The organism is Cupriavidus sp. 05N38 (assembly GCF_056397345.1).
In genome coordinates this window covers 1-52685 of the sequence record NZ_JBFTNF010000048.1, presented here as the reverse complement: position 1 = coordinate 52685, position 52685 = coordinate 1, and the positions used below count along the sequence as shown (strand labels likewise).

Sequence of the window (52685 nt, the reverse complement as noted above, 5' to 3'; positions counted from 1 at the left end):
GTACAGCATCCCATACTGTGCAGCTTTGGCGCTTACCGGAGATCCGAGCGACCCGATGGCGTTTAGCCCCGACGCCATTCGAGATCCTATGAATTCGAGTGTTGCCAGGCGTGTTGAACTGGTGGTCGATCCAGTCGCGGAACTGGTCTATCCACGACAGTTCGCCTGTCGTGTGGAAGTTCACTTGAAGAATGGAGAGGTGCATCGTGCGGAGACGCGTGACGCACACGGGACACCGGGGGATCCATGCGATGAAGAGGAGAGGATCGCAAAGTTCAATCGCATGGTTCGGCTGTCAGGCCTGCCAATTCCTGCGCAGGAAGTCGTCGATCGTGTGTGCCGACTGGAAACACTGCCTTCGGTGCGGATGCTGACGCGTTTGCTGAGCCCTCAACGAGGAGTAACACGAGAGCTGTAAGGCATGCGAGGACCAGCGCAGGCGCTGGTCCTCGCTGGCCGCTCGATATTCTTCATATTCCAATCTGCTCTGGAGTCGTCATGAAAGTGGAAGGGCAGTGCCACTGTGGGGCCATCCAGTATGAGGCGGAGGTCGAACCTGGCACCATCTCCATATGCAATTGCGCGGACTGTCAGATGCAGTCTGGCTCAGCCTTTCGCGCAAACATTGCGGCCTCTGGGCTATGAGTTGGGTCGACCGGTGAGACAAATATGGACGAAGCGGCGCTTTGAATGGATGCCTGATATCGATGGCGTCGTAGAGTTCGAAGGCCAGCCATAGGTCTCGGTGCCGCGGCCCCTTGACCTCGGCTTCTTCATTCATCCGAGCGATGGCTGATGGTATCGAGCTGCTAGCACCGCTGAGATGATCCATTGGCACAGGTGCAGCCTTTCGAAGCGCGCCCCGTGCCCGCCCGTCGTGCCATCCCGACATTGGAATGCCGCACGCCCGATGGCAATGTCGCTCGTCAGCCGGCCGGACGCCAGTTTTTTGCCTGGAATTCTTCGTAGGCTTCGTCTGCCCAAGTCAGAGCCCGTGCGGCTTCACACATGATTATCGTGAGGCCTGCTCCTGCGAGTACGACGGCTTGGACATGTTCCTTGGAAAGACCGAGGGAGAACAGCCGGATCGCGTGAATCTTGAATTGCACCTCCTTGCCCAGCAAAGCGAACTGCACCGCGATAATCGTCTCGTAAGTAGTCTCGTCTAATGTCTCGGCATTGCCGAGCGCCGCGCGCATCTGCTTGTAGTGCCCGAGCGCCTGCGGGTTGACGGCGGCGATGATTTCACTGGTGCTGTTGACGTCTGTCGTCTTCATATGCGATCCAAAGTTGTATGCGCTTGATCCGCGGTGCAAGCGTTAGTCGGCGTGGCGCCTGAGCCCGAGAGGGTCTTATCGATGTGCCAGGCGCGCGATCTGCGCGGCATCGTGGTCGGCTGTAGGCGGAAACAACGGCTCAAGCGCTAGCGGATTCCGGTATCCGTTATGATTGCTGAGATATCGAATTGCGGCAGCCTTGCAAGGGCCGGCGGTGGAGGAATTTCTCTTCGCACCCCACGGCCTCGTGCACCAGCGTGTGCGGCACCCTGGCGATCATCTGCTGGTTGCCGGGGCTCCATCGCAGCCGAATCCGCTCCTCTGGCGCGAGCACCGCGGTGCGGCCCTCGGCAATCCACAGTCGGTGGCTGTCACATTCGATCTCGGCGCCGGCTCCGAGCGACGTATGCACGAGGGAAAGTCCCCGAACGGGCGAGCGGATATCTCGACTTCGGCGCCATGGCGCAGCGCGTAGATCTTCAGGCGATTGATCTCACCCTTGAACATCGCCGCATCTGGCGCGCCAGGCTTCCAGCCCAGCACATGGTCAGTGAGTTCGCGAGAGACGTGGTCATGCGCCTCCACGCACACATCGGATCGGAGCAGCGGATTGCTATATGGCGCGGAGAGGGCAGGGGGCCGCGGAGAAAGTAGCTATTGCCCGTGTTTCCGGCCTTGCGGTGGTTTCACTGAGCCGCTGCACTGAAACTGCCTGGAAAGGCACAGACTGATCTGCGGGAGGGCTGATTGCCCTTTTCCTTTCCCTGCGCCGGGTACCCGAAAAGCAAAAACCCCACACTTCGGAAAGTGTGGGGTTCGGCAGCAATCTGAAGTCCACATCCGGGCGGGCCACTTCGCCAAGGCATGCGAAGCGGGCTCCTCTTGGTGCCTTTCCCAAGACCTATGGGGCAGGCTGGAGAGGGAAGCGGTCCCCGACCCGGGTTCGCCCCTTTTAGAGGGCGGCGCGGTCAGACGCTATGTAGTACCTGGCACCGTCGGTATAGGTGTCGAATTTGCCGCTTTTCGCGCCGTCAGTGTACACATCGTACTTTCCAGACCGCGCGCCGTCGGTGTAAGTGTCGAATTTGCCACTCTTGGCGAACGCTGGAGCTGCCAGCAGGGCGGCTGCGACTGCGGCGATAGCGATCAGGGCATGGCGATTGGTATTCATGGCTCACCTCTTTCTTAAAGCTGGTGGATGCCATTCTCTTGGTCTGACTTGTTGCATTGCGGCATCCGATGACCGCATATTAGGGGTTTCCCTCATGGAGGTAAACCCCAGCATTCACAACGATTGGTTTCAATACCGACAATAATCTGGCCTGAGCCGGAAAAATTCCGTTGGACTATCCCAGGAGTGGCCCAGGAATCGATGCGCATCCTCGGGAACGGTTGGCGCCACACCTTGCACTGTGCGGCGCCAATGAAGCAGTGGAACATCACTCGCTGACGACCAGCTCGGACTCCGGCACTTCGAGCAACGGCTTCTTTGCAGTGCGGCTGCGCCAGGCCGACCAGGTCACGCCGATCAGCAGAAGCGCCGACGCGACAACGAAGGTGCAGCTGATCGGCCGCTGCAGGAACACGGTCATGTCACCGCGCGAGAGCAGCAGGGAGCGGCGGAAGTTTTCCTCCACCATCGGCCCGAGCACGAAGCCGAGCAGGATCGGCGCCACTGAGAACTCCAGGCACATGAGCAAGGCGCCGATCAGGCCGAAGGCCAGCACTTCCCAGATCTGGAACAGGCTGCTCTGGGTGCTGAACACACCCACCGCGATGAAGAACATGGCTGACGGGAACAGGTAGCGGTACGGCACCTGCAGAAGCTTGACCCAAACGCCGATCATCGGAACGTTCAAGATCATCAGCAGCACGTTGCCGATCCAGAAACTGGCGATCAGGCCCCAGAAAATGTCCGGGTGCTCGCTGATCAGCTGTGGCCCCGGGCTGATGCCCTGGATCATCAGCGCGCCGAGGATCAGCGCCATCACTGCGTCGCCAGGAATTCCCAGGCTCATGGTGGGGATGAAGTCCACCTGCGTCTTGGAGTGCGAGGAGGCCTCAGGTGACGCAACCCCCGCGATCATTCCCGTGCCAAACTTTTCCGGCGTCTTGGAAATCTTGCGCTCCAGCGCATAGGCTACGAAGGTCGTGATCGTCGGCCCCGTTCCGGGCATGGCGCCGAACAATGTTCCTACGCCGGTGCCGCGAACCATCGGCCAGAAGGCCGTCTTGAGTTCGGCCAGGCTTGGGCGCATGTCGCGGATGCGCAGCTTGGTCTTGGCAGTGACAGTGCTCATTCGGTTGACGTTCAGCAGGAAGTCCGCCACACCGAATAAACCCATGGCGATCGCTACCAGCTCCAGCCCGTCGCTCAGCTCGGGAATGCCCATCGCAAAGCGGAAGGCCCCCGTGTTGACGTCGGTGCCTACCACGCCGCAAAGCAGCCCGAACAACGTCATCGCTACCCCCTTCAGCGGTGAGCCACGCGACATCGTCGAGCCGGCCAGCAAGCCCAGCAACATGATCGAGAAGATCTCGGCAGGGCCGAACTTGAACGCAATCGCCGTCAGAACTGGCGACGCGAAGATCATCACGAGAATGCCCACCGATGCGGCGAAGAACGAGCAGATCATGGTGATGCCCAGCGCGGTGCCGCCCTTTCCTGCGCGAGTCATCGGGTAGCCGTCCAGGCAGGTGACTGCGTGCGGCGGGTGGGACGGCAGGTTCAGCAGGATCGCGCCGATCGCGCCGCCATATTGCGAACCGTAGAAGATACCCGCCAGCATCAGGATGGCGGGCACCGGATGCATCGCGTAGGTCAGCGGCAGGAGGATGGAGATCGCGGAGAGCGCGCCCATGCCGGGCAGCACGCCGATCAGGTTTCCGACCAGCACGCCGAAAAACGACCACATCAGGTTGGTGCCCTGAAAGGCGACGCCGAACCCGAACCAGAGATCATGCAAAGCATTGGAAACCATAGCAGTCAAACCCCCCAGCCAAACAGCGGCAATTGCAGCTTCAACGCCCACCAGAACACGCCCGCGGCCACCACGCACATGGCCAGCGCGAGCAGCGCGGCCTGCTTGAGGCTATTGCTGCGGTCACCCAGGGCGGAAATAAAGACAATGGAGAAAGTGGCCGGGATCAGGCCGCCGTACTTGCCGAACAGCAGGAACGCGAGCGCACCCAGCACGATGCACACGGCCCCGCGCAGGTCCGGCGCGCTATGGCTGTGGCCGTGTCCGGCAGGCTGCGCGGCCTGAGGTGAATCGCCGCGGGCGGACATTGCAATCAGCACGCCAACCAGGGCCAGTAGCGCACCCACGGCCACCGGGAAGAAGCCGGGGCCCATGTGGCTCAACGTTCCGGTGTGGTACTGAAGGCCGGCTGCCACCGCGGCCAGGCCTACCAGCGTCATCAACGCGCCCCCGTAATAGTCCTTCCTGAAACGATGCGAGGTGTTCATGCTGCGCCCCTCCTGCCGTTGTGCAGCGTGGGCTGCGATGTGACACTGCCCGCCTCGGGGCAGCGCTCTTTGGCACGTCGTCTGATCATGGATTGGTCTCCTTCGTTCCGTTCTATGAGAACGCCGATGACCATGCGCCCTTCGATCAGGGCGGTGGCGCAACGGGTGAGAGGACTCTAAAGCCGGCTGCTTCCAACCGGCTTTCAGTCGGCTTGCGGCAAGCTTTCTAAATATGTCACGATGTGATGTAATAAATTCAGGGCCACGTAATCTTAGTGAAATCCCTAGGGAGGATCCGTTGCCTGCTGGCGCTTTCTCGCAGCCGCTTCAATGGCCGTCGCGGTGGCCCAAGGGTGGCCTGCTTGAAGCGCCCGGGATGCGTGCCGGTGAGAACCACCGCCCTGACCGCCGCATCGGACTCCACCTTGACAACGCCGCCAGATCTGCATCGTTCACCGCGTCCTAAGGCCAGTAGAGGGAGCGCTGACTAGGCAGTTGTTGTCTGCGGGAAAATCTCAGTACAAATATCGCGCAAATTTGGTATGATGTACGTCATGCGAAATATGAAGATCAACGCTAGAAGCGTCGCCAAGGAAGCGTCGCACGAGCGCATTGTGGCCGCGGCTGCCCGAGCGATCCGGCGCAGTGGTTATGACGGCGCTGTCGTCGCCGACGTCATGAAGGACGCCGGGCTGACGCATGGAGCGTTCTATGCTCATTTCCCCTCGCGCGAAGCCATGCTGGCAGAAGCCGCGGATCGAGCGTGTGCGGAGTCCGCGGCCGCCGCGGAAGGCGTTGTGGCTAATGCGGCTCCCAAGACGGCCTTGGAATCGATGCTTCGAGCCTATCTGTCCAAGGAACACCTCGAACTCGTCGAGATGGGATGCCCCTTGGCCGCGCTAGGCTCGGAAACGCCTCGACAGGCGCCCGAAGTTCGCCGCGCGACGACTCGCCACATCAAGGCGATGACAGACCTGGTCGCCCGCCAATCTCCTGACTGGGGACAGCCCGGTGCTCACGAACAAGCACTCGTGACCATCGCCACCATGGTTGGCGCCTTGGTGCTGGCTCGTGCAGTCGACGAGCCAGCGCTGTCCGATCGCTTGCTCGAAGCTGCGCTGGAGCGCCTGGTCCCCCCTGGTATCTAAACCTGGGTTAATGCAATCATCTCGCTCGCCCATTGATATGATGCGCATCATGCGAAATGGCGGCGACGCTCGTTTTGAGCGTCGCGCCGAATCGCTCTCAACGCGCATCCCGGACGATCCCGAATTCCACACTCTGACGGAGGAACTACATGAACATGCGCGGCAAGATTGCCCTCGTTACCGGGGCCTCCTCAGGCATCGGCCAAGCCACCGCGGAGCGGCTCGCGAAGGCGGGCTACAAGGTGTACGGGACCAGTAGACGCGCAGGCACAACCGGTCAGCGATCGTTCGAGTTGCTGTCTCTCGACGTAGCGAGGGACGAATCCGTCGATGCTGCTGTCCAAAAGGTGATGCAACTGGAAAGCCGTATTGATCTTCTCGTCAACAACGCCGGCTTCGGGGTCGCTCCGGCGGGTGCGGAGGAGAGCTCGATCGAGCAGGCCCAGTCGATCTTCGATACGAACTTCTTTGGGATAGTCCGGATGACCCGGGCCGTCGTGCCACATATGCGCCGGCAAGGGGATGGTCGCATCATCAACATTGGCTCCGTGCTCGGCTTCCTGCCGATGCCTTACATGGCGCTATATTCCGCCACCAAGCACGCGGTGGCTGGCTATTCGGAAGCGCTCGACCATGAACTGCGCACGTTGGGGATCCGCGTTTCGGTGGTCGAGCCGGCCTACATCAACACCCCTTTTGATGCCAACCTGATGGAACCCGATGCCCCTCTCGATGTGTATCGAGAGATTCGCGCGGGCGTGGAGAGGCGGGTGAAGGAAGTTCTCGTCAGCGCGGACGGGCCAGAAGTGGTGGCCGACGTCGTGCTGAAGGCGGCCATGGCGACGCATCCAAAAATTCACTACGCCCCGGGCCTCGCCAGGCGCATGCGCATGCTGCGCAGGTTTGCGCCGGCCAGCGTGCTGGATGCGGGGGTTCGCAAAGACCTGCGGCTTGAAGCATAGGCGGTTACCCGCTTCGCGCGCTTTTCCGTGTTGCACATACCCAGTCATCCAATCTGTGAGAAAGGAATGTCCATGTCATCATGCATCGCCAGGCGGCCACCCGCCGGCCAGGCAACGTTAACCGTTGAAGCCATGGCAGCGCTTCGTTTGAAACAAGCGGCCGGCGTCGCTCTGATCCTTGCGGCAGCGCTGGCGGCACCGCCGGTGCGGGCCGGCGATGCTTCTCCCGCTGGCCTGTGGAAGAACGTTGACGACATCAGCGGCAATCCGCGCGCGCTGATCCGCATCACTGAATCGAATGGAACGCTTCAGGGCAAGATAGAGAAAGTGTTTCCTGCCCCGAGCGAAGACCCGAATCCGAAGTGCGACAAATGCGAGGGTGCAAACAAGAATGCGTCGGTCATCGGCCTGGTCATCTTGAGTGGCCTGAAGACGGAAGGCGAAGAGTATGTCGGCGGCCAGATTCTTGATCCCGACAACGGCAAGGTCTATCGCAGCAAGGTCCGCCTGGCCGACGACGGCAAGACGCTCAGCGTGCGCGGCTACATTGGCGTGCCAATGCTGGGCCGCTCGCAGACTTGGGGGCGTCAAGAATGAGAGCGACCATGAAAGCGTTTCTTCTCGATCGGTACGGGAAAAAGCGCGCGTTGCGTTCCGCGGAGGTACCGAGCCCGATGCTGGGTGAGGATGAGATCCTGGTCCAGGTCCATGCGGCAGGTGTGAATTTGCTGGATTCCAAGATCAGGGACGGCGAGTTCAAGCTGATCCTCCCCTATCGCTTGCCTCTTGTCCTGGGCCACGACGTGGCCGGCGTCGTAGTCAAGGTCGGTTCTCGCGTCCGGCAGTTCAAGCCGGGCGACGAAGTCTATTCCCGGCCTGATGATTTCCGCATCGGCGCCTTCGCCGAGTACATCGCGGTCAAGGAAGCGTCTTTGGCTATCAAGCCCAAGGCACTGAGTATGGAAGAAGCCGCATCGATCCCTCTGGTGGGGCTGACGGCATGGCAAGCGTTGATCGAGAAGGCCAATCTGAAGAAAGGACAGAAGGTATTCATCCAGGCGGGTTCCGGTGGCGTAGGCACATTTGCGATCCAGTTGGCCAAGCATGTTGGCGCCACTGTAGCCACCACCACGAGCAGCGCCAACACCGACCTGGTAAGAGGCCTCGGGGCAGACGTCGTCATCGATTACAAGAAAGACGATTTCGAGCAGATTCTTCAGGACTACGATGTGGTTCTGCACAGTCAAGATGCAACGGCGCTGGATAAATCTTTGCGCGTCCTTAAGCCTGGCGGAACGCTCATCTCGATCTCTGGCCCTCCCGATCCCGTATTCGCAAAAGAAATCGGAGCGCCGTGGTTCGTGAACTTGGTTGTTCGTCTTCTGAGTTCGGGAGTCCGGAAGCGGGCAGCACGTCGCGAACTGAGGTACTCGTTCCTCTTCATGAGGGCCAGCGGGCGCCAGTTGCGCGAGATCACCTCGCTCATTGACGCCGGCGCGATACGCCCGGTAGTGGATCGGGTCTTTTCCTTCGACGAGACCAACGAGGCCATGGCCTATGTCGAGAAGGGGCGAGCTAGGGGAAAGGTCGTCGTCCAGGTCAGATAGGCGCGATCACCCATCGGTTCTTTTTCGACCCTGCTCGACTGCATGGATGACCAGCCGGGGGCGCAGAAGCCGCATGCCGCCAGCGCATGCTCAAGAACTGATGCGACCCCACATTGTTCAGTGCCAGCAAAGCGACCAGACATGCCCTGCCTCCAGCTTGATGTAAATGGAAGCTATGCCCTCGCAGTACGGAAGGAGGCGATGCGAAGACCGGGTGGCTCGCCCCCCCGGTAACAGAGCATCCTCAAATGTCGACGCCATACAAAGAGCTGCAAGGCATTTTTGGCGACCCGTGGTTCGAATCGCTTGAACCGGCGTCGCAAAAGGTGTTGCTAACGCAAGGGCGCCCGTTTCGTGTCAGAAGCGGCGAGTTCGTTGTGCGCAAGGGGGATCCGGCGAACGGACTCTTCGGCGTCGTGAGCGGCGCTCTCGCTGCATCCTCGGTCCTTGAAGACGGGCGGCAGATGATTTTCGGCTTGCTCGAGCCGGGGGATTGGTGCGGCGAGGCATCGTCGCTCGACGGATTGCCCCGCACGCATGACATCCATGCCGTGCGCAACGCCGAAGTGCTGCACATCGCGCCACCACTGTTCGAGCAATTGATGCTGAATGCCCGGTTCGCACGGGCGATTGCGGTCCTGCAGACGGCGCGCACCCGAACCATGTTCAGTTTCTTCGAGGATGCGGCGCTGCGTAGCACGCGCGCTCGCGTCGTGCGGCGATTGCTCAGGCTGGCGCGCGGCGACGCTCCGGCCTTGCCCCGCTCCAGGCGGGTGATTCCCATCACGCAGGAGACCCTTGCGATGATGCTGGGCCTCACCCGCCAGACCTTGTCCCTGGAGCTCAAGGCCCTGGCCGCGACGGGTGCACTGTCGCTGTCGTACGGCCGCATCGTCATCGAGTCGGAGCAGACGCTGAGCGCGCTCAGCGAGGCCTGATCACGGCGCTACGAGCGACTGATCCTAGGACTTACCCGTGGAATGTCAGCTGCCTTGCATTCGCATGCGCACGCCCATCCGTACCATGTGCAATCCCTCATCGCACTGGCTGACTCCCATGACTGAACGCGCAACWTTTCGTAGCTTCCAAGAAAGTACGGCCCAAGATTGGAAGGCAATCGCGGGTGAGTTTCAATCATTCTCCCAAGGGCTAGCCGACCGAGTCCTTCATCACCTGAGTCTGCTTCGGGGCGACTTTGGCGGCTTTCCTATCGACCGGCTTGACCACTCCTTGCAAACTGCAACCCTGGCCTTGCGCGATGGCCGCGATGAAGCGTACGTGTGCTGCGCGTTGCTGCATGACATCGGCGACACCCTGGGAACCTTCAACCACCCGGACATTGCCGCAGCGGTGCTGAAGCCGTTCGTGAGCGAAGCCGATCACTGGATGGTTCAGAACCACGGGATCTTCCAGGGACACTACTTCTTCCATCATCTGGGCATGGACCGCGACATGCGCGAGCAGTTCGCCGGGCATCCGTACTACGACCGCACGGCGGAGTTCTGCGAGCTGTACGACAGCCTGGCCTTCGATCCGAAGGCCGAGACGTTGCCGCTGTCGGAGTTCGAGCCGATGGTGCGTCGCCTGTTCAAGCATCCCGTCAACAGCATCTACAAGAAAACGGCTGCGATGGCCGGGACCTGACGGGGCCGTGCGGGCTGGTCCCGCTCGGCCCTAGGCATCCCACGGCACGGCCCTGATGACCGGTACGGCCCTTAAATATAAGAAAAATGTTGGAGACCCACGATGAACCGAACGGCAAAACCCGCCCTGGCAAGTCCTATGGACCATGCGTATGAACTACGCAGGGAGACGATGTACCGGAAGATCACGTGGCGGCTGGTTCCGCTACTTTTCCTGGCCTACGTCATCTCGTATATCGACCGGATCAACGTCGGCTATGCCAAGCTGCAGATGAGCTCGGACCTGTACCTGACCGATTCCATCTACGGGCTCGGCGCGGGCATCTTCTTCGTCGGGTATGCGTTGTTTGAGGTGCCCAGCAATATCTTCTTGATGAGGATCGGTGCGCGCCTGACGATCATGCGCATTATGGTGTGCTGGGGCCTGGTCTCCGCGGCGACGATGTTTGTCACCACGCCCTTGCAGTTTTACATTGCACGCTTCCTGCTGGGGGCGTTCGAGGCTGGTTTCTTCCCGGGCATTGTGCTCTACCTGACGTTCTGGTTCCCGGCAGCGCGCCGCGCGCGCATCATCGCCTTGCTCATGAGCGCGACCGTGGTAGGCGGCCTCTTTGCTGGCCCGCTGTCAGGCTGGATCCTGCAGAACCTCGACGGATGGCACGGTCTTCGCGGCTGGCAATGGATGTTCCTTCTGGAGGGCTTGCCCTCCGCCTTTCTGGGTTTCGTTGTCTACGTCTGCCTGTCCAACTCGCCTGAAGAGGCCAAGTGGCTGTCGGAGGACGAGAAGCGAATGATCTGCGTCGAACTGCCCAGGGAAGCTGCCCCTCACGCCTCGACGCCGGCGCTGGAGGCCGCGGGTGCCGCACTGCGCGACCCCAAGGTCTACCTGCTGTCTTTCCTGTACTTCGCGGCCGTTTGCGGCGGCACCACCCTGAGTTTCTGGATGCCCACGATGATCCAGAGCTTGGGTGCAAAGAGCATGCAGATCATTGGACTGATCTCCGCCGTGCCTTATGCATTCGCGGCCCTGACCATGATCCTGTACGGCCGCCACTCGGACAAGCGAGCCGAGCGTCGCTGGCACTACGCCGTGGCGGTTGCCATCGGTGGGGTGGGGCTGGCGCTCACAAGCTGGACCGGTGCCTACATGTGGCTGTCGGTAGCGTTGATCGCGATCGCGATTGCGGGCTCGGTGTGGGCGCTACCGGTCTTCTGGGCGGTCGCGACCGCCCAGCTGTCCCGACAATCGACTGCTGCAGGCATCGCGATCATCACCAGCTTGGGCAACCTGGCCGGACTTGCGTGCCCGTACGTGCTAGGGGTGATCAAGCAATCCACCGGCAGCCTGACCGGCGGCCTGTTCCTGATCGCCGGCGTCATGCTGGCCGGCGCCTTCGTGATGATCGGCAGCGGGTCGATTCGCCCCCGCGCTGATCATCGATCGCTCCCGGTCGGGAAGATGCCGGATGCCTCCGCGCGCTGAACAATGACCCAGGAACCATCCATGATGACCTTGCCGCTCGAGCCCGGCGTGCGCGCTTGCTATTCCGACAACGGCAATGGCCTTCGCATGCATTGGCTGGAGGCAGGCGACCCGCGTCCCGAGACGCCGATGATCGTGCTGCTGCATGGCTTCCCCGAGCTGGCGTTCAGCTGGCGGCACCAACTGAATGCGTTGGCGCAAGCGGGATTTTACGTGGTCGCGCCCGACCAGCGCGGCTATGGCCGCACGACGGGCTGGATCGCCGAAGCCGACACGGACCTCTGCACATTCCGAATGGACAACCTGGTGCGAGACGTACTGGGCCTTGTCCAGGCGCTTGGAAGGACGTCGGTCCATGCTGTGGTGGGGCATGACTTCGGCGCGCACGTGGCGGCCTGGTGCGCGCTGATCCGCCCCGACGTCTTCCGTTCACTGGCAATGTTGGCCACGCCTTTCACCGGGCCGCCGCCGTTCCGGCTCGGCGCACCTGATGCCCTGGACCTTCGTGCCAGGCAACTGGCGGAAGCCCTCGCGGGCCTGTCGGCCCYCCAGCCCCCGCGCAAGCACTATCAACTCTATTACTCGGGCCCGGACGCCAATGCCGAGATGCACGCCGGCCGCCAGGGCTTGCATGAATTCCTGCGGGGCTACTACTACCTGAAGAGTGCGCAGGGCACCGACAAGCGGCCCGAGCCCTTGCCCGACCTGACCGCGCAATCCTTGGCCCGGCTGCCCACCTACTACGTGATGGACGCCGACCTGGGGATGTCGGAAACCGTCGCCCGCAGCCTTGCACAACGCGAGATGCGGCCAAGCCGGTGGCTGTCGGAAGAAGCGCTTTGCGTGTATAGCCAGGAATTTGGCCGCACGGGTTTCCAGGGCGGCCTGCTGTGGTACCGGGCCGCCACCAGCCGCGAGCTTCAGCAGGGGCTGCAGCTCTATGCCGGATTGACCATCGACGTGCCCAGCTGCTTCATCGCCGGCGAGCAGGACTGGGGTGTCCACATGCTGCCGGGCGCGCTCGACGCTATGCACTGCGATGCCTGTCCCCGCTTGGTCTCGTCCCGGCTTATCGCCGATGCCGGCCATTGGGTGCAACAAGAAAAACCCGAGGCGGTGAATGCTGCGCTTCTCGATTTTTTCAATAGGGGCTGTTGATATGCAATCTGCAACCGCGGAACCGAATACCACATCTGACGCCTTTGGTCCGAACTCGTTGCTGATCAAGCAACTGCTGGAAGCGGGGCTGACCCGCAACCCTTCACAGGAGGTTGTGTACGGCGACGCCGTGCGCTTCGATTACGCCGAACTGAGCCAACGCATCGGGCGCTTGGCGGCCGGCCTGGCGTCGCTGGGTGCGCGGCCCGGCAACACCATCGCCGTCATGGACTGGGACACGCATCGCTACCTGGAGTGCTTCTTCGCCATCCCGATGGCGGGCATGGTCCTGCATACGGTCAACGTCCGGCTGTCGGCCGAGCAATTGCTCTACACCATCAACCACGCACAGGACGACTTCATCCTCGTCAATGCGGAGTTTCTGCCGATGCTCGAGGAGATCTGGGATCGCGTGGACCCGGGAAAGCAGTTGGTCCTGATGACAGACGAGGCCCATCCGGGTGCGATCCGCCTTCCCATCGCCGCCGAATACGAGGCACTGCTCGCTCGCTCGAACGCGGTGACAAATTGGCCTGATCTGGACGAGTCGACGCGTGCCACGACCTTCTACACAACCGGCACCACCGGCTTGCCCAAGGCGGTCTGCTTCAGCCAACGGCAACTCGTGCTGCATACCCTGGCTAGCCGCTGCGCGTTGGCTGGGCCGGGCACCGGTCGATTCAACCCTGACGACGTCTACATGCCGGTGACGCCCATGTTCCACGTTCACGCCTGGGGCATGCCCTACGTCGCCACGATGATGGGCGTCAAGCAGGTGTACCCCGGGCGATACGTTCCGGACCGTCTGCTCACCTTGTTCGAGCGCGAGAAGGTCACCTTCTCCCACTGCGTGCCGACGATCCTGCAGATGATGCTGGACGCGGCAGTGGGGAGAGGCCAGCGCCTCGACGGCTGGACGGTCGTCATCGGCGGGGCGGCGCTCGCGCAATCCCTGGCCAAAGCCGCAATGGCACGCGGAGTCGACGTCTTTGCCGGCTACGGCATGTCGGAGACCGGGCCCATCCTGACGTTGGCACAACCCCGTTCGGCACGGTCCGAGGCACCCACTGACCAGGAGATCGAAGCCCGCTGCCATGCAGGCTGGGCCATCCCATTCGTCCAGTTGCGCGTCGTCGACGAAGCGATGAACGACCAGCCGCGGGACGGCCGCTCGCCTGGTGAACTCGTGGCGCGATCGCCTTGGCTCACGCAGTCCTACCTCGGTGATGCACAAGCGAGCCAGGCGCTGTGGGGCGGTGGCTGGCTGCACACCGGCGACATCGCCGTGATGAATGCAGATGGCTGCGTCCGGATCGTGGACCGATTGAAGGATGTGATCAAGACCGGCGGCGAATGGGTCTCGTCGTTGCAGCTTGAGGACATTCTCCTCAAGCATCCACGGATCCAGGAAGCCGCCGTCATCGGTATTCCCGACCCCCGCTGGAGCGAGCGTCCCGCCGCAGTGATCGTGCCAAAGCCTGGGACGGCCCTTGATGCTGACGCCGTGCGCGCCTACGTCAAGCAGTTCGCGGACGCGGGCGCGATCTCGAAGTTCGCGATCCCGCAAGAGGTGATGTTCGCCGACAGCCTGCCCAAGACCAGCGTGGGCAAGCTGGACAAGAAGCTGATGCGGTCGCGCCGCGCGCAGCAGTCGCAGGCGCAGACCTCGGGCACCGTGTAGGCCAGACATCAGCGCAGCACCCCTTCATTCAAAGGAGTCAATCGTGTATATCCCATCTCTCAAAGAAGTCGTCAGCGCCGAAGAATGGCAGCTGCGTTGCGACCTGGCTGCCTGCTACCGCCTGGTGGCGCTGCACGGCTGGACCGACCTGGTGTTCACGCACATCAGTGCGCGCCTGCCGGGTGACGGCCATGACTTTCTGATCAACCCCTACGGCCTGCTGTTCGACGAGATCACGGCGTCATCGCTCCTACGCGTCGACGCATCGGGCAACCAGCTCACCGAGTCGCCGTTCACGGTGAACCGCGCCGGCTTCGTCATCCACAGCGCCATCCATGCCGCACGGCCGGACGTGCAGTGTGTGTTGCACACGCATACGCGTGCCGGTGTCGGCGTCAGCGCGCAGCAGGCAGGGCTGCTGCCCATCTCGCAGCAATCGATGGTGATCCAGGGCTCGCTGGCGTACCACGACTATGAAGGCATTGCGCTGCGTGACGCGGAGAAGCCGCGATTGCAATCGGACTTGGGCAAGGCCAACTACCTGATGCTGCGCAATCATGGCCTACTCACGGTAGGTGCGACGATCGCCGACGCGTTCCTGGCGATGTACATCTTCGAAAGCGCCTGCCAGATTCAGATCGCGGCACAGGCAGGCGGGCCGTTGACCATGGTCGATGAGTCCATCCAGGCGACCGCGCAGGCCGATGCGCGCGCGCAGACCGGCGGCATTGGCGGCCGTTTCGTGTGGCCGGCCCTGTTGCGCAAGCTCGAGCGCACCAACCCCGGGTACGACGCGTGATTGATTCGCTGGTTGCGCGAGCGGCCCTGTGCCTTCTCCTGCAAGCGTGTGGCTTGAAAAAAACAAGATGATGGAACACATGAACCCTCAATTGGCTGTCGGCACCAAAGTGCTTGCCTTCGATGTATTCGGAACAGTCGTCGATTGGTACACGAGCATCATGCAAGAGCTCGGCGCGATGAACCTCGACGTGGACCGCAACAAGTTCACGCTGGCCTGGAGAGCAGGCTACATGCCTGCTATTCGGAAGGTCATGTCCGGCGAACTTGGCTGGACTTCGATTGACGACCTGCACAGGATGGTCCTGGATGAACTCCTGGAAACGTTTCGGGTGCTGCACTTGACGGAGGCGGAGAAGCGCAACCTGAACAAGGCCTGGCATCGATTGGAGGCGTGGCCGGATACCGTGGAAGGCCTTACCCGATTGAAGTCGCGATACACGATCTGCACCATGTCGAACGGCAATATCGGATTGCTGGCCAATATGTCCAAGAGCGCATCGCTACCATGGGACTGCATTCTTTCGGYAGAGGTCTTTCGCAAGTACAAGCCCGACCCGGCGACTTACTTGGGAGTCGCTCAGGTGTTCGATATCGATCCAGGCGAAGTCATGATGGTGGCGGCTCATCAGGATGACTTGGCACATGCGCGCGCATGCGGACTGCAAACCGCTTACATCGAGAGGCCGCTGGAATACGGTCCTTTCCAGCGGAAGGACGTCTCTCCCAATGCGGACAACACGCTTCACGCCAGGAATCTGGTGGAACTTGCCGTTGCGCTGGACTGTTGATCGAAGGCCTGGGAACAATTCGGGCAGCACCGCGACGACCCGCTTTCTGGCATTGATCGCCAAGACGGGTGTGGATTTGCGCGTCCCCCCCAATCCTCTTTCCTCGCGCACTCGCGTTGGCTGGTGCGTCCGGTCGTTCAATCCCTGGTGCTGGCAAGCCACGCTAGCGGAACAAGTGGGTACGGTCGAGAAAGAGCATCGCACTTGTCCGCTCGGGTATGCGGGTGGTACGCGCTAGCTTGGCTAGTCATCGACACATTGCACGCTGGTTCAGTGATTCCAATCAGAGAAAGAATCTGGTTCCATCAGTAGTAACAAGAAGAGAAAAGGAGAGAGACACCAATGACCCTCAGGAACATCGCTCTTGCAGCACTGCTGGCTTGTCCGCCGGCTGCATTCGCGCAGTTGTCCGTCACGCTCTATGGCGTCGCGGACGTCAACGTCGAGTACGCCAATCACGTTGCCGCATTGCCCACGGCAAGCAACGGCTTCAATTCCGGTTCGGGGGCCAACGTTGTCCGCATGGATTCCGGTGGTTTATCAGGTTCGCGCTGGGGCCTGCGCGGTACGGAGGACCTTGGCCAGGGACTTCGCGCGCTTTTCGTGCTGGAGAGCGGCTTCGGTCTCGATACCGGCACCCTGCAACAAGGCGGCCGACTGTTCGGGCGGCAGGCATTTATTGGCGTGCAAGATGTGCGCTTCGGTCAGATCACCCTTGGCCGCCAGTACACCTCGGTGTTTGACGCACTCGCCAACTTCGTGCCAGGAGCCTACTCGACCCAGTATGAGCCCACTGTGTTGCAGCAGGGCGCCAACTACCGCGAGGACAACACCGTCAAGTACACCGGCAAGCTCGGTCCTATAACTGCCCTCGCTCACTGGTCGTTCGGTGCCGGGGTGGCACTGCCGGCCGCGGTGGGTGCGGCGGTGCCAATTGGCGGCAACGGTGAAGTCCCGGGCCAGTTCCGGCGTGACACCGCGTATGGCGCCGCGCTGGTCTATGGAGCGGGCCCGTTCGGCTTGACTGCTGGCTACGATCAGTGGAATCCGACCATCGGCACTGGCAGCGGTACCGCTAAGAAGGCTGCGGTCGCCGCAAGCTACAACTATGGGCCGGCGAAGGTGATGGGCGGCTATCGCTGGGGTCAGACCAAGAATGCGACCGACGTCCTGATCCAGCGTGATGACTACTACTGGATCGGCGGCACCTATCGAGTGACGCCGGCGGTTGGCCTGACGCTCGAGTACAGCTACGATGATCTCAAGAGCCTGTTCGGCAACACGAACGTGGCCAACCCGTGGCAGATCGCCTTGATTTCGACCTACTCGTTCTCCAAGCGCACCGATGTTTATCTGAGCACGGCATACGCGAAGCACGCCGGTCTGATGATGGAATCACTGGCGACGACTTTCGCCACCAGCCTCTCCGTGGGCAACAGCTATGCGCTGGGAAATGGCCAGACCTCAATGGTGGGTGTCGCCCTGGGCGTTCGCCATCAGTTCTGAGTGCGCTTGGGACACCGGCAGGAGTAGGTGGTAGGTGGCAGTCATCAGCACGTTGACGCTTCGCGCAGCGGCTCGACGGGCGTCCTCTAGCAAGGCGATGCATGTCGCCATGCACGCAATGATGCCTTGATAAAGCGCTCCTTCGCGCACTCCTGTCCGCCAACGCCACTCCGGGCTTGCAGATCGGACCCAACCCAGCCTGATCGGAAAGCGCGGGTGGCCACCGCAGACTTGGTACGGGGCAGTCACCGACTGCCGCAGCGCCGCCTTGCCAACCGCCGCGAATGCGCATGTAATGGCTGCGTGGCGGGCACAGGCAGTCGGGAGGCGAGATGCGCTGCACGAATTGCCAATTCGAGAACCCCTCGGGAGCCAGGTTCTGCGAGGAGTGTGGGCAAAAGCTTGCGCAGATCTGCCCGCAATGCGGCCACGCATCCAGCCCCGCCGCGAAATTTTGCGGCGCGTGCGGCGCGCTGCTGGCGGACACGGCGGCAGCCTCCCCGCGCGTGTCGCCACCGGTGTCACCTTTGCCGGCACCGATTCACTACACACCGCCCCATCTGGCCGAACGGATTCGCGCGGAGCAGGCCGCCATGGAGGCAAAAGGCGGGCACGCCGGTGGCGAGCGCAAGACGATCACCGCCCTGTTCGCGGACATGGCCGGCTCGACGGCATTGATCCAGGACCTGGACCCCGAGGAAGCCCGCAGCCTGATCGATCCGGTCGTGGCGCTGATGATGGAAGCTGTGCATCACTATGAGGGGTACGTGGCCAAATGCCTCGGTGATGGGATCCTGGCCCTGTTTGGCGCGCCAATCGCCCACGAGGACCATGCGCTGCGCGCACTGTTTGCGGCACTCCGCATGCAGCAGGCCATGCGCTGCCATAGCGACAAGGTGCGGCTGGAACAGGGTGTCCCGCTACAGATCCGGGTTGGCGTCCATACCGGCGAAGTGGTGGTGCGCTCGATCCGCAAGGATGACTTGCACACGGACTACGATCCGGTCGGCCACACGATGCATATCGCCGCCCGGATGGAAGGCGTCGCGACCCCGTCATCGATCCTCGTTAGTGAATCGACCCACAAACTGGCCGAGGGGTATTTCGAGTTCAAGGCCTTGGGGCGCACACAGATCAAGGGCCTGCGCGAGCCGCTGGCGGTGTATGAGGTGCTGGGCCTGGGCGCCTTGCGCACGCGCCTGCAGGTGGGGGCGCAACGTGGCCTGGCCCGGTTTGTCGGTCGCGAGGCCGAACTGAAGCGCCTGGGCGAGGCGCTCGAACGGGCCCGGGCGGCGCAAGGGCAAATCGTCGGGGTGGTGGGCGAGGCGGGCGTGGGCAAGTCGCGCCTGTTCCATGAGTTCAAGGCACGCGCGCAGCAAGGCTGCATGGTGCTCGAGACCTTCTCGGTGTCGCATGGCAGGGCGTTTCCCTACTTGCCACTGATCGACCTGCTGCGCAACTATTTCCAGATCACGGCGCAGGATGACGAACGCCGATATCGCGAGAAGGCCACCGGCAAACTCCTGATTCTTGATCGCGCACTGGAGGATCAGCTGCCTTACTTGCTCTACCTGCTGAGTATCGTTGAACCGGGTTCGGCATTGCCGACGATGGATCCGGCCATCCGGCGCCAGCGCACCTTCGAGGCGATCGCGCGTTTGCTGGTGCGCGAGAGTCAGAACCAGCCGCTCATGGTCCTGTTCGAAGATCTGCAATGGCTCGATAGTGAGACGGAAGCCTTTCTAAATGTGCTCATCGCCGAGGTACCGCGTGCCAAGGTACTTCTGCTGGTCAACTACCGTCCCGAGTACCGGCATGACTGGGGTCAACACACCTGCTACACCCAGTTTCATCTGGAACCGCTGGACCGGGCGGAGGCGCAGGGCTTGCTCACTGCGCTGCTGGGCGCGGACCCGTCCCTTGCGCCATTGAAGCAACTGATCCTGTCAAAGACCGAGGGCAACCCGTTCTTCATGGAGGAAGTTGTCCATACCCTGGCCGAGGAGAACGCGCTGCTCGGCCCGGCTGGAAACTACAGGATCGAGAAGGCGCCGTTGGCACTCCATATTCCGACGACCGTGCAAGGGGTGCTGGCGGCGCGTATCGACCGGCTGCCGCTGCCACAGAAGGAACTGCTGCAGACGCTGGCGGTCATTGGCGCGGAGTTCTCTTCCAGCCTGGTGCGGCATGTCACCGGGCAGCCGGAAGCATTGCTCCACCCGCTGTTGGCTGACCTGCAGACGGGGGAATTCATTTATGAACGTCCCGCCTTTCCCGAGGTCGAGTACGTATTCAAGCATGCGCTGACTCAGGAGGTGGCGAGCAACTCCCTGCTCTCGGAACAGCGCAGCCTCCTGCATGAGCGCACGGCCCAAGCCATCGAGGCGCTGTTTCCCGACCGGCTGAAGGAGTACTGGAGCGATCTGGCGCACCACTACAGCCAAAGCGGCAATGTTCCGAAGGCGGTCGACTATCTGCAGCTGGCCGGAAAGCAGGCACTCCAGCGTTCCGCACAACTCGAAGCAATCCGCCATCTCGGTACAGCCCTCGATCTGCTAAAAAGCCTGGCCGACAACCCGGAGCGCCAGCGCCAGGAACTGTCTCTGCTGCTGGCCCTTGGCCCGGCATGGACAGTAGCGCGAGGCGCCGGGGCGCCAGAGGTGGAGGCGACCTACACACGGGCCCTCGCCCTGAGCGAGCAAGGCGGGGAAACGCCGGAATACTTTTCTGCACAGCTTGGTCTGTGGTCCTTCTATCTTTTGCGCTCTCAACTCAAGACGGCGCACACACTGGCCGAGCGGCTACTCAGCCTCGCGCAGCACACGCGAGACCCGGAGCAGCTTGCAGAAGCGCACCGCGTGCTCGGGGCGACCGCCTTCCGCCTTGGCGAGATCAGTCAGGCGCGTACTCATACGGAGCAGGCCATGGCACTGCTCCGTCCAGACCACCAGTCATACGGGCATTTGCTGCGCGATGCGCGCAACCCCGCCGTGCATCTGCGTTGCACCCTGAGCTGGATCCTCTGGTACTTAGGCCTGCCCGGCCAGGCCCGGGCCCGCAGCGAAGAGGCTCTGGCAATCGCCCGAAAAACCTCCGACCCATTCGGCCTTGCCCTCAGCCTGATCTTCGCGGCTGAACTGTATCAGCGCCTTGGCGAACCGGAACAGGTGTTGGAGTACGCGAATGCCGCGCTCGAGCTTTCGAGCGAGCAGGGGTTTCCATTCTATCTGGCCAGGGCAACGATCCTGCGCGGCTGGGCGCTCGCCTGGCAAGGCAGCCACGAGGAAGGCATCGCACTGATACACCATGGACTTGATGCGCACGAAGCCACCGGCGCGGCACTGGGACGGCCCTCCATGCTGGGATTGCTCGCCGACGCATATGGGAGGGCAGGGCAACCCGAAGTGGCGCTTCGCGTATTGGCTGAGTCGCGGACGCTGGTGAGCAACACGGATGAGCGCTTCGATGAAGCAACGCTGATTCGCCGCCAGGGAGAGTTGATATTGCAGTCGCCTGTCGAGAATACGAGGTCGTCTGTCATGGCCGAAGAGGCAGAGGCGCATTTCCAGAAGGCAATCGCGCTCGCGCGTCGCCAGGGAGCCAAGTCAATCGAGTTGCAATGCGTACTGAGCCTTGCCCGGCTGTGGAAGCGCCAGGGCAAGGGCGATGCGGCGAATCAACTATTGATCGACATCCAGGCGACTTTCGCCGAGGGGGCAGATACCGCGGATTCGCGCCAGGCAAGAGAACTGCTGGAAGGGCTGTCGTAGGAATCCTTGGCGAAGATTTGTTGCCGCCCCCAAGGTCTCCAGTCAATCACGGCCCAATGTAGAGCCCCGTTCAACGATCCGGAATCCGACATCGACGACCCGCTCGGCAACCGCTTCCCCCCGGCACTCGTCCAGCAACATGCGGGCAGCCAGCTTGCCAATGTGGGCCCCGTCGACCTGCACGGTGGTCAGCGACGGCACCATGTGCGCCGCGAAGTCGGCATCGCCAAATCCGCACACCGCGAGGTCCTGCGGAATGCGCAGGCCGCGTGCCAAGGCCTCCGTAATGACGCCTTGCGCTAGCTGGTCGGAGCTGCAATAAATCGCTTCAATGCCGGGATCTCTGCCCAGCAGTTCGGACAATGCCTGCCGGCCCAGCGCCAAGCTGCTTGGCGCCGGCACCACGGCGGTCGGCACGTCATGCCCGACCGTCGACAGGAAACCTTCGCGGCGCACGGCCGCGCGCTGGTCGTCGCCGGTCGCGATACCCAGTCTGTGCCATCCCTTGCCGAGGAAAAAGCCGGCGATCGCGCTGCCGACCTTGAGATGGGAGAACCCGACGGCCATGTCGACGGGGCGGTCGGTCAGGTCCCAGGTTTCAACGACAGGGATGCCGGCGCGCCGCAACCGGTCGCGCGACACCTGCGAGTGGATCAAGCCTGTGACGATTATGCCGTCCGGGCGGCGGCTGATCATGGTGCCGAGCAGCGCCTCTTCACGGGCATGGTCATAGCCAGTCTGGCCCAGGATCAGCTGGTAGCCGGCCGCGTCCAGCGCGTCGGTCAGCGCCTTGATGGTCGGCAGGAACTGCGCCACCGCGATGTTCGGCACCAGTGCGGCCACCGTCAGGCTGCGGCGCGACTTCAGGCTGCCCGCCAGCAGGTTGGGGATGTAGCCGGTGGCTTCGACCGCCTGCTGCACGCGCGCAATGGTCTTCTCGGACACGACGCCCGGATTGCTGAGGGCCCGCGACGCGGTGATCAGGGAGACCCCGGCCTCACGCGCCACGTCATGCAGCGTCACGGATTTTGGGGTGTTGGAGTCGCTCATGCCAATTCAGACCTAGGGAAAATCGCTATGCCAAGTCACGAAGTCACCGGTTGATCCCGGGGAATGACAACGTTATCATACGCCCATTCCGCTCCGCAACGGTTCCATGCGGGTCAGAAAATTGATTGGAGTAGGGCGCCATATTCCTCTATAGGGACAGAGCGCCGCATTATACCCAGTCGTTCTCGCCCAAGAATGATAACGTTGTCATGTGCGGCAAGAAGGCCAACCGGCCGGACATCGAACCCATCCCATACCCGACGCACACATGACCCTTTCCAACCGACCCGACACCATCACCGGAATCCGGCTCTCTTCCTGCTATCTGCCGCTGGCGACCCCCATCAGTGACGCCAAGGTACTGACGGGCCGGCAGAAGCCGATGACCGAGGTGGCCATTCTGTTCGCCGAAATCCGGACCGCCAACGGCCATGAGGGCCTGGGCTTCAGCTATGCCAAGCGCGCGGGCGGTCCCGGCCAGTTTGCGCACGCCAGCGAAATCGCGCCGGCGCTGATCGGCGAAGACCCGAGCGATATCGCCCGGCTGTGGGACAAGCTGTGCTGGGCTGGCGCGTCGGTCGGCCGCAGCGGATTGTCGACGCAGGCAATTGGCGCCTTCGACGTGGCGCTGTGGGACCTGAAGGCCAAGCGGGCCGGGCTGTCACTGGCCAAGCTGCTTGGCGCGCACCGCGATTCCGTACGCTGCTACAACACCTCGGGCGGCTTCCTGCACACGCCGCTGGACCAGTTGCTCGTCAATGCTGCGGCCTCGGCCGCGCGCGGCATCGGCGGCATCAAGCTGAAGGTGGGCCAGCCGGATGGCGCACTCGACATCAAGCGCGTGGCTGCTGTGCGGGAACACCTGGGGGACGCCGTGCCGGTCATGGTCGATGCCAACCAGCAATGGGACCGCCCGACGGCGCAGCGGATGTGCCGCACGTTCGAGTCGTTCAACCTGGTATGGATCGAAGAGCCGCTCGACGCTTACGACCATGAAGGCCATGCGGCGCTAGCGGCGCAGTTTGACACCCCGATCGCGACCGGTGAAATGCTGACCAGTGCCGCCGAGCACTGGGACCTGATCCGCCACCGTGCCGCCGACTATCTGATGCCCGATGCACCGCGCGTAGGGGGCATCACGCCGTTCCTCAAGGTGGCAGCGCTGGCGGAGCATGCGGGACTGATGATCGCACCGCATTTTGCGATGGAACTGCATGTACACCTGGCCGCCGCGTACCCGCGCGAGCCGTGGGTCGAGCATTTCGACTGGCTGGAGCCGCTGTTCAACGAGCGCCTGGATATCCGCGATGGCCGCATCACTGTGCCGACAGCGCCCGGGCTTGGGGTCACGATGAGCGAGCAGGCCCGGGCCTGGACGCGCGAACACACCGAATTTGGCAATCAGTCGTAAGCAAGACCTGCACACCAGGTCGTGAGAACAAAAAGGAGACAACCGATGAAAAAGCTGATCGCATCTCTGCTGCTGGGTGCAGCCATGGTGACCGCGCATGCCGCGTGGCCGGAAAAGCCCGTGACGCTGCTCGTTCCCTTTCCCGCGGGCGGATCGACCGACAATGTCGCCCGCATCCTCAGTGCCAAGCTTCAGGCGCAGTTTGGCGGCAGCTTCGTGATCGACAACAGGCCGGGCGCAGCCGGCATGATCGGCGCCGCCATGGCCAAGCGCGCGCCGGCCGATGGCTACACGGTGTTCGTGTCGTCGCTGGGACCGTTCGTGATCGGGCCGCACCTGAGCAAGAACGCCGGTTACGATCCGCTCAAGGACTTCGACTACATCAGCGTAGCGGTGCAGGCGCCTAACGTGCTGGCGGTACCCGTCAATTCGCCGCACAAGAGCCTGAAGGATGTCATCGCTTTCGAAAAAGCCAATCCCAACAAGATGACGTTCGCCTCGGCCGGCAATGGCACCAGCGACCACCTCACCGCGGAGCTGTTCTGGCAGCAGACCGGCACCACCGGCCTCCACGTGCCGTACAAGGGCGGCGCGCCGGCGCTGAACGACCTGCTTGGCGGACAGGTCGATGCCACCTTCATGAACATCAACACCGCGATCCCGCATATCAGGGCCGGCAAGCTGCGCGCGCTTGCCATCACCAGCAGCAAGCGCTCGCCGATCCTGCCGGACGTGGCGACCATGGAAGAATCTGGCGTGAAGGGCGTGACGGTCTACTCGTGGCAGGCCGTCGCAGCGCCCAAGGGCTTGCCGCCGGAGATCAAGGCCAAGCTGCATGCCGCCGTGGTCGCGGCGCTCAACGACCCGGCGGTCAAGCCCAAGCTGCTCGACCTGGGTTTCGAGATCGTCGCCAATACGCCGGAGCAGTTCACGGCGTTCCAGGCGTCGGAGTATGCGCGCTGGAAGAAGGTCATCGAGGTGGGCATGATCACGGCAGATTGATGACTGCCAGCCTGGACAACGCGATCGATTCGTATGGCGTTGTCCGGGCGCGACCCCGGGTCACGTAGAGCGAGGTATTTCCGTCACTCCGGCATCCCCGCCGCGACCCGCGCCAACTCCCGAGTGTCCACGAAGTCGTGGACACGTTTAGCTGGGGCTACGTTGACGCTATCAATATTTCTCTCAAGCCGCCGCTCGAAGCGGCTGAGGTGGAATGGGAAAGCCCGGTGTCGAAGCGGAAAATAGCATTGGCACCGGGGTATTCAGTTGGAATCCTTGTCGCACAACCCGAAGGAGACACGATGCGAACGACCAGAGCGGTATTGCAATGCATGGCAGGCATGCTGATGGCGATGGCCACGGCGGCCGTGTCGGCGCAGCCCAAGTATCCGGCCGCGCCGGTCCGCATGCTGGTCGGCACGCCAGCAGGCGGGACGACGGATGTGATCGCCCGTTTGATTGCGGCCAAGATGAGTCAGTCGCTGGGTCAAAGCGTCGTGGTGGAAAACCGTACCGGCGCTAGTGGCCTGATTGCCGCCGAAAGCGTGGCAAAGGCGCCCGCGGATGGGTACACCGTGTTGATGGCATCATCGCAACTGGCAACGTACCGGGCGCTCTTCGCGACAACGAAGCTGGATCCGGAAAAAGACCTCGAGCCGCTTGGCATCATCGCAACGTCTCCGTATGTGATGGTCGTGCATCCATCACTACCAGTGAAGAGTCTGCCGGAACTGCTGGCGTATGCGAAAGCCAATCCCGGCAAGATCTCGTACGCCGGGTCGACGCCGGGTACCGCGCAGCATCTCGGCTGGGAACTGATCAAGAGCCAGGCGGGAGTCGACATGCAGTATGTGCCCTACAAGGGGACCAGCGCACTGATGCCCGACCTGCTCGCCGGGCGGCTGCAGGCAGGTATTGACAACGTGGCTATCCTGACCCCCTACATCAAGAGCGGACAACTGCGCGGGATTGCTGTCACCAGCCCGTCGCGGACGACGCTGCTCCCGGATCTGCCGACCGTAGCGGCCTCCGGCGTTCCCGATTTCCAGGCAATGGGCTGGTTTGGCGTTTTCGTGACAGCCAAGACACCGCCCGAGGTCGTTACCGCCCTGAAGAGCGCAGTGCGATCTGCCGTGGAAACCGCGGAAGTAAAGGACAAGCTAGCCGGCATGGGAGCGGAACCGCAGAGCGGCGATGCGAATGCATTGCGTACCCTGCTCAAGCGGGAAACCACCGTCTGGTCAAAAGTTATCAAAGACCACAACATCTCGGTTCAATAGTTGCCGCGGGATGGGTGCAGAAGTCGGATAGTCACATCGGAGTAGAAGGTGTCGAAATCGGCGCTCCCCGATTTTTGCACGCTCTCCTTCGCGCCGTCCGGCTCCTTAGATCCTTAGTGCCGCTCAGGCGCGGGTCCAACGTAGCGGCCGCGCGGACGAATGACCTGCCCGACGCTCAATTGCTCCAGGCTATGTGCAAGCAGCCCCACGCTGCGGGCGGTTGCAAACAGGCCAAATGCCGCATCTTCCGGCAGTCCGTAGTGCGTCACCAAGGCCGCCAGCGCCACGTCGATGTTGGGCTGCAGACCTGTCAGTCGAGTCGCCTTCTCGATGAAGCGCGCGATCACGGGCGGTGGGTCGAACAGATTCAGCAGCGCAGTCGCGCGGGGATCGCCTTCGGGATAAAGGTGATGCCCGAATCCGGCAAGCGGCAGACCGGTGGAGAGGTGGTGGGCAATGACTTCGTCCTCGCCCTGACGCTCCAGTTCACTGAACAGCGCCTTCACTCGTCCCGAGGCATCGCCGTGCAATGGGCCGGACAGCGTGGTCAGGCCCGACAACAGGCACGCCGGCAGCGATGCGCCAGTGGACGCCGCGATCCGCGAGGCAAATGCGGAACTCGTCAGCTCATGGTCGACCAGCAGGACCATGGCGGTGCGCAACAGTTCCGCCACCGGCGCCGGCTGCTTCCAGCCTTGTGCAAAGCGGATGTGCAACGGCTGCTGTCCCGGCTGCGCGCCGAATGAATTTGCGAGTTGCCCCACCAAGCTCTGGCCTTCGCCATGCAGGACGCGCGTCATGCGCCCATGTGTGGAATGTCCCGTCGCGGCAAGTTCCGCCAGGGTCTTGAAGGCCGCCACGCGCCCAGGACGGGTCACTCGGGCAGACGACGAGAAATCTACCAGTTGCTCTGCATCCCAGAGAAGATGCGCAGTCTCTTCCAGCGTGGCTGATCCGGCCAGCGCCACGGCGTCCTGCCCCCGGTAGTACAGCCGTTCCCGCACGAACGTGGAAATTGCGGTCGGAATACTTGGCTCTGCACCGAACAGCGTGTTGGTGGCCAGCGTCTCGTATTTGCGCCCCGCTTTCTTGCGCTTGGCGAGCGTCGCCACGTCCTCGGCGCGGTACAGGCTGCGGCGCGTGTCAATGGGGTCGGACACGACTTCGATCTTGCCACGGCTAACGTAGGCATACACCGTCTGCGGCCGTACTCCCAGGCACGTACACGCCTCCTCCATCGATATCCAGGCTCCCATTCGTCACTCGCTTGGCTAATTTATATTGATTTTATATATCAAGATTGCGTTGGTAATCAACTATTGCCTACGATGTGTCCACCTTCCATGCCTGACATCCACTGCTCATGAAGCCGCAGATACTGCAACTGAATCCCATCCTGATTCCCGCCGCGAACGAAGAGCTTGCCGCGCTCTATCAGGTCCACAAATACTTCGAAATCCAGGACCAGGCCGCATGGTTGCGGCAACATGGCGCGTCCATCCAGGCGGTGATCACCGGCGGTCACACCGGGATTTCCCGCGCGATGCTGGAACAATTGCCTTCGTTGAAAGTGGTGGCCGTCAATGGGGTGGGCACCGACGCAGTGGACCTGGGCTATTGCCGCGAGCGTGGCCTGCCCGTCACCGCGACGCTGGGCGCGCTGACCGAGGACGTGGCCGACCTGGCCATCGGTCTGTTGATCGCGGCATGCCGCAACATCTGCGCAGGCGACCGCTTTGTCCGGGACGGCCAGTGGGAACTTCACCCCTCGCCGTCCGCCATTCCGCTGGCGCGCCGCTTCAGTGGCATGCGCGTTGGCATCGTCGGCATGGGCCGTGTAGGTCGCGCCGTGGCCACGCGGGCGGCGGCTTTTGGCTGTCCGATCCGCTATACGGATTTGCGCGCCATGGACGACGTGCCGCATACATTCGTGGCCGACCTGATCGACCTGGCGCGCGACAGTGATGCGCTGGTGCTTTGCGCGGCAGCCGACAAGGCCGAAGGCATCGTCAATGCGGCCGTACTCAATGCCCTCGGCCCGCGTGGCTTCCTCGTCAACGTGGCGCGCGGCCGCCTGGTCAACGAGACCGATCTCGCGCAGGCCATCGAAGCGGGCAGTATTGCTGGCGCGGGGCTGGACGTCTTCGTCGAGGAGCCGCGCGTGCCATTGACGCTGCGCCAGTCTGACCGCACCACGCTGCAGGCGCACCGGGCCAGCGCCACGTGGGAAACGCGCGGTGCCATGGCTCGCATGGTGCTGGACAGCGTGGCGCAAGCCCTGGGTGGCAAGCGCCCCACGATGAGCCTGACCACCTGAGCCAGCAGCTTCGGAGCACGAACCTCATGATCGATTTCGTTCTGCCGCCGCCAGTGCCGTGCGCGCTACCCGTCGCGGACAGCACCACGCATTTCCCGATCGCCCGGGTGTTCTGCATCGGTCGCAACTACCGCTGGACGCCCGACGAACCGGCACCGCCCGACATGCCAGCCTGGTTCATGAAGCCGGCCACCGCAGTCGAACTGGCTCGCGACGCGTTGCCCTATCCGCCCGGCACCGACGAGTTCTGCCATGAGGTCGAACTGGTCGTCGCGATCGGGCGCGGGGGGCGCGATATCGATCCGCGCGATGCATCGGACCATGTCTGGGGCTACGCAGTYGGCCTGGACATGACGCGTCGCGACCTGCAACAGCAGGCCAAGCGGGCGGGTGGCCCATGGGAGCCATCGAAAGCGTTCGACCATTCGGCGCCGTGTAGTCCGATCGTAGAGGCGTCGCGCTGCGGACATCCGGGCGAAGGCGCGATCCACCTTTCGGTCAACGGGGCCGAGCGGCAGCGTGCCGACCTGTCCGGGCTGCTCTGGCCGGTGGCGGAACTGGTGTCGATGCTGTCCCGCTCCGTGGCGCTGATGCCCGGCGACCTGATCTTCACCGGTACGCCAGCGGGCGTGGGGCCATTGCAACGTGGCGACGTGGTCCACGCCGGCGTGGACGGCATCGGTGAATTCACGCTAACCGTCACCGGGTAAGCGCAGCATTACCCCTGTACTACCTGTCGACATCACAACCTCCCATTGGAGACCATCTTGAATGCATCCAGAAAAATCGCGCTGGTGACAGGAGCCGGCAGCGGCGTGGGCCGTGTCACCGCACTGGCCCTGCTCGATGACGGTTGGACCGTCGTGCTGGCCGGCCGGCGCGCCGAACCGCTGCAGACGCTGGTGGCCGCCGCCGCCGCACGCGGGCAAACCGCGGCGGCCGTGCCCACCGACGTGACCGATCCTGCCAGCGTGCAGGCACTGTTCGACACGATCGAACGCGAATTTGGCCGGTTGGACATGCTGTTCAACAACGCAGGCGTGAACGCGCCAGCGGTTCCGATGGATGAGTTGTCGCTGGACGCGTGGTTCAACGTCATCAACACCAACGTCACCGGCGTATTCCTGTGCGCGCGTGCCGCGTTTGCGCTGATGCGCCGGCAGTCGCCGCAAGGCGGACGCATCATCAACAACGGCTCGATCTCCGCCCACACGCCGCGCCCCTTCACCGCGCCCTATACCGCAAGCAAGCACGCTGTCACGGGCCTGACCAAGGCACTGGCGCTCGATGGCCGCGCCTACAACATCGCCGCGGGCCAGGTGGACATCGGCAATGCGCTGACCGAGCTGTCCGAACGCATGACACGCGGCGTGCGGCAGGCCAACGGCACCATCGCGCCGGAACCGATGATGGACGTCAGCCACGTTGCCAATGCCGTGCGGCACATGGCATCGCTGCCGCTTGACGCCAACGTCCTGAACATGACCGTCATGGCTAGCGCAATGCCGTTCGTCGGCCGCGGCTGACACCGCCGATACCGCTGACACCGATTACCGCGCTCCCACGGCTTCGCATCCGTGGGACGCCAACAGAGTTGACATCAGTTAACCAGCATCCAGACGGAGACTCTTCATGCGAATCCCCACACGCCACCTCGCGACCTTGATCGGCACCATGACCGGCTGCGCCGTCATGATGATGATGTCCGGCGCGGCCTCGGCCCAGAGCAACTATCCGGCCCGCGCGGTCACCATCATCGTGCCGGCGCCGGCCGGCGGTGGCATTGACCTGATCGCCCGCGTCGTCGGCGAAAAGCTGTCGGTCAAGCTCGGCCAGCCGTTCGTCGTCGAGAACCGCCCCGGCGCGTCCAACAACCTGGGCACCGCGATTCTTGCCAACGCCAAGCCCGATGGCTATACCATCGGCATCGTCGGCGGCAGCCACAACATCAACAAGTTCCTGTTCAAGAATCTGGGCTGGGACCCCGAAAAGAGCTTCGAGCCGATCGTCTATACGCACGAGATCCCGCTGGTGTTCGCGGCCTATCCCAAGCTGCCGGTCAAGACGGTGCCCGAACTGCTGAGCTGGATGAAGGCCAATCCCGCCGAGGCCAAGGTGGCGACGTCCGGACGTGGCAGCGCACAGGAGATGGCCGCCGAAATGTTCCGCATGGTCAGCGGCGTGCCGGTGCTGCTGGTGCCGTACAAGGGCTCCTCCGCGGCGCATCCTGACCTGATCGCGGGTCGCACCGTGCTCTATATCGACACGATCAGCGCCATCCAGGAGCAGGTAAAGTCTGGCAATGTACGAGCCATTGCCGTCTCTACGCGCAAGCGTTCCAAGGCATTGCCCAACGTGCCCACTGCCGAGGAGCAAGGGCTGAAGGGCTATGATGCCAACACGAACGGTGGCTTCCTGGCGCCCGCAGGCACGCCGAAGGAAATCGTCGCCAAGCTCAACGCCGAGATCAACGCCGCGCTGAAGCTTCCGGAAGTACGAGCCAAACTGGAAGCCGCTGGCATCGAGGTGCAAGGCGGTACGCCGCAGGATTACGCGGCACTGATCAGATCGGACCTTGCGAAATGGGGGAAAGTGGTCAAGGAGGCGGGAATTCAGTTGGAGTAGCGGCCACCTGCTTTCGTAGGCCTGCCGTTCGATGATCGTCAGGTCAATGTCGACAGGTTGTGGGCACCCGGCAAATGCAGCCTCGCCGAAGAATGTAGCTCTTAAGAGCCACGCGCTTGTTCGGACTGCTGAAAACGGGATGATTGCTCGCGGTTACGGAGCGATCGGCCCACTCGTGGCAATACAGGCCATCCTTCTCGCTCGTCTGCCAAGCTATCTCGTTTGATATTGCGTCTTGCCGAACAGAATTTCGCGGGCCTTGTCGTCTCCTTCCGGCTTGCGCAGTTCCGCCATGACCTTCAGGCCCCGCCGGACGGCGGGACGCTCGGCGATCTTGTCAAACCATGCCTTGAGGTGAGGATAGTCGGTGAGCGTGATGCCTTGCTTTTCCCAGCTACGCAGCCAGGGAAAGATCGCGATGTCCGCGATGGAGTATGCGTCACCGGCAATGTAGCTGCGCTTGGCCAACTGCTTGTTGATGACGCCGTAGATGCGTCTCGCTTCATTGGTATAGCGGTCGATTGCATACGGCAGCTTCTCACGCGCATACAGCCTGAAATGGTGCGCTTGCCCGAGCATCGGGCCAACGCCACCGATCTGGAACATCAGCCACTGCAGGACATCGTAAAGCTTGTGGTCGTCAGTCGGCAGGAACCGGCCGCTCTTGGTCGCGAGGTAAAGCAGGATTGCACCGGATTCGAATATCGAGATGGGCTTGCCGTCCGGACCGTCCGGATCGACGATCGCAGGGATCTTGTTGTTCGGGCTGATGGCGAGAAAATCGGGCTGAAACTGATCGCCAGCGCCGATATTGACCGGGTGGGCCAGATAGGGAAGCTCGGCTTCCTCCAGCATGATGTGGATCTTTTGCCCGTTGGGCGTGGGCCAGGAGAAGAGATCGATGGGAGCTTGGGTCATTGGGTGCGAGTTGCTCTGATGAAGGTTCTTAGAGGTCGGTGCGTGCATAGGGCAGAGCTGGCCGCCCGGCTCGGTGCGCTGCGCATCCTGCGAGCTATTCGGGTTTCACTCCGGCCTGGTTGAGCCGTTCGAGAATCACGCGAGTGTTGTCTTCCGCCCACGTGCGGAACTCGGCCTGCGATTTCGAGGGCGCGACCTCGCTGCCAGTGCCGAGCAGCTTGGCCTGAAGCTGTGGGTCGGCCAGCACCTTGCTGGCTGCTGCGAAGAGCCGGTCCGATACCTTCGGCGGTAAACCGGCAGGGCCGAACAGTCCAAACCAGAAGGTGAAATCGAAGCCTGGCAATCCTGCATTTGCCAGGGGTGCCAGGTCCGGCGCAATAGCCGATTGCCGGGGAGTGGTGACGCCCAGCATGCGCAGCGCGCCACCGCGGCCAAGCGGTAACACGGAGGCGGCGGTGCCAAAGGACAACTGCACGTTTCCTGCAGCCACCGCCTGCAGTGCCGGGCCGCCGCCCTTGTAGGGTACGTGCGTCATCTTCACGCCCACGGCTTTTTCGAACGACAGTGCGGCAATGTGCGGCAGGCCGCCAACGCCCGAGGACGAATAGTTCAGTTCGCCAGGCCCCTTCTTCCTGGCGTAGGCGATCAGGTCGTTCAGGTTGGCAATGCCCATGTCCTTGTTGACCGCGAGAATCAGCGGCGACACCGTGAGCCTGGTGATGGCCGTGAAGTCCGCCGGTGTGTACCTGGCCTTGTAGAGCGCCTGGTCAATGCCATACAGCGTACCGGTTGCCAGCCCCAGCGTGTAGCCGTCGGGCGCCGCCCGTGACAGGATCGACGACGACAGTGTGCTGCCGGCGCCGGGTTTGTTGTCGATCAGAATGGGCTGGCCAAGCTCCTTTGCCATCGCGTCCCCGACGATGCGGGCGACGAAATCGGCCGCTCCTGATGGCGAATAGCCGACTAGGATGCGGATAGGCTTGTTCGGGTAGGTCTCGGCCTGGGCCGGGAGGGCGGAAATCGTGATGAGGAGGGCCGCCGCGATGTGGGCTTGAGTCATGGATCGTCTCCTTCCTTATGGATTGGGACGCGCTCGCTGGCGGATCGGCATCGCCGGCGCGCAATCCCTGCGTGGTGACGTCAACGCCCGGTAAACACCGGAGCCCGCTTTTCAAGGAACGCACGGCGGCCTTCCCGGTAGTCATCGCTGTCAAAGCAGCGATCGACCAGCGCAGAGATCTCCTCGGCGTCTTGCGCGGCCGAGTACCGTTCGAACGCTCGTACGGCGGACTTGGCTGCATGCACGGTCAGCGGCGCGTTGCCAGCGATGCGGCCCACATATGCATGCACTTGCTGCGCAATCTGCGCTTCATCGACGACAAAGTTGACCAGGCCGATGCGCAGGGCCTCATCGGCCTCGAGAAAGCGTGCGCTGAACAGCATGTCCTTTGCCGTCGACGGGCCAACCAGGCGTGCCAGCGCGGCGATGCCCGCGTAGTCATAGCCCAGCCCCAGCCTGGCGGCTGGAATGCCGAACTTCGAGCCCGGCGTGGCGAAGCGGACGTCGGCACTCAGCGCGAGGGCCAGGCCGCCGCCGATACAAAAGCCCTCGATCATCGCTACCAGCGGTTTGCTCAAGCGTGCCAGACCGGTGTGCGCACCAGACGCGATGTCCGCGTAGGCCTTCTTTTGCTCGGCATTGGAACGATGTTCTTCGAACTCCGAGATGTCGGCGCCCGCCACGAAAGACCGGCCGCCGGCGCCGCGCAGCACGACCACGCGCACTTCCGGGTCGGCCTGGAAGGCTTTGATCGCCTCGCCCAGTCCCTGCCACATTTCGAGTGACATCGCGTTGCGTCGCGCGGGGTTGTTGAATGTGAGCCAGCCGATGCCTTGGTCAGCCTGCGCGATGATCTTTGCCGTGGCGAGCGGCAGTTCGCGTGCGGTGGCGGCGGTCACGCGATCGCTCCCGCGGATTTCAGTCGCTCTATCTCGTCAGGGGCGTAGCCCAGTTCCGTCATCAGTGCTTCGGTCTGTTCTCCGGGGTCAGGGGCCGCGTGATGGAACTGGTCGGGATGCGGGAAGGAGGAAAGGTTGATCGGTGAACGGATCAGATCGACCGTCCCCAGGACCGGATGCGTCGCGGGACGCGTCATGCGCAAGTGCTTGACCTGCGGATCTTCAAAGGCCTGGCCGATGTCGTAGACCGGGCCGCAGGGCACGCCGGCTGGATTCAGGCGCGCGACCAGGTCGGCCACGGTGAATTGCCGGGTCACCGCATTGATGTCCGCGTCCAGTTGGCGGCGATGCGCTACGCGCGCCTGCATGTCCTGATAGTCAGGGTGCGCCTGCAAGGCCTCGGCCCGCAATGCCCCGCAGAAGCCGGCCCACATCGGCGGCGTGCTTGCACAGATATTGACCAGCCCATCGCTGGCCTCGAAGGTGCCCATGGGAACCTGGGTGGGATGCGCGTTGCCTTCCTGGACCGGCACATCTCCCTTGACCGTGTAGCGCGCGCCCTGGAAGTCCAGCTTGTTGAGCATTCCCTCCAGCAGCGAGGTATGCACCCATTGGCCCTCGCCGGTGCGCTCGCGATGGAGCAGCGCCAGCAGAATCCCTTGACCCAGGAACATGCCCGCGGTGGTGTCGGAGATGGCGATGCCGACCCGGACCGGACCGCGGCCGGGCTCGCCGGTGACCGAGCTGAGCCCGGACATGCCCTGGACGATCTGGTCCACGCCGGGACGCTCGCTGTACGGCCCTTCCTGGCCGAAGCCGGAAATGCTGGCCAGGATGATCTTGGGATTGATCTGCCTGAGTTGTTCATAGGTCAGCCCCAGCCGCTCTTTGACGACGGAGCGGAAGTTCTCCACCACGACGTCGCTCTGCGCGATCAGGCGCTTGAGCACCTCCGCGCCCTGCGACGTCTTCAGGTCGATACAGAGGCTGCGCTTGTTCCTGTGGAGGTTCTGCTCGTCCGACTCGCGCCGGCGGCCCGTGACCGAGCCACGGTCCTTCAATGGCGGTGGCTCGACTCGCGTCACGTCCGCTCCCCAGTCCGCAAGCAGCCGGACCGCCGTGGGGCCGGCGCGCGCAATGGTCAGGTCCAGGACCTTGAAGCTGGAAAGTGGAAGGCTGGGCTTGGGTTGGTCAGGCATGAAAGGAGCACTCTCCAAAGGCATGGTTGTAGGGTTGCCCGCGGCTGCAATCCCGCAGCCGCGGGCAACGGACGAACGAAACAGCGCCCGATGTCAGGCAAGCGTGGGCAGGAGGCGAAATGCTGGCGCAGCGTGGTGAGCGCATTTGGCTTGCTGGCACGGCCGTGCTGGCGGAGCACTACGAAAGTCGGGCGGCAAGGCGCGAGATGTTGCCAACGGGCTCCCGCGCCTGTCGAACGCATGGAAGTGCTTTATGAGCAACGGCACGTTTGTCTCCTGCAAGCCGATTCATGATCGCGAATGCATGGCTTAAGTGTACGTTGGTAGCAGTTAAAAATACACAACACACTTGTAAGTATTTATACTGTGGTTTCGCATCGATTATGACGCTAAAATAAGCGACGTTATGCATACACAGATGTCGCAAGTCCAGCCTTACCGTCTCGACGGAGCCCCGAAAGGCATCGCCGGGAGGAAGCCACTGCGAGCAAATGTGCGCGGCTGCACGGTCTCGGCCGCAGGCTTCGACGCCAGCGTCGTCGTCTCCTAACCATGCAAAGCACTTCCGTTGGGGAATTCACATGGAAACAACCGCTATCCGCATCCACAGCCACGGTGGCCCGGAGGTACTCGAAATCTCGACGGTCGACGTCGGCGAACCGGGCCCGGGAGAAGTGCGGATCCGCCAGTCCGCCATCGGGCTGAACTTCGCCGACATCTATCAGCGGCGCGGCGAGCACGGGCCCCACAGCGCCGCGCCGTTCCCGATCACGCTGGGCTCGCAGGGGGCGGGCGTGATCAATGCGCTGGGGTCCGGAGTCGAGGGATTGCGGCTTGGCCAGCCGGTTGCCTGCTTTCAGCCGGGGGCCTACCAGGCAGTCCGAAACGTGGCGGCTTCGCGGGTGATTCCATTGCCCGACGGATTCCCGCAAGACGTGGCCGGTGCAAGCCTGYTGCGCGGATTGACCGCCGAGTATCTGTTGCGCCGGCTGTACGTCGTCAAGCCTGGCGATGCCGTTCTGGTCCACGCTGCTGCCGGCGGCATGGGCCAGATCCTCTCGCAATGGGCGCGGGCACTGGGTGCCACGGTGATCGGCACGGTGGGGTCTGACGCCAAGGCGACGATTGCGCAGGCATACGGCTGCCACCATGTCATCAACTACCGCACCGAGGATTTCGTGGCCCGCACCCTGGAATTCACCAAGGGTGCAGGCGTGGCCGTGGTGTATGACGCGGTGGGCAAGGATGTCTTCCTGCCCTCGCTCGACTGCCTGAAGCCGCTAGGCATGGCGATCAACTACGGCACTGCCTCCGGCGATGTGGAGCGTTTTGATCTGCAGCGGCTGCATGCCAGATCGTTGATGGTGTGCAGGCCAACACTGCGGACGTTCATCAGCGAGCCGGCCGACTTGAGACGCGGGGCCGACGCTCTATTTGACGTGGTGCGCGGCGCAGCCGTGCAACTTGAAGTGAACCGGCGCTACGCGCTGACCGAGGTGCGGCGCGCGCACGAAGAGCTCGAGAGCCGCGCCACGACGGGATCGGCAGTGCTGATTCCTTGATAGGGAAATGATGGAAATGACCATGAAACTGTTCCACGGCTGGCTGTCGAGCGCATCGCGTCGGGTGCGGCTCTGTCTTGCGGAAAAAGGGGTGGACTACGAAAGCGTGCCCATCGATATGAGCAAGCAGGAGCAGCATTCACCAGAATACCTGGCAATGAATCCCAACGGCGTTGTGCCCGCTCTGCTGCTCGCGCCAGGAAAGTCTCTGTACGAGAGCTCGACCATCTGTGAGTACCTGGATGACATTCATCCGGAGCCGCCCCTGCGGCCGAGCGACCCGTTCGATCTGGCCGTGATGCGTAACTTCGTGCGCTGGACCGATGAAAAATCCTTGCCGAACCTGCTGATCCTGAACTGGAGCATCGCGCTGCAACCCGGTGCGGGCCAGTGGACCGACGCGCAACTCCAGGAGCGGCTCGCACGGATCCCAACCGCGGAGCGCCGGGAAGCGTGGATCCGCATTGCCCGCAATCCCTATACCGACGAGGAGAAGGCGGCAGCCCTGCACAAACTGCTGATGCTGGTCGACAAGATGGAAGAGATGCTGGCAGGGTCGCCGTGGCTGGTGGGCGAGCGCTACTCGCTGGCCGATATCGCAGCCGTACCCTTTATCGCCCGCATCGACGAAATTGCGCCCGAGGCACTGGCCGCTGCCACACATCCCCGCGTCCATACCTGGTGGCGCGAAGTGCGGCAGCGCCCGGCGTTCGCGGCCGCGCGCTTCGATCGGTTCGACGCCGCGTTGCGCGCGCGTCAGCTCGAATCCGCCGCTACTCAATAAAGCCTGTCTTCACGAGATGAGCCGGCTTCGGGCCGCAGTTAGTGTAGGCCTTGAATCAGGCCCCAGGCCGCTCAGCGCGAGACACGCAGTGGGCTGAGGCCCTTGCACAGTAAGCCGGCGCCAAGTTCGACTGACACCAGCGGGCATCGCGGCGCAACGCGACAACCGCAATGCAACCATCTTTCAGGACATGACCATGACCGAATCGTCCGGCCTTCCGACCCTTGCCCAGGCAGGGCGCATCGCCACCATTACCTTCCAGAGGCCAGAGGTCGCCAATCGACTGGGACCCGAGGACTTGGCAGAGTTGCATCGCCACATCGAGACAGTCAACGCCGGCGACGCTCTGGTGTTGCGCATTCGTGGGAGGGGAAAGTACTTCTGCAGCGGCTTCGATATCGGCAGCCTGGCTGGCGGGCAGGGTGGCCAGGATGCCCGGCGCGCCCAGAGCGGCTCTGGCTTCGAGGAACTGGTCAACGCGCTGGAAGATTGTCGGCCGGTTACCATCGCCGCGATCAACGGTGGTGTCTATGGCGGCGCCACCGATCTCGCGCTGGCTTGCGACTTCCGCATCGGGGTCAGGCAGACCGAGATGTTCATGCCGGCGGCACGCCTCGGCCTGCATTTTTATCAGCGTGGCATGGAGCGCTATGTCACGCGCCTTGGCCTGGACACGGCCAAGCGGTTGTTCCTGACGGCCGAGACGCTCGATGCCGAGGAACTGGCGCGCTGCGGATTCCTAACCTCGCTGGTCGACGCGCAGCAACTCGAAGACCGCGTGGATGGCCTGAGCGCCACCATCGCCGATATGGCGCCGCTCGCGGTGATCGGCATGAAGAAGCACCTCAACCATATTGCCCGCGCCGTACTGGACGTACAGGTCCTGGCTGCCGATATGCAGCGTGCCGTGCAATCGGCGGACATCCGCGAGGGCGCGTTGGCGTGGAAGGAGAAACGCAAGCCCCGCTTCACCGGGCAATAGGCGAGCCCAGGCTCCGCCATTGCCTGCGCCACTACCATGATAAGAAATCCGGAGACAAAGATGAGTATCGCGAAACGCTTCGCGGCCGTAGCCGTACTACTGGCCGCGCCGGTGTCGCTTGCCTGGGCGCAAGGCACCTACCCCAGCAAGCCTATCCGGCTGATCGTGGGCTTTCCACCGGGGGGCGGCGCCGATGCCGTGGCCCGCGTGGTGGCCGAGCGCATGTCGCGCGAGTTGGGCCAGACCATTGTCATCGACAACAAGCCGGGTGCCGGCACCACCATCGCGGCCGAGGCCGGTGCGCGTGCCGAGCCGGACGGCTATACGCTGTTCATGGGCAGCGCGAACATCTTCGGCTCTGACCGCGTCCTCTACAGGAACATCCGCTACGACGGCCAGAAGGACTTCACCGCCATTTCGCGGTGGACCATCGCGCCCATGGTGCTGACCGTGAACAAGGATCTGGGTGTGAAAACAGTGCAGGATCTCGTGGCCAAGGCCAGGCAGAATCCCGGCAAGTTCTTCTATGCATCGTCGGGCAGTGGCGGCGCGCCGCATATGGCCGGCGTCTATTTCAACAAGCTCAGCGGCACGCGGATGGAACACGTGCCGTTCAAGGGCGGCGCGCCCGCCGTCACCGCGGTGATCTCAGGCGACGCGCAATTGATATTCGGCACACCGCCATCCGTGCTGCCGATGGTAGAGGCCGGCAAGCTCCAGGCGCTCGCGGTGACCTCGGAGAAGCGATCGCCGTTGCTGCCGAAGCTGCCGTCGGTTGCGGAAGGCGGCCTCAAGGGCTACGACCTGACATTCTGGTTCGGGCTGTTCGGGCCGGCAGGCCTTCCTCCTGCCGTTGTGCAGAAACTGTTTGTGGCCAGCCAGAAAGCCTTGGGCGACCCGGAGGTTGTCAGCAAGCTTGCAGCGCAAGGCAATGAGGCGCTAGCCTCGGCATCGCCGCAGGAGTTCAGGCAGTGGGCGATTGCCGAAGGCGCAAAGACCAAGCAGTTGGTGGAGCAGTCCGGCGCCAAGCTCGACTGAAGGAGGGCAGAGTGGCCATTTGCGTATGCGCAGTTCTCCTGTGGGGCCGTCCAGGGCGGTAGAATTGCGCATCTCCATATACGCAAGCTGCAATGTCGGAAGAAAAAATGAGCCGGTCAGAAGCCATCCGCTTCGCCCTGGAGGAGGAAATCCTGTCGGGAAAGCTGCCTGGTGGCGCACAGATCGACGAGCAGCAACTCGTGGAGCGGTTCGACGTATCGCGCACGCCGGCGCGCGAGGCCCTGATCCACCTTGCCGCGGCCGGCCTCGTGACACTTGTGCCCCGGCAGGGGGCCGTCGTGTCGTCCATTACCTTGCGCGAGTATGTCGCGTTCAGTGAAATACTTGTGCAGCTAGAGGCCCTGGCGACCCAACTTGCCGCCCGGCGAATGTCGCTGGAGGAGCGCCAGGCTTTGCGCGAAGCATTCGAGGACGGCGAAGCCGCCGCCCAGAGTGGCGATGCTGAACAGTACCGCATTGCCAACGACACCTTCCACGGTATCTTGTACGACGGCAGCCGAAATGACATCCTGAGTCGCCAGATCCGCACCATGCGTGCGCGTATGCGCGGTATGCGTGATTTCCGCTTCGAGCAGCCCAGCCGGGTCCGCGCGTCGCTTGAAGAGCATCGGGCCGTCCTCGATGCCGTGCTGCGTGGCGACGAAGACGGCGCCGCGCAGGCCATGATTCGCCATATTTCGGCCGGCGGAAACGTCTATGCAGACATGATTGCGGCAATGCCCGGCGACGATGTTGGCGGCCGGGCTCGCGCCAAACGCCCGTGAACGCGGGAGCGTTTCCCAGTTCAGGGTGGTCTGGGCGATATCGCCTGCTTGCCCAATCGCCCAGGCTACTGCCTTGCTATGCCAACGGAATGCTGGCCTTTTCTCGGGAATCTGGTGTCGTCGATGATCACCACCCCAGGTGCGCCTGCGCGCGCACCTGCTCCAGCGCATAGGCGCGCACCGCATCCAGCATGGCTTCGTCCGACCACGGTGCCATTGCCGACGAAATGATCCAGGCGCCAATGAAGAATTCGGTACTACTGGCGGCGGACGGGAAAATCCCGCTGGCCGACGCGTGCGAACTGAGGGACAAGGAAACGCCGATGATTGCAGGACGGGGGGCGCAAAACCGCGTAAGTGCAATAGCGTGCCCTCTACATCGAAACTTAAGGTATGGCAGAGGAGGTCGGTCGCCTCAGAAGGATCACCTTGTCCTTTCCGGCAAGACCAAGTACTGCAGCAGCCATGCTTCCAGAGCCAGCCAATTGCCCGCTGTGTGGCCCTGCCGCTGAACGGATTCGGTCGCCCCAACTACGGGGATTCCGTTACACCTGCCCGAGCTGCGCTTCGTTCGTGGGAAATACTAGCGAAGTCGTTCCTAGGATTGGCGAACGTTTCGGCAGTCCACCAAAGGGGCGGACTGCCTCCATGTGTAAAATGACGGTACATTACCGCCGCCTCCGTGGGGTAGTGTTGCTGGTTTGATGCATTGGGGTTGCACTCAGGCGACGGGGTGCACGCAATTTTGAACTGTCGTCTTGATTGATTCCTCGTGAGCTTATGGTGGACGAAACAACAGATATGACTTTGCAAGAACGGATTGCAAAGGTATTGGCGGATCGCATCATCAAGGGTGTGTTGAAGCCCGGCGAGCGGTTGCGCCAAGACACCTTCGCACACGAGTTCAACATCAGTCATGTACCTGTACGTGAAGCATTTCGTCGGCTCGAATCACAGGGGCTCGTGCTCAGCGAGCCCCGCAAGGGCGTCAGAGTTGCGCATCTCGACGAAGCGTCCCTCGTAGAAATCACAAGGATGCGAGCGGCATTGGAAACCTTGGCGCTGCGGGTAGCAGTACCGCTTATCAGGGACAGTGATATCGCTGACGCAGCCACAGCAATCGAACGCGGCAACCATGCCTCGGATATCGAGGAATGGGAAAGCTGTAACCGCGCTTTTCACGGAGCATTGATTCGACCGTGTGGCATGCCGAGACTGCTGCGCACGATCGAGGAATTGCATGTAGCTCGTCTGCGATATATGTACGCAACCACAAYCAGTACAACTTGGGACCCTCAGTCACAACAGGAACATCATCAGATTCTTGACGCCGTCCGCCACAAGGACGTCGAGCGCGCATGCGGTCTGATTGAGCAGCATGTGCTCGAGTCAGCAGAAATCGTAATCAAGGCACTGAGAGGTGGCTTCGCTTATTCGGACAGAGATCCGGAGTTTATAAGTGGAAGCGCCGGGGCAGTCAGGCTGCCGATTTGATCGCTGGCAGTGTGGCGAAGTATGCCTCATCCGTGGTCTGGTCTGCCAGACTGGAATGGGGTCGTCGTTGGTTGTACCAGGTCAGGTAGTTAGCGATAGATCGGCGCGCATGGCTGACCCGAGTCGTAGGCTTTTAGATAGACCTCCTCGTACTTGACGCTGCGCCAAAGGCGTTCGACGAACACGTTGTCGCGCCAACTGCCCTTGCCGTCCATCGACAGTTGGATGCCGCGGTCAAGCACGGCGTCGGTGAACTGCGCGGCGGTGAACTGGCTGCCCTGGTTAGTCTTGACGATCTCCGGCGTGCCGTATTTCGCAAAGGCCACCTCAAGCGCCTCGACAGCATGGCAGCTCTCCAGAGTGATCGCCACCCGGTGGGCCAGTACTTTGCGGCTGGCCCAGTCCACCGCCGCCGTCAGATACACGAAGCCCCGCGCCATCGGAATGTAGGTCGTGTCTAGCGCCCACACCTGGTTGGTGTGATTGATCTTCCGGTCGCGCAGTAGGTACGGCCAGATCTTGTGCGCCGCATTCCTGCGGCTCGTGTTCGGCCGACGGTACAGCGCCTCGATGCCCATGCGCTTCATCAGCGTGCCCACGCGCCGGTGGCCGATCTGGACACCCTCCCGTCGCAACAGGCGGGCCAGCATGCGCGCCCGCGAAGGGATGCATCCAGATGCAGCTCGTCGATCCAGCGCATCAGCTTCAAGACCGCATCGCTGAGCCTTTACGTGACCGACGATCCCGGCGCTAGCGATTCGGCGGCACGACGTGGCAGTCTAAGCATCCGCCTCGCGCTCGGACGGGCGAAATCACACAGCTTTCGCACTGGACAAACGCTGGTCATGCGTTACAACCGGCAACTCATGCAGGCAATTCTGTGGGACTGCATCCACATCGCGGACGTGGTTGGAGTAAAACTCATTACCCTTGAAGAGGGGCCGCAGGCATACGCGGAGTTCGTATGCCGGGGTTCCCAAATAGTTCGTGATCGATCCGCATCGGCAGGTTTTGGGACGGTAGCGGCGGCCGGCGGCCTGTTCGGCAGCGCCGCCCAACCCTCGAAGAGTTCGTGCCGAGCGCCCAGGCGGCAGTGGGCGAGAGCATTGCGATCCAATGCACGGACGAAGCCGAAACCGTTGGCAACGTTATTCGGAACGTTGTTGATCAGCTCTTCCCCTAGTCCAGGGAGGCAGGCGATGCTCTACGATCGATCGGCGCCTCCGTGATGAGAGTGGTGCGGAGGCGGACCCGTTCAGCGTTCGCGAGCGCTTGGTGATAGTTTTCGCTCGCAATAGCTAACGCCTGCGCAAAGCGCGTCTGTGCATTCGAGATCGCTTGTTGATCCATCGATGCCGTATTTCTAAGCGTCTTGTAGAATTCTGAATCCGCACGATCCTTAGCCTGCTTCAGCTCCATTCTGGCCGACTTGGTCGCAAACTCGAACTCTTTCTCCGCGTCCATTCTCGGGTCAGCCGGCAAACCAGTCGAAAAAGAGCCATACGTCGAGTTTTTCACGCATTTCTCCATTTAAGTAAGAGTCAATATACGATCACCGTGAGGCTTACGGCGTGCGGCGCGATTGTGATGAAGCGCTTCATGCCGTTTGCGATGCACATTCTGTTCGCTCGTCCTAAGCCGCGGAACGTAGCGAAATCGCTGTGTTTCGAAACACTCAAGCAGGATGGCCTGCGATTCAGTATCCCGTGATAACGATTGGCGATCGGTCGGCTGAGGAAGCGCGATCAATTTCAAGAATGGTCGGCACTTCCCCCTCCATCGTTAGTTCCAATCCCTCTTACTTTTCAGTGATGGTCGGTCAAATTGGACTCATTCTCTTCATGCCATCAAGGATATCCCGCGGGGATTCATGGGTCGCAGTTTTGTTCTTCATAGTGAATCCGCCGTCCCCATACAAAGCGCGAAAAGCTATCGCACCGATTGCATCTCGGATCATGCTCCGTACTCTCCTCTGAGGGATCTCCCAGATATTTATGCTGCGGTGTCGAATGCGAGTACGTCAACGGTCACGGTAGGTTCGTTCCGTACTTTGATTCGCGTCTCCTCACACACCGACGATGCAGTTGGCGCTGCATTCAGTCCGCGTATGGCGTTCTGTATGCGTGATCCTTCTCGAAGTACGGAACCTATGGGGCGGATAGGTTGACGTCGCCTCAGCGTCAAAAGACATTCTGGATGCGCGTCGTAAACGGCGTGTGTAAATTGTCCGGCGTAGTTCACCACGATGTCGGTCAGGATGATTCGACAAAAATAGGCCCACTACATTCGGGCTGAAACATCCGGCTGCTCGATTGTCGACCGGAACGCGCGCACGCTGGGAGCAGCAGTCTGGCGCATTACAGCAAAAACAGAGAGATGGTGGAGAAGACATGAATATGAAGACCTTGTCAGCCGTGGCTGCCGCATTTTGCGGCCTGTGCAACGCTAGCGCGCACGCGCAAAGCAGCGTGACCCTCTATGGTTTGATCGATACGGGAATCGAGTATGTAAATCACGCCGATGCCACTGGCTCCTCAAACGTCTATCGCATGGCGTCGGGCAATACGGCGGGATCGCGCTGGGGCCTGCGCGGCAGGGAAGACCTGGGCGGAGACCTAGCTGCCGTATTTGCTCTCGAAAGCGGCTTCAACAGCGACAACGGAAGTTCGGCGCAGGGAGGACGCCTGTTTGGGCGGCAAGCCTACGTGGGCATTGCGGGGAGTTGGGGGCAAGTCACGCTGGGCCGGCAGATCAACACACTGTTTGATATCTTCGTGCCCTTCGACCCGGTGCGCTATTCCACCTACTCAATCCTGTCGCAAGACGCGCAGTTCACCAACCGTGCAGACAATGTCATCAAGTACACGGGCGTATTGGGCGGACTGACTGTGACGGGACTTTATACCCCGGGCTATGACACGACGGTAGTCAACGGCGGCGAGGTGCCTGGCTCCTTCAGGATCGGACAGGAGATTAGCGCGGGTGCGACCTACACGACGGGCAACATCTCAATGGCACTGGCCTTCGATCAACGCCGCGGGCAGTCTACCGCCACGGCAAGCGCTGTCGAGCGCCGATATGTTGGGGCGCTGAGCTACTCTTTCGGCGCCCTTGGGTTAATGGGAGGTTATCGCTATCTTCAAAGCGGCATCAGCACCCCAAACTTCCGCTCCAACCTCTACTGGGTCGGTGCTTCCTACGCTTTTTCGCCCGGCTTCGAACTGCGCGCGGGCGCTTATCGCACTGACATGCGCGGATCCTCCTCCGATGCGAACAGCTATGCGCTCTCGGCCTTGTATGCGCTCTCCAAGCGCACTAGCCTATACGCCAATGCTTCCTACATGAACAACAAGGGAGCCTCTAACTTCGGCGTGGTGCTAGGCACAACAACTGCGCCCGGTATTAACCAGACCGGGCTAGTAGTAGGCGCGAGGCACGTGTTCTAGCGCACGGCCAGCGAACAAGTATCGAGTCCCCGTCCCTTGACGGGGGCATCGACATATTTCGAGGTGTGCAGGCGCGGCGGCATGCCCACCGGGATTCAGCCTCTGAGGGGTAATGGCACCTTCTGTGGGAAATATGTCGAGAACACAAGCTTCATCTGAACGATGTTCTGCCGAGGAGCGCTTCGAAGTAGGCGTGCAGGAGCACGTCTTCAAAACTTCGAGATAGTTCCGCATTCATGACCATCGTGGTCCCGATGTCGTGCAAGAAATTGCTGTGACAACGCGCCAATAGAGAGCTTCTGGGGAAGGTTGTTTGGCGGTTGTAGCACCATTGGTACGCGACGCGCGCCCCGGCCATTGCATCCATTCGAGAATAAATCGAGCATCTACAACCGGCAACGCAGGCTCGAAACTCGAATACCGAACCCCATGGGAAGTCGCTGCTAAATATCCTAGCCAGCAGATTGCACACGGCTGACAAAACTAGGGCGTTTGCCTCGGCCATCGGCTTGGAGCCGCTGACCGCGCCGGTCTGCGGCCCGCAGAAACGGGGGAAGATCCAAAGGCTAGATAGGACATCTCAGTCTGGCGGCGAGCTTTACCTTCGGAATCTCGAAGGGAGTTAGGCCTAGGCACAGGAGGCGAATTGCTCGCCCGGCTTCGTAGGCATTTGATGCGGCGCCGCTCCCGAAACAGACAGGGGGCCGCTCAACGCACCGAATCGGGCGAGCCCGATATTCCGAGGTACGGAACAATCACCTTTGCAGGCTTGACGCAAAAGGCCGCGTCGCTGCATGTTAGCGATCACCCCGATGATTTGGCCGTTCGCGCGCCGCGTGGCCGGATAAAACCTCGACCCCCTGACCATGACGGAAGCTAAAAATGTCTCAAGTCGCCTTGCACTATCGATGGTCCGAGCGACCGAGCGAAACCATTCTCGGCGGCATCACGCGCCGTTTCATCACGTCGGAACGCATGATGATCGGCGAAGTGACCTTAAGAAAGGGGGACCTTGTGCCACTCCACGCCCACCCGAACGAGCAGTTCACGTTCGTGGTGAGGGGTGCAATGCGGTTTTGGCTGGACGAGACCAACGAGCATGGCGTACTGGTAGAAGCCGGGGAAGTGGTCGTAATTCCGGCTAATACTCCCCATCGAGCCGAAGTGCTTGAAGACACGCTCGAATACGACATCTTCACCCCCCCGCGCGGCGATTGGATTGACGGCGACAGTCCCCTGCTGCGAGACCTATCCCCATCAGGTGTCCCGTCCGTTCGATCCGAGTAGCTGTACGCAGCGCGAAGCAGATTGGGCTGTGTCGAGTTCTACAAAGCCATACACTGGTTGCATGGCGGCATCGGCAATACAGAATGGGACCGTGTACTAGCCGCCGCGAGTGCTTTATTGCAAACTTGTGGTCGAAGCCATACACGGCGACATGCCTCAGGCGCCGGTCAATTTTCGCGTGCCTCTCAATGTACGGAACATATCGAGAGCCCGGGTTGACCCGCCTTGACGCGCTTCGTTAAATGATTTTGTGTGCGCTCCCTTCGGAAAGTGTAATGACAAGGCAGATTGCAGCGGCAGACCGAAAACACGCTCGATTAGCATTACCAGTATCGAGTAGAGATCCTTATCGGCAGGCAGAGGACGCGGGCCGCGGCAAGGACAGCGGCCCCATGGTTGCACCCCTCGCACGTAGTCTCGCGGTGCTTAGTGCCTTCACACCCGAAGAGCAATGGCTGGGTAATCAGGAGATCTCCGCTCACACCGGCATTCCGGCTCCTACTGTTTCCCGCATGCTTCACTCGCTTGTTACTCTGGGCTATCTCCGTTACTCGCGAGAGCGACGCAAGTACCGCTTATCAGCCGCCGTGCTCTCGTTGGGCTACGGTGCGATTGCGCATCGCACGATACACAGGCTTGCACGTGTCAAGATGCAGGCCTTTGCCGACGCTAGTCAGACATTCGTCGTACTCGCCATTCGCGATCGCTTGGATCTGATCGTGCTGGCAACGTGCACTAGCCAGAGTACGGCGATAGACTTGCGTCTGCCCGTTGGAACGCGCTTGCACATCGCCTCGTCCCCGCTCGGATGGGCGCTGCTCGCGTCTTTGCCAGAGTTGGAACGCTTCTACTTGCTTGGCAATGTGGAGCGAAAGATGGCGCGCGACTGGCCACGGCTCAGACGTCGCATCGGAGAGGGTATTTCCGAGACGTTAAATTCAGGCTTTTGCACATCAATTGGAGAATGGGAGCCCGAACTCGGCGTAGTCGCCACCCCCGTCAACCTTCCCGGACATGCACCGCTGGTAATCGCATGCATTGGTCCAGGCGCCAGAATGAGTCGGGCTCGCACCGATCGCGAACTGGGCCCCCGCCTTGCGGCAACGGCGCATGCCTTGCAGGAGGAGGCATTGTTCGCCACCTAAATTGCGGAAAGACCGCGCGGAGGAAGCAGCATGACTACACAGATGCCGGATCCGACAGGCGTGACAGTGACAGTGGAGCACGGACTACAGGTCCTGCGGGCCTTTCGAGCCGACCGCGCGCCATTGACCAACGTCGAGTTGGTGCGCCGTACCGGCCTTTCGAAGGCAACCGTGTCCCGCCTCACGAGCACTCTCATTCGCGTGGGATTCTTGCGGCGCGTCAGCGGAGGCCGCGAATTCGAGTTGGCGCCCGGGTCCCTGAGTATCGGGCATGCCTACCTGGAAGCCAACCCGGTCATCAGCGTGGCAAATCCGTTAATGCAAGACCTAGCCGACAGGCTGAATGTCTCCGTTGCGCTTGCGGTCCCGAACCATCTCGACATGCTATACATCGCCTACCGATCCGGCATAAGAATTGCGACATTGCGGCTCGGTGTGGGCTCGCTCCTGCCGATGGGCTCAACGTCCGTGGGACGAGCGTTCCTGTGGGCTCTGGACGATGGCGCACGTGCCGGATATATCAGCGAATTGCTTCGCTCGGCAAGCGGCCAGAGGGGAATGATGGAAGTGAAACTCGCCGCCGCGTTCGAAGATCTGCGATCGAACGGCGTTTGCATGTCGGTTGGGGAGTATCAACGTGATGCCTATGGCATTGCCTTGCCGGTCCGGGTTGGCACCTCTAGAACGTTGATGACGTTGAGTTGTGGCGCCGTCGACGTCGAACCAAACATTCCTGCGATCCGTAAGCGCGTTATACCTGCACTGAAGACTGCTGCCGCAGCGCTGGAAGTGCGCCTCCTCGCAATCGATGGCGAGTCCTGAAGTAAGAAAGGCGTGGCTCGAAGTCGCCGCGCCTTTCATTCTGGAAATGCGGGGACAGAGGCCGCGGCCGAAATCCGGACAGTCGGATAAGTGGAAAAGCTGGGGCCTGAGCCGGCCATAGTGGCGGGCATAAAGGATAGCCGATTTGAGTGTTGATGCCGGGCACGAAAGCAATGCGCGGCCGTCCGGGATGRCCGGCGTCGAGGCAGGCGGCGACGAACGGGCGGAACACCAACGTCCCGCTCCGCGCCAGCGCTTTACATTGAAGTCGGCACGCTCCTACAGAATCGTGCCTTTCTCGTGCCATTATTCACCTCCGAGATTTGAGCAAAGCCCGCCATCGTCATCTGATGGGCTTCTCTTTGGGCCATGCGATCTCGTTCCTGGTGGTGGCCCTGGCGCAAAGCAAGATTCAGCTTGCGAAGCTCACAAGCTGAACCCGCTGGCGTGCGTCCCGCGCTAGTGGCTGATCATCCATGGGCGACCTGACGGTTGCTTTAGGCCGGCGGAAGAAGTCTTTTTGCTGACGCCAGCGAGAGACGCGCGCTCGCCTGAGCAACAAGCGCAACTCTGCCTGTGGCGAAGCTGCCCCCCGTCGGTGGACTGGCGCGGCGCATGAGCAGCCCGCTCATTGGTTGCGTGAGCGACGCGACTTGAGCCGGCCATCAACGCGAGTGACGGCGCACATATCAGGCGCTTGCTTTCTCTGCCGCAGCTTGGGCAGTGGCAAGGATTCTCGCGGTCTCCAATCTGTCGCAGGACGGAGAACGGGCCGCAATCTGCGCACCCGAAGTCGTAGATGGGCATGAGGAACCTCCTATCGGATGTCGCTTAGGGCTCCACCAGGTCTGGCGAACACGGCAAGTCCAGGCCGCCGTGCACCTGCCTGCGGGGGCCATCGGCATTCGGCCTGATGTCGAAGTCAAAAATCTGGGTGGGCAGCCAAAGCGTCGCGCAAGCGTTCGGAATGTCAACTACCCCGCTGATATGCCCTTGCACCGGTGCGCATCCCAGCAGGGAATACGCCTGCGCGCCCGAATAGCCGAATTTCTTCAGGTACTCAATCGCATTGAGACACGCTTGGCGGTAGGCGACAGTAACGTCGAGGTAGTGCTGCCCACCGTGCTCGTCGACCGAAATGCCTTCGAAGATTAGGTAGTCGTTGTATACCGGAGTAATTGGGCTGGGCTGGAACACCGGATTCCGAATGCCGTACTTCTCAATGCCGCCCTTGATGAGATTCACTCGCATGTGCACCCAGCCGGCCATTTCGATGGCACCGCAGAACGTAATCTCCCCGTCGCCTTGGCTGAAATGGAGATCCCCGACCGAGAGGCCTGCGCCGTCTATATAGACCGGGAAGAAAGCCTTCGACCCGCGTGATAGATCCTTGATATCGCAGTTGCCACCGTGCTCGCGCGGCGGTACCGTGCGTGCCCCCTCGGCGGCGGCCTTGTCCCGGGCGACGCCGGTCAGCTTACCCATGTGGGCTGTCGCCGCCAATGGCGGATTCGCAAGTGGCGGTACGCGCTCGGGTGCTGTCGCAATCAATTGGGTCTCTCGTGCGTTCCATGTTTCCAGCAGCTTTGAATCTGGCAGGCAGCCAATCAGCCCTGGGTGAATCAATCCGGCAAAGTTCACGCCCGGGATATGGCGCGAACTCGTGTAGACGCCGTGAAAGTCCCAGATGGATTTCTGGGCGTGCGGGAAGTGGTCAGTCAGGAAGCCGCCCCCATTTGCCTTTGAGAAGAAACCATTGAAGCCCCATTGGTTGTCCGGCCTGGCTCCAATGTCGAGCAGATCGACCACCAAGAGATCGCCGGGCTCGGCGCCGCGCACGCCTACGGGGCCGGAAAGAAAATGCACGATAGAAAGGTCGATGTCACGCACGTCGTCTGCGCTGTCGTCGTTCTTGATGAAACCGCCGGTCCAGTCGTAGGTCTCAAGGATGAAGTCGTCACCGGGACTTACCCAGCACGCCATGGGAATGTCCGGATGCCAGCGATTGTGGATCTGGTCGTTCTCGTACGCGGACTGGCTTAGGTCGACCTTGATGAGAGTGTCAGCCATGTGTTCGCTCCTTTGGGGCAAAAACTCAGTCGGAATAGTTCAGGGTGGAAAACGCACTACGCCTCTCCGGCTGGTGTCGGTGCCGGAAGGGGCGGAATGCAGTCGGAGGGGGCAAGCAGTTTTTTCGCTACCAGGCTGTACATCCACCGCGCGTCGTCCACGTAAGTCACGCTGCGCGGTCTCACGAACAGTTGATCTGCATTTCAACTCTGGACCGCCGGCTGTTCTGCAAGGCGTTCGTGCAGCTATCACTTCGGTGATCTCAATGCCGCGTGCGGGTCCGATATATCTCTAGGGCATGTGAACCCAACTGCTCGGTTGCGGTGCCGTTCACTACCTTACCTGTTGTACCTCGACAGGAGGTCGTTACATTGGTTGATGGCACACTTCATAAAAAAGGCGCGTCAGCACACCCTGATGCGCATTCGATGTCACGCTGCACATAGGTACCACCTGCAGTCACGCCTCTCTGTTGAACAATTGAGGCCGCCCTACTAACTGATTGCGGGCTTCTCCTTCGGCGATTCGGTGTCTATAGTGTTCGAGTCTTTCAGGAGCCTTTCCGGCATGGCAACGAGCAGGACGAGCGCGCCTACGCTCAGAACTACGGCGAAGACGTAAATACCAATATTGATGCTGCCAGTCGTTGATTTTGAGAAGCCCAGCACGGTCGGGCTGACGAATCCCCCAATCAGAGCGAGCGAATTGATAAGGGCAATTCCGCCAGCGGCTGCTTGCCCCGACAGGTAACGAGTAGGGATAGTCCAGAAAAGCGGCATCGACGCATAGAGGCCAACTGCTGCCACGCTTAGAGCGATGAGCCCAAGAATCAAGTTGTTTGGAACAAACGTACTTGCTACAAGAGCTGTTGCGGCGACGAACATAGACCCTGCCAAGTGCCTTCTCCGCTCTCCGGTCGCGTCCGAATGTCGGCTAATGACGACCATGCCAATAGTGCTGGCAATGTACGGGACTGCGGTCAGGAGGCCAATGTGGAAGGGATCGGACACTCCATAGCTTTTAATCATGCCAGGTAGCCAGAATCCGAGAATATACAACCCACACATCACCGCAAAGTAGACAAGGGCCAGTGCGTAAATGCGGGCGTCACGAACAGCAGAAGCCATGGAATGCGCGCTATTTCCCCTGGGGGTTTTGGTGTCGCGTTCAATTATGTCGCGCTCGGTTTCTGTCAGCCATTTCGCGTCTTGCGGTCCATCAGCCAGAACGAACGCGGCGACGATGCCGAGTACGATTGCTGGCGCCCCCTCCAGGAGAAACATCCATTGCCATCCATGGAGATTATGTACGCCATCCATAAATGTGATGATCCATCCAGAAACGGGACCCCCCACAATACCGGCAACCGCGATCGCGGACATGAAGATTGCAATAATACCTCCTCGCAAATGCGCGGGAAACCAATACGTGAGATAAAGGATAATTCCTGGGAAGAACCCGGCCTCGAATACACCCAAGAAGAATCGTAGGATGTAAAAATGCGTTGGATTCTGCACGAACATCATGGCAGAGGAAAGTATCCCCCAACCGATCATGATGCGCATGATGGTTTTACGCGCACCGATTCTCGTGAGAAACATGTTGCTCGGAACTTCAAACAGTACATATCCTAGAAAGAAGATTCCGGCTCCAAATCCGTATGCGGTATCACTGAAGCTGAGATCATGCTGCATGCGCAATGCGGCAAATCCAATGTTCACGCGATCTAGATAGGCTATGACATAGCTGATAAACAAGAATGGCAGTAACTTCCATGCCACCTTTCTATAGAGTGGTTCTGATTTCATGCTTATGTCTCCTGTATATTTTGATATTTAATTGACGTGCGTTATCCTACGAGTAGATTTCGCAGTCAATTTTTCTAAAAAATTCTAAGGAAATAAAGTGTCTGTGGTTTTGCTATTTTGGGATGCGCTATCGTTGGGAATTTTAATGTGGTAGTAAATAAGGTGTGCAGTTGCTGAGGGTGATGAACAGTTTGAAAAAGAGTGGCAAGAGTAATCAGGTCGGAACGTCGACGAACTTATCTAACTGCTCGTGCCGGTTTCGCAACGCCTTGATTATAATTTCAGCAGATTCGAGCACATGCAGCTCAATCAGACCGCATGCGCGCTCGACGTCCTTGTGGCGGACGGCATCAAGAATCTGATGATGTTCCTGTTGTGACTGAGGGTCCCAAGTTGTACTGGTTGTTG

General features: G+C 61.6%; 47 protein-coding genes and 4 pseudogenes. 33 read left to right on the top strand and 18 right to left on the bottom strand.

The genetic code is table 11. The features are described from left to right. Both AC1DK4_RS28530 and AC1DK4_RS28525 read left to right on the top strand, forming a co-directional pair. Positions 1 to 418 (top strand): annotated as a pseudogene (locus AC1DK4_RS28530) (MmgE/PrpD family protein); the annotation flags it as partial. Positions 419 to 498: 80 nt separating this feature from the next. After that, entirely contained in the window at positions 499 to 645 is a 147-nt protein-coding gene (locus tag AC1DK4_RS28525; protein WP_441620721.1) for a GFA family protein, read from the top strand. A gap of 281 nt (positions 646 to 926) precedes the next feature. Here the strand turns inward: AC1DK4_RS28525 and AC1DK4_RS28520 are convergent, their stop codons facing one another. The 5 genes from AC1DK4_RS28520 to AC1DK4_RS28500 all read right to left on the bottom strand — a co-directional run bounded on the left by AC1DK4_RS28520 (position 927) and on the right by AC1DK4_RS28500 (position 4746). After that, positions 927 to 1277, bottom strand: a complete 351-nt coding sequence (locus AC1DK4_RS28520) for a hypothetical protein (protein WP_441620719.1) — start codon at positions 1275 to 1277, stop codon at positions 927 to 929. Between the two features lie 166 nt (positions 1278 to 1443). Then, positions 1444 to 1689 carry an AraC-like ligand-binding domain-containing protein gene (locus AC1DK4_RS28515; protein WP_441620717.1) on the bottom strand — a complete coding sequence of 82 codons (246 nt, stop codon included), beginning with the start codon at positions 1687 to 1689 and terminating at the stop codon, positions 1444 to 1446. 540 nt (positions 1690 to 2229) lie between these two features. After that, a complete protein-coding gene (locus AC1DK4_RS28510) occupies positions 2230 to 2448 on the bottom strand; it encodes a hypothetical protein (protein ID WP_441620715.1) in 219 nt (72 codons plus the stop codon). A gap of 268 nt (positions 2449 to 2716) precedes the next feature. Further along, positions 2717 to 4258 carry a tripartite tricarboxylate transporter permease gene (locus AC1DK4_RS28505; protein WP_441620803.1) on the bottom strand — a complete coding sequence of 514 codons (1542 nt, stop codon included), beginning with the start codon at positions 4256 to 4258 and terminating at the stop codon, positions 2717 to 2719. A 5-nt stretch (positions 4259 to 4263) separates the two neighbouring features. Further along, positions 4264 to 4746, bottom strand: coding sequence for a tripartite tricarboxylate transporter TctB family protein (locus AC1DK4_RS28500; RefSeq protein WP_441620713.1), 483 nt, complete (start codon positions 4744 to 4746; stop codon positions 4264 to 4266). Positions 4747 to 5288: 542 nt separating this feature from the next. On the opposite strand from AC1DK4_RS28500, the gene AC1DK4_RS28495 reads away from it, so the two are divergent. The 13 genes from AC1DK4_RS28495 to AC1DK4_RS28435 all read left to right on the top strand — a co-directional run bounded on the left by AC1DK4_RS28495 (position 5289) and on the right by AC1DK4_RS28435 (position 21293). Further along, positions 5289 to 5894, top strand: a complete 606-nt coding sequence (locus tag AC1DK4_RS28495; protein WP_441620711.1) for a TetR/AcrR family transcriptional regulator — start codon at positions 5289 to 5291, stop codon at positions 5892 to 5894. Positions 5895 to 6043: 149 nt separating this feature from the next. Continuing rightward, positions 6044 to 6856, top strand: coding sequence for an oxidoreductase (locus tag AC1DK4_RS28490; RefSeq protein ID WP_441620709.1), 813 nt, complete (start codon positions 6044 to 6046; stop codon positions 6854 to 6856). A gap of 132 nt (positions 6857 to 6988) precedes the next feature. Then, the gene (locus AC1DK4_RS28485) at positions 6989 to 7453 is read left to right on the top strand and encodes a DUF2147 domain-containing protein (RefSeq protein ID WP_441620801.1); all 465 of its coding nucleotides are present in this window, start codon (positions 6989 to 6991) and stop codon (positions 7451 to 7453) included. Between the two features lie 8 nt (positions 7454 to 7461). Beyond that, on the top strand, positions 7462 to 8463 hold the full coding sequence (locus AC1DK4_RS28480) for an NADP-dependent oxidoreductase (protein ID WP_441620707.1): 1002 nt from the start codon (positions 7462 to 7464) through the stop codon (positions 8461 to 8463). 248 nt (positions 8464 to 8711) lie between these two features. Next, the gene (locus tag AC1DK4_RS28475; RefSeq protein ID WP_441620705.1) at positions 8712 to 9401 is read left to right on the top strand and encodes a Crp/Fnr family transcriptional regulator; all 690 of its coding nucleotides are present in this window, start codon (positions 8712 to 8714) and stop codon (positions 9399 to 9401) included. A gap of 118 nt (positions 9402 to 9519) precedes the next feature. Further along, on the top strand, positions 9520 to 10107 hold the full coding sequence (locus tag AC1DK4_RS28470) for an HD domain-containing protein (RefSeq protein WP_441620703.1): 588 nt from the start codon (positions 9520 to 9522) through the stop codon (positions 10105 to 10107). Between the two features lie 102 nt (positions 10108 to 10209). Then, complete coding sequence (locus tag AC1DK4_RS28465) at positions 10210 to 11589, top strand: MFS transporter (protein WP_441620701.1); 1380 nt, start codon at positions 10210 to 10212, stop codon at positions 11587 to 11589. A 21-nt stretch (positions 11590 to 11610) separates the two neighbouring features. Next, positions 11611 to 12747 (top strand): alpha/beta hydrolase, encoded by a 1137-nt coding sequence (locus AC1DK4_RS28460; RefSeq protein WP_477131919.1) that lies wholly within the window; start codon positions 11611 to 11613, stop codon positions 12745 to 12747. Further along, complete coding sequence (locus AC1DK4_RS28455; RefSeq protein WP_441620697.1) at positions 12710 to 14428, top strand: long-chain-fatty-acid--CoA ligase; 1719 nt, start codon at positions 12710 to 12712, stop codon at positions 14426 to 14428. Before AC1DK4_RS28460 ends, AC1DK4_RS28455 begins: the two co-directional genes overlap by 38 nt. Positions 14429 to 14468: 40 nt before the next feature. Next, entirely contained in the window at positions 14469 to 15227 is a 759-nt protein-coding gene (locus AC1DK4_RS28450; protein WP_201777400.1) for a class II aldolase/adducin family protein, read from the top strand. 67 nt (positions 15228 to 15294) lie between these two features. After that, positions 15295 to 16017 (top strand): haloacid dehalogenase type II, encoded by a 723-nt coding sequence (locus tag AC1DK4_RS28445; protein ID WP_477131918.1) that lies wholly within the window; start codon positions 15295 to 15297, stop codon positions 16015 to 16017. A 342-nt stretch (positions 16018 to 16359) separates the two neighbouring features. Beyond that, complete coding sequence (locus AC1DK4_RS28440) at positions 16360 to 17523, top strand: porin (RefSeq protein WP_441620694.1); 1164 nt, start codon at positions 16360 to 16362, stop codon at positions 17521 to 17523. Positions 17524 to 17855: 332 nt separating this feature from the next. Then, positions 17856 to 21293 carry an adenylate/guanylate cyclase domain-containing protein gene (locus AC1DK4_RS28435; protein ID WP_441620692.1) on the top strand — a complete coding sequence of 1146 codons (3438 nt, stop codon included), beginning with the start codon at positions 17856 to 17858 and terminating at the stop codon, positions 21291 to 21293. 42 nt (positions 21294 to 21335) lie between these two features. Here the strand turns inward: AC1DK4_RS28435 and AC1DK4_RS28430 are convergent, their stop codons facing one another. Next, positions 21336 to 22343 (bottom strand): LacI family DNA-binding transcriptional regulator, encoded by a 1008-nt coding sequence (locus AC1DK4_RS28430; protein WP_441620690.1) that lies wholly within the window; start codon positions 22341 to 22343, stop codon positions 21336 to 21338. 268 nt (positions 22344 to 22611) lie between these two features. On the opposite strand from AC1DK4_RS28430, the gene AC1DK4_RS28425 reads away from it, so the two are divergent. From AC1DK4_RS28425 to AC1DK4_RS28415, 3 genes are all read left to right on the top strand, one after another. Beyond that, positions 22612 to 23754: an L-talarate/galactarate dehydratase gene (locus tag AC1DK4_RS28425; RefSeq protein WP_441620688.1), complete on the top strand. Its 1143-nt coding sequence runs from the start codon at positions 22612 to 22614 to the stop codon at positions 23752 to 23754. 45 nt (positions 23755 to 23799) lie between these two features. Further along, positions 23800 to 24756, top strand: coding sequence for a Bug family tripartite tricarboxylate transporter substrate binding protein (locus AC1DK4_RS28420; RefSeq protein WP_441620686.1), 957 nt, complete (start codon positions 23800 to 23802; stop codon positions 24754 to 24756). Between the two features lie 137 nt (positions 24757 to 24893). Then, complete coding sequence (locus tag AC1DK4_RS28415; RefSeq protein ID WP_441620684.1) at positions 24894 to 26036, top strand: Bug family tripartite tricarboxylate transporter substrate binding protein; 1143 nt, start codon at positions 24894 to 24896, stop codon at positions 26034 to 26036. 113 nt (positions 26037 to 26149) lie between these two features. Here AC1DK4_RS28415 and AC1DK4_RS28410 read toward each other — a convergent pair whose 3' ends face one another. Beyond that, complete coding sequence (locus AC1DK4_RS28410) at positions 26150 to 27292, bottom strand: citrate synthase family protein (protein ID WP_441620682.1); 1143 nt, start codon at positions 27290 to 27292, stop codon at positions 26150 to 26152. Positions 27293 to 27399: 107 nt separating this feature from the next. Between AC1DK4_RS28410 and AC1DK4_RS28405 the strand changes: the two genes are divergently transcribed. From AC1DK4_RS28405 to AC1DK4_RS28390, 4 genes are all read left to right on the top strand, one after another. Then, entirely contained in the window at positions 27400 to 28353 is a 954-nt protein-coding gene (locus AC1DK4_RS28405) for a 2-hydroxyacid dehydrogenase (protein ID WP_441620680.1), read from the top strand. Positions 28354 to 28379: 26 nt separating this feature from the next. Then, complete coding sequence (locus tag AC1DK4_RS28400; protein WP_441620678.1) at positions 28380 to 29063, top strand: fumarylacetoacetate hydrolase family protein; 684 nt, start codon at positions 28380 to 28382, stop codon at positions 29061 to 29063. Between the two features lie 57 nt (positions 29064 to 29120). Next, positions 29121 to 29879: an SDR family oxidoreductase gene (locus AC1DK4_RS28395; RefSeq protein ID WP_441620676.1), complete on the top strand. Its 759-nt coding sequence runs from the start codon at positions 29121 to 29123 to the stop codon at positions 29877 to 29879. A 148-nt stretch (positions 29880 to 30027) separates the two neighbouring features. Then, positions 30028 to 30978, top strand: a complete 951-nt coding sequence (locus tag AC1DK4_RS28390; protein WP_441649921.1) for a Bug family tripartite tricarboxylate transporter substrate binding protein — start codon at positions 30028 to 30030, stop codon at positions 30976 to 30978. A gap of 213 nt (positions 30979 to 31191) precedes the next feature. Here AC1DK4_RS28390 and AC1DK4_RS28385 read toward each other — a convergent pair whose 3' ends face one another. The 4 genes from AC1DK4_RS28385 to AC1DK4_RS28370 all read right to left on the bottom strand — a co-directional run bounded on the left by AC1DK4_RS28385 (position 31192) and on the right by AC1DK4_RS28370 (position 35054). Next, positions 31192 to 31896: a glutathione binding-like protein gene (locus AC1DK4_RS28385; RefSeq protein ID WP_441620674.1), complete on the bottom strand. Its 705-nt coding sequence runs from the start codon at positions 31894 to 31896 to the stop codon at positions 31192 to 31194. A 94-nt stretch (positions 31897 to 31990) separates the two neighbouring features. Further along, positions 31991 to 32956 (bottom strand): Bug family tripartite tricarboxylate transporter substrate binding protein, encoded by a 966-nt coding sequence (locus AC1DK4_RS28380; RefSeq protein ID WP_441620672.1) that lies wholly within the window; start codon positions 32954 to 32956, stop codon positions 31991 to 31993. A gap of 80 nt (positions 32957 to 33036) precedes the next feature. After that, the gene (locus AC1DK4_RS28375) at positions 33037 to 33855 is read right to left on the bottom strand and encodes an enoyl-CoA hydratase (protein ID WP_441620670.1); all 819 of its coding nucleotides are present in this window, start codon (positions 33853 to 33855) and stop codon (positions 33037 to 33039) included. After that, complete coding sequence (locus AC1DK4_RS28370) at positions 33852 to 35054, bottom strand: CaiB/BaiF CoA transferase family protein (RefSeq protein ID WP_441620669.1); 1203 nt, start codon at positions 35052 to 35054, stop codon at positions 33852 to 33854. Before AC1DK4_RS28370 ends, AC1DK4_RS28375 begins: the two co-directional genes overlap by 4 nt. 581 nt (positions 35055 to 35635) lie before the next feature. Here AC1DK4_RS28370 and AC1DK4_RS28365 point away from each other — a divergent pair. From AC1DK4_RS28365 to AC1DK4_RS28345, 5 genes are all read left to right on the top strand, one after another. After that, the gene (locus tag AC1DK4_RS28365) at positions 35636 to 36616 is read left to right on the top strand and encodes a quinone oxidoreductase family protein (RefSeq protein ID WP_441620667.1); all 981 of its coding nucleotides are present in this window, start codon (positions 35636 to 35638) and stop codon (positions 36614 to 36616) included. 22 nt (positions 36617 to 36638) lie between these two features. Next, positions 36639 to 37400 (top strand): glutathione S-transferase family protein, encoded by a 762-nt coding sequence (locus tag AC1DK4_RS28360; protein ID WP_441620665.1) that lies wholly within the window; start codon positions 36639 to 36641, stop codon positions 37398 to 37400. Between the two features lie 196 nt (positions 37401 to 37596). After that, positions 37597 to 38382: an enoyl-CoA hydratase/isomerase family protein gene (locus AC1DK4_RS28355; RefSeq protein ID WP_441620663.1), complete on the top strand. Its 786-nt coding sequence runs from the start codon at positions 37597 to 37599 to the stop codon at positions 38380 to 38382. Between the two features lie 60 nt (positions 38383 to 38442). After that, entirely contained in the window at positions 38443 to 39420 is a 978-nt protein-coding gene (locus tag AC1DK4_RS28350; protein WP_441620661.1) for a Bug family tripartite tricarboxylate transporter substrate binding protein, read from the top strand. Positions 39421 to 39512: 92 nt separating this feature from the next. Continuing rightward, positions 39513 to 40205, top strand: coding sequence for a GntR family transcriptional regulator (locus AC1DK4_RS28345; RefSeq protein WP_441620659.1), 693 nt, complete (start codon positions 39513 to 39515; stop codon positions 40203 to 40205). Positions 40206 to 40270: 65 nt separating this feature from the next. On the opposite strand, the gene AC1DK4_RS28340 is transcribed toward AC1DK4_RS28345, so the two are convergent. Beyond that, positions 40271 to 40414: a hypothetical protein gene (locus AC1DK4_RS28340; protein ID WP_477131917.1), complete on the bottom strand. Its 144-nt coding sequence runs from the start codon at positions 40412 to 40414 to the stop codon at positions 40271 to 40273. 592 nt (positions 40415 to 41006) lie between these two features. On the opposite strand from AC1DK4_RS28340, the gene AC1DK4_RS28335 reads away from it, so the two are divergent. Next, positions 41007 to 41699 carry a GntR family transcriptional regulator gene (locus AC1DK4_RS28335; protein WP_477131916.1) on the top strand — a complete coding sequence of 231 codons (693 nt, stop codon included), beginning with the start codon at positions 41007 to 41009 and terminating at the stop codon, positions 41697 to 41699. On the opposite strand, the pseudogene AC1DK4_RS28330 reads toward AC1DK4_RS28335, so the two are convergent. Further along, positions 41683 to 42408, bottom strand: a pseudogene (locus tag AC1DK4_RS28330) (IS3 family transposase); the annotation flags it as partial. The gene AC1DK4_RS28335 and the pseudogene AC1DK4_RS28330 sit on opposite strands and share 17 nt — an antisense overlap. A 13-nt stretch (positions 42409 to 42421) precedes the next feature. On the opposite strand from AC1DK4_RS28330, the pseudogene AC1DK4_RS28325 reads away from it, so the two are divergent. Further along, a pseudogene (locus AC1DK4_RS28325) lies at positions 42422 to 42683 on the top strand (formaldehyde dehydrogenase, glutathione-independent); the annotation flags it as partial. A 195-nt stretch (positions 42684 to 42878) separates the two neighbouring features. Here the strand turns inward: AC1DK4_RS28325 and AC1DK4_RS28320 are convergent. Further along, a complete protein-coding gene (locus AC1DK4_RS28320; RefSeq protein ID WP_441624314.1) occupies positions 42879 to 43217 on the bottom strand; it encodes a hypothetical protein in 339 nt (112 codons plus the stop codon). Positions 43218 to 44089: 872 nt separating this feature from the next. On the opposite strand from AC1DK4_RS28320, the gene AC1DK4_RS28315 reads away from it, so the two are divergent. The 4 genes from AC1DK4_RS28315 to AC1DK4_RS28300 all read left to right on the top strand — a co-directional run bounded on the left by AC1DK4_RS28315 (position 44090) and on the right by AC1DK4_RS28300 (position 48399). Then, positions 44090 to 45145 (top strand): porin, encoded by a 1056-nt coding sequence (locus AC1DK4_RS28315; protein ID WP_441624316.1) that lies wholly within the window; start codon positions 44090 to 44092, stop codon positions 45143 to 45145. Between the two features lie 882 nt (positions 45146 to 46027). Further along, positions 46028 to 46432, top strand: a complete 405-nt coding sequence (locus AC1DK4_RS28310) for a cupin domain-containing protein (RefSeq protein ID WP_441624318.1) — start codon at positions 46028 to 46030, stop codon at positions 46430 to 46432. A gap of 392 nt (positions 46433 to 46824) precedes the next feature. Next, a complete protein-coding gene (locus AC1DK4_RS28305) occupies positions 46825 to 47577 on the top strand; it encodes an IclR family transcriptional regulator (RefSeq protein WP_441624320.1) in 753 nt (250 codons plus the stop codon). A gap of 30 nt (positions 47578 to 47607) precedes the next feature. Next, the gene (locus AC1DK4_RS28300; RefSeq protein WP_441624322.1) at positions 47608 to 48399 is read left to right on the top strand and encodes an IclR family transcriptional regulator; all 792 of its coding nucleotides are present in this window, start codon (positions 47608 to 47610) and stop codon (positions 48397 to 48399) included. 459 nt (positions 48400 to 48858) lie between these two features. Here the strand turns inward: AC1DK4_RS28300 and AC1DK4_RS28295 are convergent, their stop codons facing one another. From AC1DK4_RS28295 to AC1DK4_RS28280, 4 genes and pseudogenes are all read right to left on the bottom strand, one after another. Continuing rightward, complete coding sequence (locus AC1DK4_RS28295; RefSeq protein WP_441624324.1) at positions 48859 to 49206, bottom strand: FmdB family zinc ribbon protein; 348 nt, start codon at positions 49204 to 49206, stop codon at positions 48859 to 48861. 24 nt (positions 49207 to 49230) lie between these two features. Continuing rightward, complete coding sequence (gene fmdA / locus AC1DK4_RS28290) at positions 49231 to 50469, bottom strand: formamidase (protein ID WP_477131915.1); 1239 nt, start codon at positions 50467 to 50469, stop codon at positions 49231 to 49233. A gap of 494 nt (positions 50470 to 50963) precedes the next feature. Then, complete coding sequence (locus AC1DK4_RS28285) at positions 50964 to 52277, bottom strand: MFS transporter (protein WP_441624327.1); 1314 nt, start codon at positions 52275 to 52277, stop codon at positions 50964 to 50966. Positions 52278 to 52491: 214 nt separating this feature from the next. Then, positions 52492 to 52685: pseudogene (locus AC1DK4_RS28280) on the bottom strand (hypothetical protein); the annotation flags it as partial.

Excerpts from the sequence above, each read along its gene's own strand:
- AC1DK4_RS28370 (WP_441620669.1), bottom strand. The coding sequence starts at position 35,054 with ATGCCTGACCAACCCAAGCCCAGCCTTCCACTTTCCAGCTTCAAGGTC.
- AC1DK4_RS28345 (WP_441620659.1), top strand. The coding sequence starts at position 39,513 with ATGTCGGAAGAAAAAATGAGCCGGTCAGAAGCCATCCGCTTCGCCCTG.
- AC1DK4_RS28500 (WP_441620713.1), bottom strand. The coding sequence starts at position 4,746 with ATGAACACCTCGCATCGTTTCAGGAAGGACTATTACGGGGGCGCGTTG.
- AC1DK4_RS28440 (WP_441620694.1), top strand. The coding sequence starts at position 16,360 with ATGACCCTCAGGAACATCGCTCTTGCAGCACTGCTGGCTTGTCCGCCG.
- AC1DK4_RS28425 (WP_441620688.1), top strand. The coding sequence starts at position 22,612 with ATGACCCTTTCCAACCGACCCGACACCATCACCGGAATCCGGCTCTCT.
- AC1DK4_RS28520 (WP_441620719.1), bottom strand. The coding sequence starts at position 1,277 with ATGAAGACGACAGACGTCAACAGCACCAGTGAAATCATCGCCGCCGTC.
- AC1DK4_RS28475 (WP_441620705.1), top strand. The coding sequence starts at position 8,712 with ATGTCGACGCCATACAAAGAGCTGCAAGGCATTTTTGGCGACCCGTGG.
- AC1DK4_RS28295 (WP_441624324.1), bottom strand. The coding sequence starts at position 49,206 with ATGCCCATCTACGACTTCGGGTGCGCAGATTGCGGCCCGTTCTCCGTC.
- AC1DK4_RS28495 (WP_441620711.1), top strand. The coding sequence starts at position 5,289 with ATGATGTACGTCATGCGAAATATGAAGATCAACGCTAGAAGCGTCGCC.
- AC1DK4_RS28315 (WP_441624316.1), top strand. The coding sequence starts at position 44,090 with ATGAATATGAAGACCTTGTCAGCCGTGGCTGCCGCATTTTGCGGCCTG.
- AC1DK4_RS28480 (WP_441620707.1), top strand. The coding sequence starts at position 7,462 with ATGAAAGCGTTTCTTCTCGATCGGTACGGGAAAAAGCGCGCGTTGCGT.
- AC1DK4_RS28485 (WP_441620801.1), top strand. The coding sequence starts at position 6,989 with ATGGCAGCGCTTCGTTTGAAACAAGCGGCCGGCGTCGCTCTGATCCTT.
- AC1DK4_RS28420 (WP_441620686.1), top strand. The coding sequence starts at position 23,800 with ATGAAAAAGCTGATCGCATCTCTGCTGCTGGGTGCAGCCATGGTGACC.
- AC1DK4_RS28385 (WP_441620674.1), bottom strand. The coding sequence starts at position 31,896 with ATGACCCAAGCTCCCATCGATCTCTTCTCCTGGCCCACGCCCAACGGG.
- AC1DK4_RS28510 (WP_441620715.1), bottom strand. The coding sequence starts at position 2,448 with ATGAATACCAATCGCCATGCCCTGATCGCTATCGCCGCAGTCGCAGCC.
- AC1DK4_RS28525 (WP_441620721.1), top strand. The coding sequence starts at position 499 with ATGAAAGTGGAAGGGCAGTGCCACTGTGGGGCCATCCAGTATGAGGCG.
- AC1DK4_RS28380 (WP_441620672.1), bottom strand. The coding sequence starts at position 32,956 with ATGACTCAAGCCCACATCGCGGCGGCCCTCCTCATCACGATTTCCGCC.
- AC1DK4_RS28390 (WP_441649921.1), top strand. The coding sequence starts at position 30,028 with ATGACCGGCTGCGCCGTCATGATGATGATGTCCGGCGCGGCCTCGGCC.
- AC1DK4_RS28430 (WP_441620690.1), bottom strand. The coding sequence starts at position 22,343 with ATGAGCGACTCCAACACCCCAAAATCCGTGACGCTGCATGACGTGGCG.
- fmdA (WP_477131915.1), bottom strand. The coding sequence starts at position 50,469 with ATGGCTGACACTCTCATCAAGGTCGACCTAAGCCAGTCCGCGTACGAG.
- AC1DK4_RS28505 (WP_441620803.1), bottom strand. The coding sequence starts at position 4,258 with ATGGTTTCCAATGCTTTGCATGATCTCTGGTTCGGGTTCGGCGTCGCC.
- AC1DK4_RS28435 (WP_441620692.1), top strand. The coding sequence starts at position 17,856 with ATGCGCTGCACGAATTGCCAATTCGAGAACCCCTCGGGAGCCAGGTTC.
- AC1DK4_RS28360 (WP_441620665.1), top strand. The coding sequence starts at position 36,639 with ATGAAACTGTTCCACGGCTGGCTGTCGAGCGCATCGCGTCGGGTGCGG.
- AC1DK4_RS28350 (WP_441620661.1), top strand. The coding sequence starts at position 38,443 with ATGAGTATCGCGAAACGCTTCGCGGCCGTAGCCGTACTACTGGCCGCG.
- AC1DK4_RS28310 (WP_441624318.1), top strand. The coding sequence starts at position 46,028 with ATGTCTCAAGTCGCCTTGCACTATCGATGGTCCGAGCGACCGAGCGAA.
- AC1DK4_RS28355 (WP_441620663.1), top strand. The coding sequence starts at position 37,597 with ATGACCGAATCGTCCGGCCTTCCGACCCTTGCCCAGGCAGGGCGCATC.
- AC1DK4_RS28285 (WP_441624327.1), bottom strand. The coding sequence starts at position 52,277 with ATGAAATCAGAACCACTCTATAGAAAGGTGGCATGGAAGTTACTGCCA.
- AC1DK4_RS28300 (WP_441624322.1), top strand. The coding sequence starts at position 47,608 with ATGACTACACAGATGCCGGATCCGACAGGCGTGACAGTGACAGTGGAG.
- AC1DK4_RS28305 (WP_441624320.1), top strand. The coding sequence starts at position 46,825 with ATGGTTGCACCCCTCGCACGTAGTCTCGCGGTGCTTAGTGCCTTCACA.
- AC1DK4_RS28410 (WP_441620682.1), bottom strand. The coding sequence starts at position 27,292 with ATGGGAGCCTGGATATCGATGGAGGAGGCGTGTACGTGCCTGGGAGTA.
- AC1DK4_RS28405 (WP_441620680.1), top strand. The coding sequence starts at position 27,400 with ATGAAGCCGCAGATACTGCAACTGAATCCCATCCTGATTCCCGCCGCG.
- AC1DK4_RS28490 (WP_441620709.1), top strand. The coding sequence starts at position 6,044 with ATGAACATGCGCGGCAAGATTGCCCTCGTTACCGGGGCCTCCTCAGGC.
- AC1DK4_RS28455 (WP_441620697.1), top strand. The coding sequence starts at position 12,710 with ATGCTGCGCTTCTCGATTTTTTCAATAGGGGCTGTTGATATGCAATCT.
- AC1DK4_RS28465 (WP_441620701.1), top strand. The coding sequence starts at position 10,210 with ATGAACCGAACGGCAAAACCCGCCCTGGCAAGTCCTATGGACCATGCG.